The organism is Variovorax soli NBRC 106424 (assembly GCF_001591385.1).
In the GTDB taxonomy this organism is placed as follows: Bacteria; Pseudomonadota; Gammaproteobacteria; order Burkholderiales; family Burkholderiaceae_C; genus Variovorax; species Variovorax soli.
The window spans coordinates 1-55,668 of record NZ_BCUU01000015.1 but is presented as its reverse complement, the minus strand read 5'-3'; the positions used below and the strand labels follow the sequence as shown (position 1 = coordinate 55,668).

The following is a 55,668-nucleotide window of genomic DNA, read 5'->3' as shown; positions in this document are numbered from 1 at the left end:
CACGAGGGCGATCAGCAGAATTCGCACGTCGGGGCCTGTGTGTGTCAGCCGGCGCGCGGGCGCACGCTGACTTCGGAGCTGGTGATGGATTGCATGCCGGCCGCAGTATGCACGAGCAGTTCGCCGGTCCAGCCCACGCCTTCGCAGCGGCCTGCGGTGCCGTCGCTCAGCTGCACCTCGCGCCCGCGCAGGGCGTCGCGTTGGGCAAAACGGGTGGCCAGCGGGCCGAAGCCTGTCTCGGAAAACTCCAGCACCGTGCGCAGCAGGGGCGCCGCGATCTGCGCCAGCGCGCCAGGAGCGGTGGCCTGCGGCTGCCACTCGCGCACGCAGGCCGGTGGCGTGTTCATGCCCTGCGCGTCGCGCGGGCCGATGTTGATGCCCACGCCGATCACCGCGTAGCGCGTGGCCGTCGACGCTTCCCCGGGCAGGGTGGCGGTCTCGATCAGGATGCCGGCCAGCTTGCGGTCCTGCAGCCACAGGTCGTTGGGCCACTTCAGGGCCAGGCCGGCGCTGCGTTGCGGATCCAGCGCCTCGGCCACCGCCACGCCCACGGCCAGCGAGAGGCCCGACCAGTCGCGCGGCGCCAGCGGAAGCCCCAGCGAAAAGGTGAGGGTGGGGGCGGCGTCGGTCTCGCCCGTCTGGCTTTGCCAGGGCCGGCCCATGCGCCCGCGGCCGGCGCTCTGGCGCAGGGCCACCAGCAGCACGGCCTCGCCGGCCCGGCCCGCGCGCCCGCGCCGCATCAGCTCGGTGTTGGTGGAGTCGATTTCCTCCACCAGTTCCACCCGGCAGCCCGGCAGCAAGGCATCGAGCTGCGCGCTCAGTTCGGCCAGCGGCCAGGCGGATGCGGGCTGGGGGGTCATGGCAGGGAGCTCAATCCTTCTTCTTGGCCTTCTTTTTCTTGTTCTTGGCTTTTTTCTTCTTCTTTTTCTTGCTGGACTTCTTGCCTTCTTCCTCGTCGTCCTTGGGCGACAGCAGCGTGCCGCGGCAGGTCTCGGCGCCGCACCAGCAGGGGAACTCGGCCAGCAGCTTGGGCGTGTATTCCTCGTCGATGATCAGGCCGTAGTCGTAGTTGAGCTCTTCGCCGGCCTTGATGTTGCGCAGGGCCTTGATGAAGATGCGGCCATTCTGCTCGTCGGCCTCGCAGTTGGGGTCGCACGAGTGGTTGATCCACTTGGCGGAGTTGCCGTTCACCTTGCCGTCGATCACACGCTCGTCGTCGACGTGGAAGTAGAAGGTGTGGTTGGGCTGCGACGGGTCGTGGGGATGGCGGCGCAGCGCCTCTTCCCAGGTGATGACCTCGCCCTTGTACTCGACCAGGGTTTCGCCTTCGGCGATGTCTTGCAGGGCGAACACGCCGTTGCCGTGGACGCCGGAGCGCCGCGTCTGGATGCGGCGGCCGCTGCTCGGGGTGGATTTGGAAGGCATCGCCGAAGTCTGTTAGTTTGAATATGTACGCATGCGCGTGCGCGTGTACGCACGCGTGAGAAGCGCCAGATTGTAGAGAGAGCCGAGATGACGAAGACATTGGTGATTGCAGAAAAACCGTCGGTGGCCCAGGACATCGTCCGGGCGCTCACGCCGGTGGCCGGCAAGTTCGACAAGCACGACGAGCACTTCGAGAACGAGAAGTACGTCGTGACCAGCGCCGTGGGCCACCTGGTGGAGATCCAGGCCCCCGAGGAATACGACGTGAAGCGCGGCAAGTGGAGCTTTGCCAACCTGCCGGTGATCCCGCCGCGCTTCGATTTGAAGCCGGTGGAAAAGACCAAGACGCGCCTGAACGCCGTGGTGAAGCAGGCCAAGCGCAAAGATGTGTCCGCGCTGGTGAACGCCTGCGACGCGGGCCGCGAGGGCGAGCTGATCTTCCGCCTGATCGAGCAGTACGCCGGCGGCGCCAAGCCGCTGGGCAAGCCGGTGCAGCGGCTGTGGCTGCAGTCGATGACGCCGCAGGCGATCCGCGACGGCTTCGAGCAGCTGCGCAGCGAAAAGCAGATGCAGGGCCTGGCCGATGCGGCGCGCTCGCGCTCCGAAGCCGACTGGCTGGTGGGCATCAACGGCACCCGGGCCATGACCGCCTTCAACTCGCGCGACGGCGGCTTCTTCCTCACCACCGTGGGCCGGGTGCAGACACCCACCCTGTCGGTGGTGGTGGAGCGCGAGGAGCAGATCCGCAAGTTCGTCTCGCGCGACTACTGGGAAATCCACGCGAGCTTCCAGGCCGAGGCGGGCCAGTACCCGGGTAAATGGTTCGATCCGAACTGGAAGAAGGCCAACGCGCCCCTGTTGCCCAATGGCGAGCCCGACCCCGAGCAGCGCGCCGACCGCGTGTGGAACGAGCGCGACGCCCTGGCCATTGCCGATGCGGCGCGCGGCCAACCCGCCACCGTCACGGAAGAAAGCAAGCCCACCACGCAGGCCTCGCCGCTGCTGTTCGACCTGACCTCGCTGCAGCGCGAGGCCAACAGCCGCTTCGGCTTCTCGGCCAAGACCACGCTGGCGCTCGCGCAGAGCCTGTACGAGCGGCACAAGGCACTCACCTACCCGCGTACCGACTCGCGCGCACTGCCCGAGGACTACCTGCCGGTGGTGAAGCAGACGATGGGCATGCTCGCCAACAGCGGCATGAAGCATCTGGCGCCTTTCGCGCAGCAGGCCATCGACGGCAACTACGTCCGGCCAGCCAAGCGCATCTTCGACAACGCCAAGGTGTCGGACCACTTCGCCATCATCCCGACGCTGCAGGCGCCCTCGGGCCTGTCGGATGCGGAGCAGAAGCTGTACGACTTCGTGGTGCGGCGCTTCCTGTCGGTGTTCTTCCCCAGCGCCGAATTCCAGGTGACCACCCGCATCAGCACCGTGTCGCACGAGGGCAAGGACTACAACTTCCGCTCCGACGGCAAGGTGCTGGTCAAGCCGGGCTGGATGGCCATCTACGGCAAGGAAGCGGTGAGCGACGACGACGAGAAGGACGGCAAGAACCTGGTGCCCGTCAAGCCCGGCGAGAAGGTGCTGAATGAATCCGCCGACGCCAAGGGCCTGAAGACCCGTCCGCCGGCCCGCTATTCCGAAGCCACGCTGCTGGGCGCCATGGAGGGCGCCGGCAAGCTCATCGACGACGACGAGCTGCGCGAGGCCATGCAGGAAAAGGGCCTGGGCACGCCGGCCACGCGCGCAGCCATCATCGAAGGCCTGCTGGCCGAGAAGTACATCCTGCGCGAGGGCCGCGAGCTCATCCCGACGGCCAAGGCCTTCCAGCTCATGACGCTGCTGCGCGGCCTGGGGGTGGAGGAACTGTCCAAGGCCGAGCTCACCGGCGAGTGGGAATACAAGCTCTCGCAGATGGAGCACGGCAAGCTCAGCCGCGACGCCTTCATGCGCGAGATCGCCGAAATGACGGAGCACATCGTCAAGAAGGCCAAGGAGTACGACCGCGACACCGTACCGGGCGACTACGCCACCTTGAGCACGCCGTGCCCCAACTGCGGCGGCGTGGTTCGCGAGAACTACCGGCGCTACGCCTGCACCGGCAAGCCTGGGCAGGAGCCCTGCGGCTTTTCCTTCGGCAAGTCGCCGGCCGGCCGCACCTTCGAGGTGGCCGAGGCCGAGGCGCTGCTGCGCGACAAGCACATCGGCCCGCTGGAAGGCTTCCGCTCCAAGGCGGGCTGGCCCTTCGTCTCCGAGATCGTCCTGAAGTTCGACGAAGAGGCGAAGAACTACAAGCTGGAGTTCGACTTCGGCGACGAGAAGGACCCGGCCGAAACGGGCGAGATCGTCGACTTCAGCGGCCAGCAATCCCTCGGGCCGTGCCCGAAATGCAGCAGCCGCGTGTTCGAGTTCGGCAGCAACTATGTGTGCGAGAAGTCGGTGCCCACGGCGGCGCAGCCCACGCCCACCTGCGACTTCAAGTCCGGCAAGGTGATCCTGCAGCAGCCGGTGTCGCCCGAGCAGGTGCAAAAGCTCCTGGCCGAAGGCAAGACCGACCTCTTGGACAAGTTCGTCAGCATGCGCACGCGGCGCGCCTTCAAGGCCTTCCTGGTGTGGAACAAGGAAGAGGGCAAGGTCACCTTCGAATTCGAGCCGCGCACCTCCAAGTTCCCGCCGCGCAAGACGCTGGCGACCACGAAGACGCCGACCGTGACCGCGGCCAAGAAGGCCGCCGCGAAGAAGGCACCGGCTGCCAAGAAGACCGCGGCGGCCAAGACGCCCAAGGCGCCCAAGGCGCCGCGCAAGCCCGCCGCGGGGCTCACGCCCAGCGCCGAACTCGCCGCAGTCGTGGGCAACGAGCCGGTCGCCCGCACCGAAGTGATCAAGAAGCTGTGGGACTACATCAAGGCCAACGGCCTGCAGGACGCCAAGGACAAGCGCGCCATCAATGCCGATGCCAGGCTCAAGCCCGTGTTCGGCAAGGACCAGGTCACGATGTTCGAGCTGGCCGGCATCGTCGGCAAGCACCTGAGCTGATTGCAGGCGACAGGAGGGAAGCGATGAGCGCACTGGCCACCCCGGGCTTCGAGGACGTGAAGGCCGCCGCCGCCCGGCTGGCTGGCCAGGCGCACCGCACGCCGGTGATGCGCTCGCGCACGGTGGATGCCGCCACCGGCGCGCAGTTCTTCTTCAAGTGCGAGAACTTCCAGCGCATGGGCGCCTTCAAGTTCCGCGGCGGCTTCAATGCGCTGTCGTGCTTCGACGCCGGGCAGCGCCGCGCCGGCGTGGCGGCCTTCTCATCGGGCAACCACGCGCAGGCCATTGCGCTGGCGGCGCAGATCCTGGGCATTCCGGCCACCATCCTCATGCCCGCCGACGCGCCGGCCATGAAGGTGGCGGCCACGCGCGGCTACGGCGGCGAGGTGGTGCTGTACGACCGCTACAAGGAAGACCGCGAGGTGCTGGCCCGCCGCTTGGCCGAAGAACGCGGCATGACGCTGATCCCGCCTTACGACCATCCGCACGTGATCGCCGGGCAGGGCACGGCCGCGCTGGAGCTATTGGAAGACACCGGGCCGCTCGACGCGCTCTTCGTGCCGCTGGGCGGCGGCGGCCTGCTGTCGGGCTGCGCGCTTTCCGCCAGGGCGCTGGCGCCGCAGTGCAAGGTCTATGGCGTGGAGCCGGCGGCCGGCAACGACGGGCAGCAATCCTTTCGCGCGGGCCGCATCGTGCACATCGACACGCCGCGCACCATTGCCGACGGGGCGCAGACCCAGCACCTGGGCGAACACACCTTCGCCATCATCCGCCGCGAGGTGGAGGACATCCACACCGCCACCGACGCCGAGCTGGTGGATGCCATGCGCTTCTTCGCCGAGCGCATGAAGATGCTGGTGGAGCCCACCGGCTGCCTCGCCTTTGCCGCCGCGCGCCGATTGGCGCAGCCGGGGCAGCGCATCGGCGTGATCCTGAGCGGCGGCAACGTCGACCTCCAGCGCTTCACCCAGCTGCTGGGCCAAGCGGGCTGAGCTGCCGCCCCGCGCTCAGTTGCGCAGCAGGGCCTGGCGCAACAAGCGCGCCGCGCGGTCGCGGATCTTGCCCGGGGCCACGTGCTGCGGCGGCCGCGCGCGCGCGCGGGTCGCCATGCAGGCGCCAAGGAAGTCGTCCAGGATGGCCCCGTCGTCCACCGTGCTGATCGGGGTGCCGGGCTGGTGGAATTCCGGGTGCCACTGGGTGGCGGCGATGTAGCCGCGGCCCGGCACCGGCTTGCGGCGGATGGCTTCGGGCACATGGTCGGGGTAGCTCCAGGCCTCCACCTCGAAGCCCGGCGCCAGGTGCTTGATGCCCTGGTGGTGGATGCTGTTGACCCGCGCGTGAACCATGCCGGGATACATCTGCGACAGCCGGGTGCCTTCCACGAACACGATGTCGTGGAAGTTCTGGTCGTAGCTCACCGGGTCGCGGTGCTGCAGCGCATGCGGATGCTGGGTGGCGATGTCCTGGTAGAGCGTGCCGCCGAAGGCCACGTTGATGAGCTGCAGGCCGCGGCACACGCCGAAGATCGGCTTGCCCGCCTGCTCGAAGGCCTCCACCAGCGCCAGGTCGTACAGGTCGCGGATGCGGTCGCCCATCCAGGCCTCGCGCAGCGGCATCTCGCCGTAGCTTCCGGGCCAGACGTCCGCCCCGCCGTGCATCACCACCCCGTCGAGCCACTCGGCGTAGTGCGCCAGGCTGGTGTCGCCGCGCGCGGTCTCGCCGGTGGGGCAGGGCACCATCACCACCAGCGCACCGGCCGACATGAGCCAGTGCGCGATCGATTGCTCCACGTACTGCAGCGTCTTGTTGGTGAACAGCGAGCGGCCCGGGTCGGCGTGCTGGAAGCAGGCCGACAGGCCGATCTTGAGGCGGCTGGCTACGGTTTGTGACATCCCTGGCTCGGCGCGCCCCGCAGGCGTCGCCCGAAGTCGTACATGGGAAATATTGTGGCGCGTCCCCGTGGCGCGTGCTTTCGATTTCGCGAGAAACCGGACTTCGGACTGGACGCGGTGTTGCTGCCGCACACAATGGGTGTCGCAAGACGAAAAAGGAGACTCCTTTCATGAAGACCATCCAGGGGCCAGCCATCTTCCTGGCCCAGTTCGCCGGCGACCAGGCTCCCTTCAACTCGCTGGACGCGATCGGCGCCTGGGCGGCGGGCCTGGGCTACAAGGGCGTGCAGATTCCCAGCTGGGATGCGCGCCTGTTCGACCTTCGGCGCGCGGCGCAGAGCAAGACCTATTGCGACGAAGTCAAGGGCACGCTGGCCCGGCACGGCCTGGCGATCACCGAGCTGTCGACCCACCTGCAGGGCCAACTGGTGGCGGTGCACCCGGCCTACGACGCGGGCTTCGACGGCTTCGCGGCGCCCGAGGTGCGCGGCAACCCGGCCGCGCGGCAGGCCTGGGCGGTGCAGCAGCTGCATTACGCGGCGCAGGCCTCGGCCAACCTGGGGCTCACGGCGCACGCCACCTTCTCGGGCGCGCTGGCCTGGCCCTACCTCTACTCGTGGCCACCGCGCCCGGCCGGCCTCATCGAAGAAGCTTTCGACGAGCTGGCGCGCCGCTGGAAACCCATCCTGGACGCCTTCGACCAGGTGGGCGTGGACGTGTGCTACGAGATCCACCCCGGCGAGGACCTGCACGACGGCGTGACCTACGAGATGTTCCTTGCGCGCGTGGGCAACCATCCGCGCGCCTGCCTGCTCTACGACCCGAGCCACTTCGTGCTGCAGCAGCTGGACTACCTGGCCTACATCGACCACTACCACGAGCGCATCAAGATCTTTCACGTGAAGGATGCGGAATTCAACCCGACCGGCAAGCAGGGCGTGTACGGCGGCTTCCAGAACTGGATCGACCGCGCCGGGCGCTTCCGCTCGCTGGGCGACGGGCAGGTGGACTTCGGCGCCATCTTCTCCAAGCTGGCGGCCTACGACTTTCCGGGCTGGGCAGTGCTGGAATGGGAGTGCTGCCTGAAGCACCCGGAAGACGGCGCCCGCGAAGGCGCGGCCTTCATTGCCGAGCACATCATCCGCGTGGCCGACCGGGCCTTCGACGACTTTGCCGGCGGCGGGGTCAACACCGCAGCCAACCGCAAGATCCTCGGCATCGGCTGATCGCGCCAGGGAAGAAAGGGCGACATGGATCTGGGCATCGACCTGGGCACCTCCGAAGTCAAGGCGGTGCTGGTGGACGACGCGGGCCGCGTGGTCGGTCAGAGCAGCCGCGTGCTGCAGATCTCGCGGCCGCATGCGCTGTGGGCGGAGCAGGACCCGCATGCCTGGTGGCAGGCCACGCAAGCCGCGCTCGGCGAGCTACGCGCGCAGCACCCCAAGCCCTGGGGCGCCGTGCGCAGCATCGGCCTGTCGGGCCAGATGCACGGCGCCACGCTGCTCGATGCGCAGCACCGCGTGCTGCGGCCCTGCATCCTCTGGAACGACGGCCGCAGCCATGCGCAGTGCGACGAGCTCGAACGCGAGCGGGCGCCAGCCAGCCGGCGCATCACCGGCAACATCGCGATGCCGGGCTTCACCGCGCCCAAGCTCATGTGGGTGGAACAGCACGAGCCCGACATCTTTCGACAGACCGCGCTGGTGCTGTTGCCCAAGGACCACCTGCGCCTCACCCTCACCGGCGAAGCCGTGTCCGACATGTCGGACGCATCCGGCACGCTGTGGCTGGATGTGGGCGCGCGGCGCTGGTCGCACGAGATGCTGGCCGCCACCCACCTGACGCCGGCGCACATGCCGCGGCTGGTGGAAGGCTGCGCCGCCAGTGGCGTGCTGCGCAAGGCGGTGGCCGACGAGCTGGGGCTGCCGCCCGGCGTGGTCGTGGCCGGCGGCGGCGGGGACAACGCAGCCAGCGCGGCCGGTATCGGGGTGGCGGCGCCGGGCACGGCGTTTCTGTCGCTTGGCACCTCCGGCGTCTACTTCGTCGCCAACGACGCCTTCTCTCCCAACCCGGCCGACGCGGTGCACGCCTTCTGCCATGTGTTCCCGGGCACCTGGCACCAGATGACGGTGATGCTCGCCGCGGCCAGCTGCCTGCGCTGGCTGCGCGGCGTGACGCATGCCGAGAGCGAGGCGCAGCTGGTGAGCGAGGCGCAGGCGCTGCCGGATGCCGAGCCGCTGCCCACCTTCCTGCCGTACCTGTCGGGCGAGCGCACCCCGCACAACGACCCGCATGCCAGCGGCGTGTTCTTCGGCCTCAGCCACGCGCACGGGCGCGGCCACCTGGCGCGCGCGGTGCTCGAGGGGGTGGCCTTCGCCTTCCTCGACGGGCAGCGCGCGCTGCTGAGCGGCGGCGCACGCATCGACAGCGTGACGCTGGTGGGCGGCGGCTCGCGCAGCAGCTACTGGGCCCAGCTGCTGGCTGACGTGCTGGGCCGGCGGCTGGACCGGCGCAGCGGCTCGGAAGTGGGCGCGGCCCTGGGTGCCGCACGGCTGGGACGGCTGGCGTGCACCGGCGAAGCCGCGCAAGAGGTCTGCGCGGCGCCGCCGCTGGCCGACAGCTTCGAGCCGGACATGGCGCGGCATGCAGCATTCGCCGAGCGGCACGCGCGCTTTGCCCGCCTGTACGGCGCGCTGCGCGCCGAGATGCGGGCCTGATGAAGCCGTTCAAATGCCCTGCGGCTTGCGCAGCGTCTGCATGCGGTCGACCGCCTGGACGCGCACCTTGCGGACCTCTTCTCCGCTGCGCACGGTGAGCTCCACCTCATCCGTCGGCGCGGGATGGGTCCAGATCCTCTTGTAGAAGCTTTCGAGCGAATCCACCGGCGCCCCGTCCACTTCCAGCACCTCGTCGCCCGCGCTCACGCCGGCCAGCTGCGCGGGGCCGCCGCGCTCCACCCGCACGATGCGCACCCGCCCGTCCTGCAGTTGCGACGACACGCCCAGCCACGGCCGGCGGCTGGCCCGGGTGCTGCCGGTGGCGCGCATTTCCGCCAGCACCGGCGCCAGCAGGTCCACCGGCACGAACATATTGCCCGGCACCACGCGGCCGACGGCCGGCGCGTCCGACACGAACAGGCTGCCAATGCCCACCAGTTCGCCCTTGCGGTTGAACACCGCCGCGCCGCTGTGGTTGGGCACCGGCGGCACCGTGAAGAGCGCCTGGTCGATGTGATATTCCCAGTAGCCCGAGAAGGCCCGGCGGTCGACCATGCGCACCACGCCGACCACGGCGCCGCCGTCGCCGGAGGTCGACACCATCAGCGGCTCGCCCGCTTCCAGCGAGGCCACGCCGCCCATGGGCGCCGGCTCGATGCGCGGGCGCAGCGGCACCAGCGGCTGCACCAGCCCGAAGCCGGTGGCCTGGTCGTAGGCCACCTGGCGCGCCGGCATGCGGCGCTCGTCCTGGGTGACCACCTCGATGGTCTGCGCCTCCAGCAGCAGGTAGCCGATGGTCAGGATCAACCCGTCGGCATCGATGACCACGCCGCTGCCGCTGCGTTCCTCGCCCAGGCTGCGCGCCGTGGATGCGCCTTCCGTGGCGCTGACGCGCAGCGCCACCACGGCGTTCAGCGCGCGGCGCAGGGCGGCCACCTGCGCCTGGTTGGCCGGAGAGTCCTCGGCCTTCGGAGCCGGCGCCGGCCCGTGGCCGGGGACCGCCGCATGGACGTCTGCGCCGGCAAGGGCCAGCCATGCCGACAGCGCCAGCATGGCGAGCACCCGCCGCAGGTTCGCTGCGGAATGCGCGAAATCGGGGACTCGCATGAGGGCGCTCCTTGCCGTCGGCAGCAACGGATGCTTCATCGTGCGCCTTCGCGTGCGGCTTCGCAACGGGCGCCCAGCGGCGGTCCTCGGCGGCCAGTCCAGGCAGGCCCATTCGGGGCGGCCAAAGCAACACCCATGCCCGTCAAGTTACAATCGAGGGTTCGCTTTTCGGCGGGTCCTTGCGGACAGGGCGGCCTCCTTGCCTGGCCCGGCCATGGGCGAGAACGCCCGGTTTTTGATTGAATCCAACAGGCGTGGATGGCCCGGCCAAGGCCGCCCGCGCAACCACTCGCACGCAAGAAGGTACTGAATGCCAAAGGAAGAACTGATTGAAATGAGCGGCTCGGTGACCGAAGTCCTGCCCGACTCGCGCTATCGCGTGACGCTGGACAACGGCCATCAGCTGATCGCCTACAGCGGCGGCAAGATGCGCAAGCACCACATCCGCATCCTGGCGGGCGACAAGGTGTCGCTGGAGCTGTCGCCCTACGACCTGACGAAGGGCCGCATCACCTTCCGTCACCTCGAGCGCCGTCCGCCCGGCACCGGCCCGGCACCGACGCCCGGCGGTGGCCAGCGCCGCTAAGGCTCGCGCCTGACCGGCCCGATGAGCGCAAGCGCAGCCCAGGCCGCAGCGGCCGACGGCTTCGACACGCTGCCGCTGGCGCCCCACATCCTGGCCAACCTGGCCAGCCTGGGCTACGCGCGCATGACGCCGATCCAGGCGGCCAGCCTGCCCGCGGCCTTGCTCGGCAAGGACCTGATCGCACAGGCCAAGACCGGCAGCGGCAAGACGGCCGCCTTCGCCCTGGCCCTGCTGGCCAACCTCAATCCCCGGCGCTTCGCGGTGCAGAGCCTGGTGCTGTGCCCCACCCGCGAGCTGGCCGACCAGGTCAGCACCGAGATCCGGCGCCTGGCGCGCGCGGAAGAGAACATCAAGCTCGTCACCCTGTGCGGCGGCATTGCGCTGCGCGGCCAGACCGCGAGCCTGGGCCACGGCGCGCACATCGTGGTGGGCACGCCCGGACGCATCCTCGACCACCTGGAGCGCGGCAACCTCGACCTGTCCGCCCTCAACACGCTGGTGCTGGACGAGGCCGATCGCATGCTGGACATGGGCTTTGCCGAAGACATCGCGCAAGTGGCCCGCCAGTGCCCCGCGCAGCGCCAGACGCTGCTGTTCTCGGCCACGTACCCCGACGGCATCGCGCAGCTTGCGCGCCAGTTCATGCGCGAGCCGCAGCAGATCACGGTGCAGGCCCAGCACGAGGCAGGCAAGATCGAGCAGCGCTGGTACGAAGTGACCGAGAACGAGCGGCTGCACGCCGTGTCGCGCCTGCTGGCGCACTTCCGCCCGGAAAGCACGCTGGCCTTCTGCAACACCAAGCAGCAATGCCGCGACCTGGTGCAGGTGCTGACCAGCCAGGGCTACAGCGCGATGGCGCTGTTCGGCGAACTGGAGCAGCGCGAGCGCGACCAGGTTCTGGTGCAGTTCGCCAACCGCAGCTGCTCGGTCCTGGTGGCCACCGACGTGGCGGCGCGCGGGCTCGACATTTCGCAGCTGGCCGCGGTGATCAACGTCGACGTGAGCCCCGACCCCGAGGTGCACATCCACCGCATCGGCCGCACCGGCCGCGGCGATGCGCAGGGCCTGGCGCTGAGCCTGGCGGCCATGGACGAGATGGGCAGCGTGGGCAAGATCGAGCAATTGCAAGGCCGCGAGTCCGACTGGCATCCACTGGCCGAACTGGTGCCCGCCAGCCAGGAGCCGCTGCTGCCGCCCATGGTCACGCTGCAGATCGCCGGCGGGCGCAAGGAAAAGATCCGCGCCGGCGACGTGCTGGGCGCGCTCACCGGCGAAGCCGGCTTCGCCAGGGAGCAGGTGGGCAAGATCAACATCAACGACTTCTCGACCTACGTCGCAGTCGACCGCGCCATTGCGCAAGAGGCGGTGCGCCGCCTGTCCGGCGGCCGGGTCAAGGGCAAGAGCGTGAAGGTGCGCCTGCTCGACGCGACGTGAGCAGCGCCGGGGCCGCTTCCAGGACCCCACCCGCCTGGGTGATGCTGGCGGCCCTTTGCAGCGCCTTTGCGCTGAGCCAGTCCTTTCGCACCATGGCGGCCATCCTGGCGCCGCCGCTGCAGCGCGAATTCAGCCTGTCGGCCCAGCAGTTGGGGCTGTTCGCAGGCGCTTTCCATTTCGCCTTCGGCGCGCTGCAGTTCTTCATGGGCATGGGCATCGACGTGTACGGCCTGCGGCGCACGGTGCTGTTCGCCTTTCCCTGCGCCATTGCGGGCGCGCTGCTGTCAGCCTTGTCGCACGACTTCGGCGTGCTGCTGGTCGGGCAGGTGCTGATCGGCATCGGCTGCGCGCCGGCCTTCCTGGTGTGCACGGTGTTCATCGCGCGGCACTTTCCGCCCGAGCGCTTTGCGCCGGTCTCCGGGCTGGTGCTGGGCCTGGGTTCGGTGGGCATGCTGCTCACCGGCACGCCGCTGGCCTGGCTGGTGAGCGCCGCGTCCTGGCGCGCGGGCTTTGTTGCGCTGATGCTGTGCTCGGTGGCCGCCTGGCTGCTCATGGCCTGGAAGGTGCACGAGCCGCCGCAGCCCGGCGCCGGCGCGCACGCGCCGCTGTCGATGTGGCAGGCGCTGCTGAGCTACGGCGCCCTGTTCCGGCTGCCGCACACGCTGGGCATCCTGCTGCTGGCCTCGGTGACGTATGCCTCGTTCATCTCGCTGCGGGGGCTCTGGCTGGGGCCGCTGCTGGTGGAGCGGCACGGCTTTTCGCTGGTGCAAAGCGGCAACATCGCGCTCATCGTCTCGGTGGTGGGCATGTTCGGGCCGCCGCTGTTCGGCCGGCTCGATCCGGGCCCGGCCAGGCGCCGCCAGCGCATCGTGGCGTGCACGGTGGCGGTGGCGGCGGGCTTCTTCCTGATGGCCTACGCGCCCTCGGCCGCCGTGGACGTGGCGGTGATGGTCGTTTCCGGCCTGCTGTCGGGCTACATCGTGCTGCAGTACGCCGACACGCGCGGCGCCTACCCGGCGGAGATGACCGGGCGCGCCATGGCGCTGTTCACCATGGCGATGTTCCTCGGCGTGGCCTTCATGCAGTGGTTCACCGGCGCCGTGGCGTCGATGGCCACCGCGCATGGCCTGGATCCGTTCGCGGCAGTGCTGGCCACCATCGGCATCCTGCTGTCGGTGGGCGCCGCCGGCTTCGCCTGGCTGCCCAAGCCGCCACGCGCGGCCTGATTCGAATTCAGGGGCCCGCGCGCCGCGAGGACGTCGCCGGAAAGGGCTTGCTGAGAAAGCGCGATCCCTTCAGCCCGAAGCGCCACGGCACATCCATCGCCTTGGAGATGCCGATGCGCGGCCCCACCAGCAGCTCGACGCCGTCTGGCGGCGCCGCCAGCAGGCGAAAGGGCGGGCGGTCCAGCCGATGGCCGCTGAAGCTGCCGTCGATGCCCAGCGCCTGTCCCACCCGGCCCGGCCCGGAGCACAGCAGCCGCTCGTCCTCCAGGCCGCGGCGCTCGCGCATGCGCGCCAGGCCCTCGGTCGGCTCGATGGCGCGGATCAGCACCCCGGCGCCATGCCCTTCCTCGCGGCACACGAAATTCATGCACCAGTGGATGCCGTACGAGCGGTAGACGTAGCTGCGGCCCGGCGGGCCGAACATCGCGGCGTTGCGCATCGTCGGCCCCGCAAAGGAATGCGAGGCAGGGTCGGTGCGGTCGTAGGCCTCGGTCTCCACGATGATGCCGCCCACGCCATCGACCAGCACGGTCACGCCGATGAGCTGCTGCGCCACCTCGTGGGCGTCGGCGCCGAAGTCGATGTGGGCCAGCGCCTTCACGATGCTCGGGCGGCCCGGGTGGTCTTTCTGGCCTTGGCAGCGGTAGCGCGGGCACGCTCCGGCGCGGCGGCCGCGCCGATGGCCGGAGCGTCAGGAAAGTTCGGCAAGGGCCGGCGCGCGATTTCCTCCGCCTTTTCATGGGCGACGCCCAGGCCGCGCAGCACGCAGGCGGCCATGTCGGCACCGTGCGAAGCCGGCGCCAGCCCCAGCGCCACGCTGCGCATGGCGTTCGTGCCGGCGCCGTTGATCAGGTCGATGGCCACCTGCTCGTTGGCGATGCGGAAGGCCTTCTGCTTCACGCCCAGCCGCAGGTCGGCCAGCGTGAACTGGCGGATATGCATCAGCAGGTCCGGCGTGGCTGCGGCCACGTCCAGCATCAGCAAGGCCCACTGCGGTGCAACTTCGGCCAGCCACACATAGCGCCGCCCGCCGATGGCCATGCGCTCGGCGCCTTCCTTCACCCCGGCCTGGCTTTCGGCAATGCGTGTGCACAAGGTGTTGGCCAGGCGCAGGGCCACCTCGCGCTGCACTTCTTCCTTGGTCTTGAAGTGGTTGTAGACCGTGGCGGTGGTCATGCCGGCCACGTCGGCGATCTCCTGGATGGTGCCTGCGGCCACGCCGCGCACCGAGAACACCTTGAGCGCCGCATCCACCAGCTGGGCCCGCGTGCGCTCGCGCTTGGGCAAGCCCGCGGGCAAGGCGCTCAGCCCGGCCGAAAGCGCTATGGGCAAAGGTTGCATTGACCCTGTTAGTACCTTATAGCTAACATCCATTTTTAGATGATTCATCCAATTTTGGTTTTCTTCATCAATTTTAGTGAGCTTCGCCATGACCCCCCTCGCAAGCCCCGATCTTCGTCTCGGTTATCTGGTTTTCGAGGCCAGGCGCCCCAAGCGCTGGGCCGAGTTCTGCCAGCACACGCTCGGCCTGCCGGCGCCGCTGCTCAATCCTGACGGCAGCTGCGGCTGGCAACTGGACGCACAGGCCCAGCGCCTGATGGTGCAGGAGGGCCCCGCCGACGACGTGGCGGCCATCGGGCTCCAATGCGCCAGCGAGCAGGTGCTGGATGCGCTGGCCCTGCGCATCTCGGGCGCCGGCCGTGCGCTCGAGGAAGGCGATGCGCGCCTGTGCATCTCGCGCCGGGTGCGCCGGCTGGTGCGCACCACCGATCCCGCGGGCAACACGGTGGAACTGTTCGTCGACCCGGACGAGGCAGCGCAGCCCTTCGTGTCGGAGGCCTTTCCCGAAGGCTTTCGCACCGGCGAACTCGGCCTCGGCCATGCGGTGCTGGTGTCGGACGACCTGGCGGCCATGGAAGCCTTCTACGCCGGCCTGTTGGGCTTCGGCGTGACCGAGCGCCTGGCGACCAAGGTCGGCCCCATCGACGTGCGCGGCACCTTCATGCATTGCAACGCGCGCCACCATTCCATTGCGCTGTTCGACCTGCCGCTGCCCAAGCGCATGCACCACTTCATGCTGCAGGCGGCGCGGCTGGCGGACATCGGCATCGCCTTCGAGCGTGCGCAGCGCCACAGGGTGCCGCTGAGCCTGGGCCTGGGGCAGCACCCCGACCCGGACGGCACCTTTTCCTTCTACGGCGCCACGCCCTCGGGCTTCGACTTCGAGATCGGCGCCGGCACGCGCGAGATCGATCCGCACGGCTGGCAGGTCCAGGCCACGCAGACCACCAGCAGCTGGGGCCACAAGCCGCAGCTACGCCTGCGGCTGAACATGGCCCGCCATCTGGTGGCGCGCAAGCTGTTCGCCGGCAGGCGCAAGCCGCAGGCCGCGGCGCGGGAGCAGCGGGCATGAGCAGTAGCAAGACCTGGCTCAAGCGCATCGGCATCGCGCTGCTGTTCCTGGTCGCGCTCGCCGCGGCAGCGCTCTTTGCCGGCGACCAGCTGGCCACAAAGAAGATGCATCGCACCGTCGAGCTCCAGGTGCAGCCGGTGGCCTACAAGGACGATGCCGCGGCCATCGAGCGCGGCCGCTACCTCTTCGCCTCGCGCGGCTGCGTCGACTGCCACGGTGCAAAGGGCAACGGCAACATGTTCCTCGATGACGGCAAGGGCATGCGCATCGCCGGCCCCAACATCAGCCCCGGCCCCGGCAGCGTGGTGAAGGACTATCAGCCGGTGGACTGGGTCCGCAGCCTGCGCCACGGCGTCAACCCCCAGGGGCGGCCGCTGATGATCATGCCCAGCGAGGACTACAACCGCTTCACCGACGAGGACCTGGCCGCACTGGTGGCCTACATCCGCCACCTGCCGCCGGCCGAGGGCGGTGGCCCGGTCATCGACCTGCCGCTGCCGGTGCGCGCCATGTACGGCTTCGGCCTGATCCACGACGCCGCCGCCCGCATCGACCATACGAAGCCGCCCGAGAAGCCGGTGCCCGATGCGGTGACGGTGCAGCACGGCGCCTACGTGGCCAACATGTGCATCGGCTGCCATGGCGCCAGCCTCGCCGGCGGCAAGGTGCCCGGCGGGCCGCCCGACTGGCCCGCCGCCGCCAACCTCACGCCCGGCGAAGGCACGGCCATGGTGCGCTACCCCGACGCCGCATCCTTCGCCGCGATGTTCAGGAGCGGCAGGCGCCCCGACGGCCAGGAGATCAAGGTGATGCCCTTCGGCTCGCTGCGCGAGATGAACGACACCGATGTGCGGGCACTCCACCTGTACCTGAAGACACTGGCGCCGCAGCCGCACGGCTGACCCACGCTCCCGGACCGAGCGCTTGCGCGCCCGCTCTGGGACAATGGCGCCCCTATGCAAATCACCAAAGACACCGTCGTTACCCTGCAATACAAGGTGAGCGACGCCACCGGCAAGCTGATGGAGCAGAGCAAGGACCCGATGGTCTACCTGCACGGCGGCTACGACAACACGCTGCCCAAGATCGAGGCGGCGCTGGAAGGCAAGGAAGCCGGCTTCCAGACCACCGTGGCGCTGGCCCCCGAAGACGCCTTCGGCGTGCGCGACGAATCGCTGGTGCGCACCATCCCCAAGGCGGAATTCCCGCCGGGCGTGAAGGTGGGCGGCCAGCTGCAGGGCACGCTGGACGACGGCCAGCCGCACATCTTCTGGGTGATGAAGGTCAAGGGCGACAAGGTACTGCTGGACGGCAACCATCCCTGGGCCGGCATCCCGCTGCGCTTCACCGTCAAGGTGACCGGCGTGCGTGCCGCCTCGGCCGAGGAAATCGAGCATCGCCACGTGCACGGCGAGCACGGACACCACCACTGACAGGGTTCCCGCGGCGGCCCCATCGTTCCATCGCTGGGCCGCTGTGTCGCACGCGCGGCGCTTTTCATCCCGGGCGGCGCCCCCACTTGAAAGGGATCGCAGCCATTGCCTGCGCCCCACGCCACAAGGAGACCTGCCGTGTCTGCCGATCCCGTCCTGAAGCTTCATCCGCTGGGCTTTCCCTGGCCCACCATCGACCCCTTCCTGTTCTGCGTCCATCACGACGACGCCTACCCGCAAGGCAATGCGCAGATGGGCCCCGATGCGAAGCTGCTGGCGGGCCGCGACATCGGCCAGGACTTCAGCCGCAAGGACGGCTGGAGCATGTACCACGGCGAAGAGGTGCCGGGCTTTCCGGGCCATCCGCACCGCGGCTTCGAGACCGTGACCATCGTGCGCCAGGGGCTCATCGACCATTCCGACTCGCTGGGCGCGGCCGCGCGCTTCGGCGGCGGCGACGTGCAGTGGCTCACCGCGGGTGCGGGCATCGTGCATTCGGAAATGTTCCCGCTGCTCAAGTCAGACGCGCCCAATCCGCTGGAGCTGTTCCAGATCTGGCTGAACCTGCCCGCGCGCAGCAAGATGGCGGCGCCGCACTTCACCATGTTCTGGGCCGAGGACATTCCACGCCTGCGCGCACTCGACACCAACGGGCGCGAGACGGAACTGGCCTGCATCGCCGGGCGCCTGCCGCTGGATGCGGGCACCGGCCCGAATGCGGGCGAACTGCAGCCCCTGGCGCCGCCGCCGGCCTCCTGGGCCGCGCAGGACGATTCGGACGTGGCCATCTGGACCGTGCGCATGGCGCCCGGCGCCCGCTGGACGCTGCCGGCCGCGGCGGGGCAGGGGACGCGGCGCATGCTGTACTTCTTCCAGGGCGCCTCGGTGCAGGTCGGCGGCCGCCGCATCGACGGCCATGCGGCCGTCGAGCTCGATGCCGGTGCCGACGTCGAGCTGGTCAACGGCGATGCCGCCGGCGAGTTCCTGGTGCTGCAGGGCCGCCCCATTGCCGAGCCGGTCGCGCAGTACGGCCCCTTCGTGATGAACACGCAGGCCGAGATCGCGCAGGCCATGGCCGACTACCGCCGGACCCAGTTCGGCGGCTGGCCTTGGCCGCACGGCGCGCCCGTGCACGGCCGCGATCCGGCCCGCTTCGCCCGCCATCCGGACGGCCGCGAAGAGCGGCCGGAGGATCTGCGCCAACCGGCATGACGCACGGCCGACGCGCAGCGGCGACCAGGGTCTCCTGCACGTTGGTCATCCTCTATTCACCCAGAGCGGCTAAGCTTTCGAGAGCGACAGTCGCGCGGCGCTGGTAGGAGTGGCCTCCTCGGCAGCCGCCCGCACGGGCGGTACTCCGATGCCCGCGGCTGTCCTTTCAATCCACCTGCCGGGCCTCGACCTGTAAGCTGCACGGTCGGCGCGACGCGCCGCCCGCGCGGTTGCGCACCGAGCCTTGCCCTTCCGTGGAGTGAATGCCGCATGAGCCTGTCCAGCCCCAACACCTTCGAGGACCTGATCACGCAAGGCGCCAGCGCCTGCGCCCAAGCCGTCGCCGACGGCCAGGCCAGCGCGCTGGAACTGTGCGAGGCGGCCATCGGCCGGATCGAGACGCTCGACGGCGCCATCAACGCCGTGGTGCTGCGCGACTTCGACCGCGCCCGCGAGCAGGCCCGCGCCGCCGACGCCGCACGCGCACGGGGCGAGCGTTTGCCGCTGCTGGGCGTGCCGATGACGGTCAAGGAGTCCTTCAACGTGGCCGGCCTGCCCACGTCTTGGGGCCTGCCGCCCTTCAAGGATTTCCGGCCGCAGGCCGACGCGGTGGCCGTCCAGCGCCTGAAGGCGGCCGGCGCCGTGATCCTGGGCAAGACCAACATCGCCATGGCGCTGGCCGACTGGCAGAGCGTGAATCCGGTCTATGGGCGCACGGTGAATCCGCTGGACGCGTCGCGCTCGCCGGGCGGCTCCTCCGGCGGGGGCGCCGCGGCCCTGGCGGCCGGCATGGTGGCGCTGGAGCTGGGCTCCGACCTGTACGGATCGATCCGCGTGCCGGCGCACTTTTGCGGCGTGTACGGCCACAAGCCCAGCGTGGGCGTGCTGCCCGCGCGCGGCCACGACTTTCCGGGCACGCAGATGGAGCCGGGCGACCGGCCCGGGGTGGTCGGCCCGCTGGCGCGCCGTGCCGAAGACCTCGAACTGGCGTTCGGCGCCCTGGCAGGCGCCGAGGTGCCCGATGCCAAGGGCTGGCGCCTGGCGTTGCCGGCGCCGCGCCACGACCGGCTGCGCGATTGGCGGGTACTGGTGCTGGACCAGCACCCGGCCTGCGCCACGTCGCAGGCCATGCGCGGCGCCCTCGACGCGCTGGCCGGCCGGCTGGCGCGCGAAGGCGCCAAGGTGGCGCGCAGCAGCGAACGCCTGCCCAAGCTGCAGGACATCGCAGCGCACTACGCCACCCTGGTCACCACGCTGCTGGGCGCGTGGGAGCCCGGCGGCAGCACCACCCTGAGCGCGCACGACTGGATCCGCCTCATGGGCACCCGCGACCAGTACCGGGTGCAGTGGCGCGCCTTCTTCGAAGAGTTCGATGCGCTGCTGTGCCCGCCTTTCGGCTGCGCCGCCTTTGCGCATGAGGAGAACCCCGACTGGAATGCGCGGCAGTTGCGCATCGATGGCCAACCCACGCCCTACGGCGCCCAGGGCGCCTGGTCCTCCCTGGCCTCGATGGCCGGACTGCCCGCGACCGTGGCGCCCCTGGCCCGCGATGAAGAGGGCCTGCCGCTGGGCGTGCAGATCATCGGGCCCTACCTGGAAGATCGCAGCACCATCGCGCTGGCGCGCCTGCTGGGCGAGCTTGCGGGCTGATGCGCACGCGACGGCGCATCGGCCGCAAAGTGCTTAGGCTTGCAGCCGAAGCTCGTTCTTCCATCACCAACCACTGGAGACCCTTTTCATGATCCATGTCGTCGCCGTCATCACCGCCAAGCCCGGCCAGCGTGCCGCCGTTCTCGAAGCCTTCCAGGCCAATGTGCCGGCCGTGCTGGCCGAGCAGGGCTGCATCGAATACCAGGCCACCGTGGACGCCAAGGGCCTGCCGCCCTCGAAGGGCAGCGTGGGGGACGACACCTTCGTGGTGGTCGAGAAGTGGGAGTCGCTGGCCGCGCTGCAGGCGCATGGCGCGGCGCCCCACATGCAGGCCTATGGCGCCAAGGTGAAGGACCTGCTGGCCAGCCGGGTGATCCATGTGCTGGAACCTGTCTGACGAGATGATCCGGTCCTGACTTCGTGTCGAAAGCTGCGGCTTGGCCAGCCCAAGGGCTATCATCCGGCGGCCTCTTGTTCCCCAACGAGTTCCACCTTTCAGGAGAGGAAGAAAAAAGTGAACGTCGACAGGATCATCCACTTCGCCGGCGGTGTCGCCGCCATGGCCGCCGTTGCCGCGCTTGCTGGCTGCGCCAGCTCCACTGGGACGAGCGCCGCCGGTGCGCCAACCCAGGGGCCCCTCATCCAGAAGAAGGTCGCCTACGTCATGTCCGCAGGCGACAGCGGCAGGCAGGTGTATGCACCGGGCACCAGCGGAGATGTCGCGAGCCGGCAGCTCGAGCAGTCCGGCCTCGACGCCTTGCGCGCCGTGTACACGGACGTGGTGGTCGTGCCCTCGGCCAAGGACAGCGCAGGGATCCAGGCCGCAGGAATTTCCTATGTGTTCACGCCGCAGATCAAGGCCGACTTCAGTGCGCCGTCGCCTTTTGCCAAGCCGCTGACCGTCTTCAACACCGAGGTGGTGTGCATCGTCACCAATCCCGCGGGCTCCGAGCTCACGCGGGTGAAGGCCAACGGCGCCGGCAAGGCGGAGTTCGACGAGTTCCGGTATGACCCGGGCCTGGCCGCGCGCCGCGCATCCTCCGACCTGTCGGCCAAGCTCAGCGACGAGATCCGCAAGAACACGCTGCTGCGCTGAACCGGGATCGATGACCCATGAAAAACGCGCCTCGAGGGCGCGTTTTTTATTGGGCGTCGCTGCCGATTACTTCGAAACGACGCGAACCATTTCCAGGCACTTGTTCGAGTAGCCCCACTCGTTGTCGTACCAGCTCACCAGCTTGACGAAGGTGCCGTCCAGGGCAATGCCGGCCTCGGCATCGAAGATCGAGGTGCGCGGGTCGCCGCGGAAATCGGTGGCCACCACCTTGTCTTCGGTGTAGCCCAGCACGCCCTTGAGCGCGCCTTCGCTTTGCGCCTTCATCTCGGCGCAGATGTCCTTGTAGGTGGCTTCCTTGTTCAATTCCACCGTCAGGTCCACCACCGACACGTCGGAGGTCGGCACGCGGAAGCTCATGCCGGTGAGCTTCTTGTTCAGCTCGGGGATGACCACGCCCACCGCCTTGGCTGCGCCGGTGCTGGAGGGGATGATGTTCTCCAGGATGCCGCGGCCGCCGCGCCAGTCCTTGTTGCTCGGGCCATCCACGGTCTTCTGCGTGGCGGTGGCGGCGTGCACGGTGGTCATCAGGCCGCGCTTGATGCCCCACTTGTCGTTCAGCACCTTGGCCAGCGGTGCCAGGCAGTTGGTCGTGCACGAGGCGTTGGAGATGATGGCTTCGCCGGCGTACTTCTTGTCGTTCACGCCGTAGACGAACATGGGGGTGTCGTCCTTGCTGGGGGCCGACATGATCACCTTCTTGGCGCCGGCGGCCAGGTGCTTCTCGCAGGTTTCCTTGGTGAGGAACAGGCCCGTGGATTCGAGCACCACATCGGCGCCCACTTCATTCCACTTGAGGTTGGCCGGGTCGCGCTCGGCCGTCAGGCGGATGGGCTTGCCGTTGACGATGAGGGTGTTGCCCTCGACGCTGACTTCGCCCTTGAAGCGGCCGTGCACCGAGTCGTACTGGAGCATGTAGGCCAGGTAGTCGGGCTCGAGCAGGTCGTTGATGCCGACGATCTCGATCTCGTTCTTGAAGTTCTGCACGGCGGCGCGCAACACGTTGCGGCCGATGCGACCGAAGCCGTTGATACCGAGTTTGATAGCCATCTGTCTGCTCCTAGGGATAGTTGAAAAAACTGGGAAGGCGAATCAGCGCTTGAGAGCCGCCTCGACCGTGGCGGCCACGTTCTCCGCCGTGAAGCCGAAATGCTTGAACAGCACGCCGGCCGGTGCCGACTCGCCATAGGTGTCGATGCCGACCACGGCCGACACACCGTACTTCCACCAGCCGTCGGTGGCACCCATTTCGACGGCGATGCGCTTGATGCCCTTGGGCAGCACGCTCTTCTTGTAGTCGACGTCCTGGCGGTCGAAGGCGGTGGTGGAGGGCATGGAAACCACGCGCACCGCGATCTTCTTGGCGGCCAGCAGCTCCTGCGCCTTGAGCGCCAGCTGCACTTCGGAGCCGCTGGCGATGATCACCGCCGCCGTCTTCTTGGACTTGAGGCCCACGCGCTCCGGTTCGGCCAGCACGTACGCGCCCTTGCTGATGTCCGACAGGTCGCTCTTGGGCGAGTAGGGCAGGTTCTGGCGCGACAGCAGCAGGGCCGTCGGCTTGCTCTGGTTCTGCAGTGCCACGGCCCAGGCCACGGCGGTCTCGGCCGTGTCGGCGGGCCGCCAGACGTCCAGGTTGGGAATCAGGCGCAGCGAGGCGGCATGCTCGATCGACTGGTGCGTGGGGCCGTCCTCGCCCAGGCCGATGGAGTCGTGCGTGAACACGTGCACCACGCGCTGCTTCATCAGTGCCGCCATGCGGATGGCGTTGCGGCTGTAGTCGCTGAACGTGAGGAAAGTGCCGCCGTAGGGGATGTAGCCGCCGTGCAGCGCCACGCCGTTCATGATGGCGGCCATGCCGAACTCGCGCACGCCGTAGTTGATGTGGCGGCCCAGCAGGCCGTCGGGGTTCTGTTCGTTGCCCTCGCCGCGCAGCACCTCGCCCTGGCTGCCGAAACGCAGCGCCGGGGTGCTCTTGGTGTTGGTGAGGTTGGAGCCGGTCAAGTCGGCGCTGCCGCCCAGCAGCTCGGGCAGGGCGGCGGTGAAGGCTTCCAGCGCGATCTGCGAGGCCTTGCGGCTGGCCACGGTCTCGGCCTTGGTGTGGGCCGCCACCACCGCGTCGAAGGCGGTCTGGTGGAAGTTCTTGGGCAGCTCGCCCTTCATGCGGCGGGTGAACTCGGCGGCCAGGTCGGGGAAGGCCTTGGCATAGGCGGCGAACTTGTCGTTCCAGGCGGCCTCCTGCTTGGCGCCGGACTTCTTCGCGTCCCACTCTTCGTACACGGCGCCTGGCAGCTCGAACGGCGCGTGCGGCCAGTTGAGCGCGCTGCGGGTCAGGCCGATTTCGTCGGCGCCCAGCGGCTCGCCGTGGGCCTTGGCCGTGTTGGCGCGGTTGGGGCTGCCCTTGCCGATCTGCGTCTTGCAGATGACGAGGGTGGGCTTGTCGTTCTGCGCCTTGGCTTCGGCGATGGCCTTGGACACTTCGGACGCGTCGTGGCCGTCCACCGGGCCGATCACGTTCCAGCCGTAGGCCTTGAAGCGCTCGGCCGTGTTGTCGATGAACCAGGGCTTGACCGGGCCGTCGATGGAGATGCCGTTGTCGTCGTACAGGGCGATGAGCTTGCCCAGCTTCCAGGCGCCGGCCAGTGCGCAGGCTTCGTGGCTGATGCCTTCCATCAGGCAGCCGTCGCCCAGGAAGACATAGGTGTGGTGGTCGACGATGCTGTGGCCGTCACGGTTGAACTCGGCCGCCAGCAGCTTCTCGGCCAGCGCGAAGCCGACCGCATTCGTGATGCCCTGGCCCAGCGGGCCGGTGGTGGTTTCCACGCCCGGCGTGATGCCCGCTTCGGGGTGGCCGGCCGTCTTGCTGTGCAGCTGGCGGAAGTTCTTCAGCTCCTGGATGGGCAGGTCGTAGCCGGTGAGGTGCAGCACCGAGTAGATGAGCATCGATGCGTGGCCGTTGGAGAGCACGAAGCGGTCGCGGTCGAACCAGCCCGGGTTGGCCGGGTTGTGGCGCAGGTGGTCGCCCCACAGCGCGACGGCCATGTCGGCCATGCCCATCGGCGCGCCAGGATGGCCGGAGTTGGCGAGTTGAACGGCGTCCATCGCCAGCGCGCGGATCGCGTTGGCCATCAAGGCTTGGTTGGCCATCTTTTTGGCTTTCTGGGGGGAGAAGTTGGGGAGAACCCGCAATTTTAGCGGCCCGCAGCCGGCTGCTAGAGTTGACAGCCTTATGCATGGCCTGCATCTCACCGCCGATCTGCACGACTGCCGCTGCGCCAGCCAATGGTTCGTGGATGCCGAGTCCTTGGGCGCCGCATGCCGCGAGGCCGCCGCTGCCGCCGGCCTGCATCCGGTGGGCGAGCTGTTCCAGCCATTCCCGCCGACGCCCAGCGGACCGGGCGGCGTGACCGCCACGGTGCTGCTGGCCGAGTCGCATCTTTGCGTGCACACCTGGCCCGAATTGCGTGCGGCCACGCTCGATGTCTATGTCTGCAACGTCGGGGCCGACCGTTCGGCGGCCGCGCATGTCCTGATGGACGGCCTGGTCGCCCTGTTCAAGCCCCAGCGCAGCGACCGCAACGAGCTGCGGCGCGGCGCGCTGACGGGCGGCGGGCAGCATGCCGTGGCTGCGGCGCAGGTGGCCTGCTGATGCACGCGCGCGCCCAGGCCATGGTGCTGGCCGCCGGACGGGGCGAGCGCATGCGTCCGCTCACCGACGCCACGCCCAAGCCGCTGCTGCCCGTGCAGGGCAAGCCCCTGATGCAATGGACGCTCGAGGCACTGGGGCGCGGAGGATTTCATGACGTGCTGGTCAACACCGCCTGGCTGGGCGAGCAGATTCCCGCGCACTTCGGCGATCGATTCATGCCACCGGCAGACGGCCGGCCGACAGCCGCCATGGCGCTTTCGTATTCGCACGAAGGCGCGGACTTCGGCGCCGCGCTGGAGACGGCAGGCGGCATCGTGCGTGCGTTGCCGCAACTGGCGGACGTGTTCTGGGTGGCGGCGGGCGACATCTTTGCGCCCGGGTTCGAATTCAGCCGGCAGGCCGTGGCGCGCTTTGCCGACAGCGGGCGGCTGGCGCATCTGTGGCTGGTGCCGAATCCGGCGCACAACCCGCGGGGGGATTTCGGCATCGCCTCCGGCGGCAGTGCGCTGTCCCGGCCCGAAGATGGACAGCCGAGCTACACCTTCTCCACCATCGCCCTGTACCGGGCCGAGTTCTTCTGCGCCCCGCGCTGCGAGATACCCGCGGGCAACGCCGCCGGCGTGAAGGCGGCACTGGCGCCCATGCTGCGCCTGGCCATGGACGAGGGCCTGGTCGGTGCCGAGATCTATCACGGCCCCTGGACCGACGTCGGCACCCCCCAAAGACTTGCGGCGCTGAACGACCCGGAGGGCCGCGCAGCGCCGCAGTAAGGAAAGAAGGGGGACGATCAGGCGCGCCCTGCGCCCATCCGTCCCGCTTCGGTGATCACGGCACGTTGGCGCCAGTGACCATGAAGGGCTTGCCCGGCAGCACGGTGGCACCGCCGTATTCGAACTTGGCCTGGTTGTCCGCACCCATCAGGCAGCCCGTGGGTGCCGGGCAGGCGCCGCCGGGGTTGGTATGGAAGACCACCGGTCCCCAGCGATAGTTGCGCACTGCCTTGCCACCGTAGTCGGCCATGGTGAGCATCTGGAAGGCCGTGCCGTGGTTCTCGTTGTCCTCGATGGCGATCGGGTCCACGATGCGCGAGTCGCGCAGCACGTCGGCACGCACCGTGCCGCTGTTGTGGTCCGCCGACAGGTCGACCCAGCGAACCGCACCTTCGGCACGCGAGAGCACCATCAGGTTCTCGTTGATGCTTCCGCCGGCCCCATCGCCTCGCACGTAGGCGATGCTGGTGGGGTTGCGCCCGACGGGCACGCTGCCCACCTGGTTGATGGCCGCCGTGTTGGCGCCGCTGCCGTTGCCGTAGCCGCCCAGGTCGAACAGCCGCAGGTAGCCCTCTTGCGTGGCGATGAACGCGCGCAGGTTGTTGCCCCACATCGTGGTCTTCACGGCGGTCGGGCGGGCGCCCAGGTCCATCACCTTCACGACTTGCGGACGCGCGCTGTCAGGCATCTGCGAGAAGGCGAAGGGCCACTGGTTGTCGGCCTGGCCGAGGGTGGTCGTCTTGTCGTAGTTGGACTTGGCGCCGAAGTACATCGAGCGGTAGTAGCTGAACAGCGGCTTCAGGTCGATGAAGGCCGCGCGCTGCTCCGACTTGGAGACCACCACTGCGACACCGCCATTGGCATAGCCGCCGACGTTCCTGCCCGACACGTAGGTCTGGCGAACGGTCTCGTCAGCCAGCGGCGTCTGATAGTGGGTGATGTAGTTGCCGCTGGCGTCCTGCGGACGGCCGGTCGAGGGATTCCAGCCCGTGGTGGCGGAAATCTCGGTCGGTGCGCGCATCGTCTCGGGCAGGTCGACAAAGCCCAGCAGCTTCATGAAACCGATGTTGCCCAGGTTCGGCAGGCCGGGATGCACGGCGCCCCATTCGCCCCAGTAGTTGGTGAACTGGTCCGGCCGGCTGGCGGTGCAACCCTCGCAAATGCCCGCCAGTGCGATCACGGCAATCTGGCCACGCTGTGTGGTCGTGTCCCACACGCTCACCAGCGCGAACTCGCCGCTGTTGGTCTGCGTGACCGCCGTCGGCACCTTGTTGGCGGGCAGGCGCAACGAGGCGGCGGCGGAGGCCGTGTTGCTGCCCCAGCCGGTCGACAGGAGGCCGTCCTGGTAGGCCACCACCGGCTCCATGCACCAGCCCGGGTTGCCGAAGCAGCGCGCCGCGGCCACCGGGCGGCGAGCGCCCAGATTCTTGCCGTGAATGTCGTCCAGGCCGTTGAAATCGACATTGGCGTAGTCGCTCGCGACCTGGTCCGCACTGAAGGCACGGCCTTGCAGGCTCGGGATCGGCTGCGGACGCTGCATGAACTCGTTGAAGGTGGTAGCTGCGGTCAGCAGGTTGCTCACGCCCACGCGAGCGTCCGGCGCATCGGCGACGAACAGCGCGTTGTAGAAGTTCTGGAAGTAGTCACCCACATACGAGCTCTCGGGCCCGCCCACCTGCCAGTAGCCGCCGTCCGACGCGTACTTGCGCAGGTTGTCCGCACGCTGGTAGAGCTGCGGCGCACCGCCCTTCTGGACCGCGGGTGCGGCGGGATCGTCGCCATAGCGGTAGTCCAGGCCTTCGGGGGCGCTGATCTTTGCCGCCATGGCGACGTAGGCCGCCGGATCGACGGAGTTGCTGCCATTGGTCACCTGCCCGCCGGTGGCCGAGCCGGAACTCGCCAAGGGGGCCGAGGGGCTGGTGGTGCCGCTGGGGGTACTTGCCGGGGCCGTGGGGCTGGTGCTCGCGGCGCCGTCCGTGCTGCTGTTGATACTCGCGGCGCCGTCCGAGCCGGTGCCGGAAGCTTGCGCGCTGCCGCTGCTGCCGCCGCCTCCACCGCCACATGCGGTGAGCGCCAGGAGCGTTGCGAGGAAAACACTACTCTTAATTACTTTCAAGGCCATATCCTTCATTCGACATAACCAATTCTTTCTATTGACAGCTGCCCAGGCAATCGTTCTTGCAAACCTTTTCACGATCTGCGCGACTGCAACACCCACCTGTTACAGACGTATGGCATCGTGACGCCTATGACAAACAACTCTCCCTACGCTGACCGGCGTGCCCGCCTGGCCGCCCAACTCGGTGCCGGCGGCATCGCGATCGTTCCCACCGCGCCGGAGCGCCAGCGCAACCGGGACAGCGACTACCTCTTCCGCCACGACAGCTACTTCTTCTATCTGACCGGCTTCACCGAGCCCAATGCGTGGCTGGTGCTCGAGGGAAATGGCCGCAGCACCCTTTTCTGCGCGCCCAAGGACCTGGAGCGGGAAATCTGGGACGGATACCGGCTAGGCCCCGAGGCCGCGCCGCATGCGCTGGGCGTGGACGCGGCCTGGTCCATCGACGAGCTCGACAAGCAAATGCCACGCCTGCTGGAGAACCGCGAGGTCGTCTGGTACAACTTTGCGACTCATAAAGGCCTCGAAACTAGGGTAGACCAGTGGTTGCAGACGGTCCGGGCCCGGGTGCGCTATGGCGCAATTTGTCCGGAGGAGCAGCGCGATTTGTGCGGCCCGCTTGACGAAATGCGGCTCGTCAAGGACGCCCACGAGCTGGATGTCATGCGAAAGGCCGCAGCCATCAGCGCCAAGGCCCACATCCGCGCGATGAAGTTGTCCGCCAATATGTTGCGCAAAGGCGACGATGTGCGCGAATACCACCTGGATGCCGAGTTGTTGCACGAATTTCGCCTCAACGGCTCGCAATACCCGGCATATGGCTCGATCGTCGCGGCAGGCGCCAATGCCTGTGTGCTGCATTACCGAGCCGATGTCGCCCCCGTCAAGGACGGCGACCTGGTGCTGATCGACGCCGGTTGCGAGCTGGATGGCTACGCCAGCGATATCACGCGGACCTTTCCGGCCAACGGCAGGTTCACCGGTCCGCAACGCGCCCTGTACGACCTGGTGCTGGCCAGCCAGGACGCCGCAGTGGCTGCCACCAAGGCGGGCGCGCGCTTTACCGACCCGCACGAAGCCACCGTCAAAGTGCTGGCCCAGGGCCTGCTCGACCTGAAGATCCTGGACGCGAAAAAGCTGGGCACGGCCGAGGATGTGATCGAGCAGCGCGCCTATTTCCCCTTCTACATGCATCGCACCGGCCATTGGCTGGGCATGGATGTGCACGACTGCGGCAGCTACGTGGAGCCGAGCCAGATCGGCGAGACCAGCGAGCGCAAGGACCCGCTGTCGGGTGAGACGATCACGAACCGCCCCAGCCGCATCCTGCGTCCGGGGATGGTGCTGACCATCGAACCCGGCCTCTACGTGCGGCCGACCGAAGGCGTGCCGGACGAATTCTGGAACCTGGGCATTCGCATCGAGGACGACGCGGTGGTCACCGAGACGGGCTGCGAACTCATCAGCCGCGGCGTGCCGGTGAAGGCCGACGAGATCGAAGCGCTGATGAAGGCCTGAGGCCCGGCGGGCGCCAGGTCTGTCTTCAGACTGCAGGCCGGCCGGCCACTGCCGTGCCGGCCCAGTGGCCGCGGCTGAAGGCCTCTTCGAAGATCGAGTAGCCCGACCAGTCGGCATGCGCGAAGGCCACGCGGCCCTCGCGAACCAGGCGCTGCGGCCTGCCCCCCAACTGGGCGAGCAGGCCGGGCGCCGGAATGGCCATGGCGTGGCCATAGCGGGTGATCTGGATGCGCGTCGCCAGGCCGGCCAGGTCGGGATGGGCCGCGGACAGCTCGGCCAGCAGTTCGTCGCGCCAGGCGGTCCACGGGCGCTCCAGCAGCAGGCGCCGGCCGTCGATGCCGGCGTCATGGCGGCTGGGCCCCAGCGGCCGATACCAGCTGATGACCGTCTCGCGCGGCGTCGGGTCCAGGCGCTGGTGGCCGGCATCCACATAGCCCAAGCCGCGCGTTCCGTAGAGCACGTTGTCCCAGCTCGGCGCGGCGCCCGGCCGGTCGGCCAGCGGCGCGCCCAGATGCACGTTGGCGACAAGCCAGGGCGCATGGCGCAGCGTTGCCGCCGCCCGGCGAAGGAAGTCGGGTGGGCTTTCCACCACGCGCGCCGCCAGGAAGATGGGCAGGGCGACGATGCAGTGCTCGGCCTGCCAGCGTACGAGCGCGCGCCTGCCGGCGTCGAAGACGTCGACTTCCACGCCCGAGCGCCCCTGCGAAATCCGCATCACCACCTGGCCGCACAGCACACGCTGCGCCCCGAGCGGCTCGGCCAGCCGCCGCGTGAGCCAGCCGTTGCCCTCGGCCCAGGTCAGCACGGCATCGCGCTCCGGCGACTCGTCCGCCGCCGAACCCGGCGCATGGAAGCCGTGGCGGCTGGCGAAATAGTGGATGCCGGCCCAGGCAGAGACCGCTTCGCTGCCGGCGCCGTAGTCGTCGCGACAGCAGTAGTCGAGGTACCAGCGCAGGTGCGGATCATCCAGGCCTTGCTGGTCCAGCCAGGCGTCGAAGGGCTGCGCATCGAGCGCCAGCTGCCCCGGGCCCAGGGCCGAGCGCGCCATGGGAATCGCGAAATGCTCGCGCCGGCGCAGCGATTCCACCAGCGAATCGAATCGCTGGTACTGCGCGAGGGTGCCGGCAGGCACGCCCTGCACCGGCAACAGCCCTTCCTGCCACCGGCCTTCGAAGAACAGGCGCTCCTGCGGGCTGTGGCACAGGTGGCGCTCGTCGTATTCCCAGCGGCCGGCCACGCGCCGCCGCAGGCCCAGCTCTTCCAGCAGGTCCTGCACTTCGCGGGCGTCGTCGCCGGGCACGGGCAGGTAGTGCGCGCCCATGGGGCAGGGCACGCCCTTGACCGCCGTGCCTCGGCTGTTGCCGCCAGGCTCGTCCTCCAGCTCCAGCAGCACGAAGTCCTCGATGCCGGCCAGCCGCAGGGCGCGCGCTGCCGCCAGGCCGGCGACGCCGCCGCCCGCGATCACCACGCGGGTGCGGCGCGATTCCTGCGGTGCCTTGCCGGCCAGGCTGCCATCGCGCAACGCATGGCCGCGCGCCATGTCGATGCCTTCGAAGCCGCCTCCGATGTGCGACGCCGAGGACGACGGCGCCTCGCACGCCGCCAGCGCCAGGCTGCCGGCGGCCGCGCCGAGGAAGCGGCGGCGCCCGATCATGGCTTGCCCCACTCGTGCTCGTAGGTGGTGACCAGCACCTGGTTCGACAGCCGGTTCACCGGCGCCGGCACGCGTGCCATGTCGGGCGGAAAGGCGAACAGCTGCGGCAAGGTATCCAGCGTGAGAAAGCGCAGGCCGGCGGGCAGCGCGTCGGGCGTGCGCCAGGGCCTGCGGCTGGCGACGATGAAGCCCCACTCGCCAAAGCTCGGGACATGCGCGTGATAGGGCGTGGCCGCCAGGCCCACCGATTCGATGGTGGCGGCAACGGTCCAGAAGCTCTTGCGTGCGATGAGCGGAGAAGTGGTCTGCACCACCGCATAGCCACTGGCCGACAACCGCTTGTCGAGCAGCGCGTAGAAGGAGTTGGTGTAGAGCTTGCCGATGGCGAAGTTGGTCGGATCGGGAAAGTCCACCACGATCACGTCGTAGGTGTCGGCCCCGTCGCTCGCGTCCTGCTGCAGCCACTGGAAGGCATCGGTGTTGACGATGCGCAGCTTGCTCGATGCAAGCGAGTGGCCGTTGAGCGCCGCCAGCGTCGCGTGGCTCGAGAACAGCTCGGTCATGTTCGGATCGAGTTCCACCAGCGTGACCTGCTCGACCGACGGGTACTTGAGGATCTCGCGCACCGCCATCCCGTCGCCGCCGCCGAGCACGGCCACCTTCCTGGGCGCGCCGTGGGCCGCCATCACCGGATGCACCAGCGCCTCGTGGTAGCGGTACTCGTCGCGCTCGGCGAACTGCAGGTTGCCGTTGAGGAACAGGCGGTGCCCGGCGCTGCCGCGCGTGACGACGATGCGCTGGTAGGGCGAGCTGGCGCTGAAGACGATGCGGTCCTGGTAGAAGCGATCTTCCGCCACGCTGGTGATGCGATCCGCTTGCGCGAAGGCCAGGCCGAGCAGCACCAGCGTGGCGGCACAGGCCAGCGCATGCGCAGGCAGGCGCCGCAGTTCATGCCGGAACAGCCACAGCGCCCACACCGCCACGGCCGCATTCATCCAGCCGAACAGAAGGCCGGTGCGGATCATGCCCAGGTGCGGCACGAGCAGCAGCGGAAAAGCCACCGACACCGCCAGCGCCCCGAGGTAGTCGAAGGTGAGCACCTGCGAGACCAGCTCCTTGAGCTGCACATGCCGGCGCAGGATGCGCATGACCAGCGGAATCTCCAGCCCCACCAGCGTGCCCACCACGACCACCATGCCGTAGAGCAGCAGCCGGAAGGCGCCCGGCACCCAGGCATTGGCCAGGTAGAGGAGGGCCGGCATCAGCCCGCCCACGCACGCCACCAGCAACTCGATGCGCAGGAAATGCGCCGGCAGCTGGCGCTCCAGGAAGCGCGAGAGCCAGGAGCCCAGCCCCATCGCGAACAGATAGGTGCCGATGACCGTGCTGAACTGCAGGATCGAATCGCCCAGCAGGTACGAACTCAGTGCCGCGGCCGTGAGTTCGTACACCAGGCCGCAGGCGGCCACCACGAAGACGCTGGCCAGCAGGGCCAGGTCCACCGGGCCCGGACGGCGCGCGGCGGGGTTCAATGGATGGCGGCCGCCACGATGATGGAGATGCCCAGGGACATGGCCGCAACCACCAGCGCCAGCGCGCGGTTCTGCTTCTCGACGATCTCGTTCCACAGGTCATAGGGCGTGAGCTTGTCGATGACGACGAAACACACGCAGAACACCACCACGCCGATCAGCGCGTAGACCAGCGAACCCAGCACCACCGCCGGCTTCAACCATTCGATTCCCATGACGACCTCCTTTTGAGGGTGATTGGTGATTTACTTGTGGCCACCGCCGCTCGAATAGCCCCCATAGGAGCCGCCCGAGGTGCGGTAGGACGAAGAAGAGCAGTTCTCGTAGCGCGGATCGCAGCGCGCGCTGCATGTGCTGAGCAAAAGCAGCAGCACGATGAGCAGCACCAGGATCAGGATGACCATGCCGCAGCCCAGGCGCGGCGCCAAGCTGACTGGCCCCGCGTCGCTGCGCTTGAAGAACGATTTCCGGTCTTCCAGGCCGAAGGCCACGGCCACGGCGGCGCTGTCGATCTTCGAGCCGGCCGACCAGGTCTGTTCACCGGCCGATTGCTCCAGCGACAGCAGCGCATTGCCGGCGGCGAAGTCGCGGTTGAAGGTCTGCTGGCCGCGCTCGACGCGCCAGTAGAACTCGCCGGCCACGTAGCTCGTGGTCGCCTTGTAGCTGTATTGCAGCTGGTATTGCTTTCCCTGGGCGGTGGCCAGGCGCCCGTCCTTCGACAGGTTCGCGCCGCCGGTGAGGGGGCGCACCAGGCTCCAGCCCTCTTCGGAATCCACCAGAAAGGAAAAGCCGCGCTGCCGGTTGTAGAGCAGGTATTCGCTCCAGCCGAACTGCTCGTCCTCGCCGGGCACCTCGCCCATGCGGTGCTGGAAGCCCAGCACCTGCCACGCTACGCCCTGCAGCTGGCCGGTCTTGCCCAATGCGATCAGCGGGCGCACCGGCTCGTCCTGCACGGCGTGCTTGAGCTCACCGCCCAGCCCCGCGCTCAGGTCGATGAGGGTCCCGCAACTTCCGCAGGCGATGGACCGGCTCTCGGCCAGCACCGGCGTGACCGGTGCGCCGCAATTCGGGCAGGCGAAGCTGCGGCCTTTCTCCTCCTTGGCCGACTCGGCGCGCAGCCCGGCGAGCTGGAGTTCGTCCAGCGCGACACTGCGCCCCAGGTACGCCGTGGGCGCCTCGGCTTCGTATTCCAGGCTGAGCACCAGCCCCCGGTCGCTCCGCAGCTCCACCACGGTGAAGGGCCGGCCCAGTTCGGGCAGCCGCGGCAGTTCGCCCTGGGCCGAGACCAGGCTGACCTGCTGATGGGAGCCGACGGTGAAGGGCTCACCGTCGATGGCGGTGGTCAGGCCCGGCTGGAGGGCGGCCGCCGCAGGCGCCGCGCGCTTGAGTTCGTGCGGCAGGGCAAAGACGTACGCGCCGTTGTCCTCGGCGAGCACGCCGATGCGGCCGTCGTCGAGGGCGGCGATCCATTCGGTCCAATGACCGCCCTGGTAGCGGTACTGCAGCCGCCCGACGATGGTGAAGCCGCGCTCCTGGATGCGTCCTGCGGCAAAGAGCTGCAGCGGGCTGAAGTCGTCGAAGAGCTCGGCCATCTTGCCGATTCGCGCCAGCGTGTCGCCCTGGCGCACCACGGTGCTCTGGCAATAGGCGCAGACGGCATGGGTCGACTGCGCCGAGCGGAACTCGACCGGCGCGCCGCAGCCCGGGCAGGGCGCCCGGTAGGCACGCTGAGTGCTGGCTGCGCCCTCAGCCATTCGACGACGATGGCGTCATCTCTGCGAGAAAGATCTGCGCCGAGGCGTCAGACCAGCTTCTTGAGCAGTTCGGTCTTCTTGGCGTCGAACTCTTCCTGCGTGAGGATGCCCTTGGCCTTGAGTTCGCCCAGCTTCTCCAGCGTGGCCATGACGTCGGCCGGGCTGACGGCTGCCACGGCAGGCGCCGGGGCCGCCGGTGCAGCGCCCTGGCCGCCTTGCAGGCCCTGCGCCAGGTTCTGCGCCAGGACCTGGCCCAGCGCCACGCCCGCGCCCAGGCCCATGGCGTCGCCCGCCACGCCGCCGCCCTGCGAGGCGCCTTCGGCAAACTTCGGGATGGCCTGCGCCGTCTGGTATTGCATGAACTTGCCCATGTCGTTGCCGACCATGCCCATGCCGATCTTCTGGTCGAGGATCTTCTGCAGCTCCTCGGGCAGCGAGAGGTTCTGCACGGTCATGCCGTCGAGTTGCAGGCCCAGCTTCGAGAATTCCGGCGCCAGCTGGTTGGCCAGCGCCTGCGCAAACTGGTTCTGGTTGGCCGCCAGGTCCAGGAAGGGCACGCCGCTGGCGGCAATGGCGTTGCTGATGTTCTGCAGCACCAGGCCGCGCAGCTGGCCGTCCAGGTCCTGCACCGAATAGATGTCGCGCGTGCCGGAGATCTCGGTGTGGAACTTCTTCGCGTCGGCCACGCGGTAGGCATAGTTGCCGAAGGCGCGCAGGCGCACCGCGCCGAAGTCCTTGTCGCGGATGCTGATGGGCTGGGGCGTGCCCCACTTCTGGTCCACCTGCTGGCGGGTGCTGAAGAAGTAGACGTCGCTCTTGAAGGGAGACTGGAAGAGCTTGTCCCAGTTCTTCAGGTAGGTGAGGACCGGCAGGGTCTGGGTCGTGAGCTTGTACATGCCCGGCCCGAAGACGTCGGCCACCTGGCCCTCGTTGACGAACAGGGCCACCTGCGACTCGCGCACCGTGAGCGAGGCGCCGTTCTGGATCTCCATGTCCTGCATCGGGAAACGCCAGGCCAGCGTGCCGTCGCCGGTCTCGGTCCACTGGATGATGTCGATGAACTGCTTCTTGATGAAATCCATCAGCGCCATGTCGCTTCTCTCCTCGATTTGGACGGTCCCTGCTCCTCGCGGCAGTTTGCCATAGCGCCGCAGTGCGGTGAGTTGAGGCCACCTCCCGCCCCGGCGCTGGCGAGGTCTACAATCGGCGCCCCCTATAACGATGCCGCGGGGCCGGACCTGCAACCGCGGCAGCTGGAGTCAACACGTCCATGTCCGAAACCCCCTCCACCAGCACCGCCTCGGCGACCACGGCCATGAGCGCCGAAGACAAGCGCGCACAGCTGCGCCGCGCAGCGCTGGAGTATCACGAGCACCCCACGCCCGGAAAGATCGCCATTGCGGCGACCAAGCAGGTGCTCAATCAACGCGACCTGGCACTGGCCTATTCCCCCGGCGTGGCTGCACCTTGCGAGGAAATCGTCAAGGACCCGGTCAACGCCTTCAAGTACACCTCGCGCGGCAACCTGGTGGCGGTCATCACCAACGGCACCGCGGTGCTCGGCCTGGGCGACATCGGCGCGCTGGCCTCCAAGCCGGTGATGGAAGGCAAGGGCGTTCTGTTCAAGAAGTTCGCCGGCGTGGACGTGTTCGACATCGAGATCGACGAGAAGGACCCGGCCAAGCTGGTCGAGGTGATCGCCGCGCTGGAGCCCACCTTCGGCGCCATCAACCTGGAAGACATCAAGGCCCCGGACTGCTTCTACATCGAGCGCGAGCTGCGCAAGCGCATGAAGATCCCGGTGTTCCACGACGACCAGCACGGCACCGCCATCACCGTGGCTGCCGCGATGCTCAACGCGCTGAAGGTGGTGGGCAAGGACATCGGCAAGGTCAAGCTGGTGGCCTCGGGCGCCGGCGCGGCCGCGCTGGCCTGTTTGAACCTGCTGCTCAAGGTGGGCCTCAAGCGCGAGAACGTGTACGTCACCGACCTGGCCGGCGTGGTCTACGAGGGCCGCACCGAGCTGATGGACGAGGACAAGGCCAGGTTCGCGCAGAAGACGGCCGCCCGCAAGCTGGGCGAAGTCATCGAAGGCGCGGATGTGTTCCTGGGCCTGTCGGCCGGCGGCGTGCTCAAGCCGGACATGGTCGCCAAGATGGCCGCCAAGCCGGTGATCTTCGCCCTGGCCAACCCCAATCCGGAAATCACGCCTGAAGACGCACGTGCGGTGCGCGACGACGTGGTGATGGCCACCGGCCGCACCGACTATCCGAACCAGGTCAACAACGTCCTGTGCTTCCCCTACATCTTCCGCGGCGCGCTCGACTCGGGTGCGACCACCATCACGGACGAGATGGAAATCGCGGCGGTGCATGCCATTGCCGATCTGGCGCAGGCCGAGCAGAGCGAGCGCGTGGCCGCGGCCTACTCGGGCGAGAAGCTCAGCTTCGGGCCTGAGTACCTCATTCCGAAGCCCTTCGATCCGCGCCTGATGATCAAGATCGCGCCGGCGGTGGCCCAGGCCGCGGCCGACAGCGGCGTCGCGCTGCGCCCGATCAAGGACATGGATGCCTACCGCGACAAGCTGCAAAGCTTCGTCTACGCCTCGGGCACCACGATGAAGCCGATCTTCGACGCCGCCCGCCGCGCCCCCAAGAAGCGCGTGGCCTACAGCGAGGGCGAAGAAGAGCGCGTGCTGCGCGCCGCCCAGATCGTGGTGGACGAGGGCATTGCCCGCCCCACGCTCATCGGCCGCCCGGCCATCATCGCCCAGCGCATCCAGAAGTTCGGCCTGCGCCTGAAGGAGGAGCTGGACTACGACGTGGTCAACACCGACTTCGACCACCGCTACCGCGACTTCTGGCAGACCTACCACCGCATGACCGAGCGCAAGGGCATCACGGTGCAGGTGGCCAAGATCGAGATGCGCCGGCGCCTGACGCTGATCGGCGCCATGCTGCTGCACAAGGGCGACGTCGACGGCCTGATCTGCGGCACCTGGGGCACCACCGCGCTGCACCTGCGCTACATCGACCAGGTGATCGGCAAGCGCCCCGGCGGCTGCGCCAGCACGCCGCAGGACGTGCCGATCTATGCCTGCATGAACGGCCTGCTGCTGCCCGACCGCCAGGTGTTCCTGGTCGACACCCACGTCAACTACGACCCGACCGCGGCCGAGCTGGCCGAGATCACCACCATGGCGGCCGAGGAAATGATGCGCTTCGGCATCAAGCCCAAGGCGGCCCTGCTGTCGCACTCCAACTTCGGCACCAGCGAGAACCCCAGCGCCGTCAAGATGCGCCAGGTGCTGGCGCTGCTGCGCGAACAGGCCCCCTGGCTGGAAGTGGACGGCGAGATGCACGGCGACGTGGCGCTGGATGGCAAGCAGCGCGTGGAAATCATGCCGCACAGCGCCCTGGCGGGCGACGCCAACCTGCTGGTGTTCCCGAACATCGACGCAGCAAACATTTCTTACAACCTGCTCAAGACGGCGGCGGGCGGCAACATCGCCATCGGCCCGGTCCTGCTGGGGGCAGCCAAGCCGGTGCACGTCCTGACCGCCAGCGCCACGGTCCGACGCATCGTCAACATGACGGCCCTGACCGTGGCCGACGCCAACGCAGACCGATAAGGCCTGACGCCGAAGCGTCCACCAACTTCGCGCGGTGGACGCGACCTGAATGCCTGCTCAACTTTTGGGCAGGCGCTTGCTATTTGCGCGCGTCTGGTGCACACTGGCGGGCTTGAATTCGAGGGTAAACCCCAAGGCTTGGAACAGGTTCCAGGCTCGGTTTTCAGGGTTTGCCCACCGAATCGGCTCATTGGCCCACCCGCTCTTTCAGTTCGCGTTGTCCCATCGTGGCGTTCGCCTTCCTCAGGTCAGCTGTTTCGAAACTTGCGCTCACGGGGCTTGTGCTCACGGCGCTTTCGACCGGGGCTCAAGGCTTCGAATGGCCTGGCGCCGCGACAAGCAAGACCCAGGCGACCACCGTCGCACTGGCCGAACTGCCGGCGGAAGGACAACGGACCTATCAGGCCATTTTCAATGGCGGACCGTTTCGGTACGACAAGGATGGCAGCGTGTTCGGCAACCGCGAACGTCTGCTGCCACGCGAAGCGCGCGGCCACTATCGCGAATACACGGTCGAAACCCCGGGTGCGCGCAACCGCGGCGCGCGGCGCATTGTGTGTGGTGGGGCGCAGAAGGCGCCATCGGCCTGTTGGTACACCGCAGACCACTATGCGAGCTTTCGCCGCATCGTGCCATGAGCCGAGGATTGGCCAGGATATGTATTGGAGAGGTGCCTGGACGCACCTGACGATGAAATGTTGACGACAACCATGGAAAGACCTCCGGAGATGAACGTATCCCTTCGCGGCGTGCGCCCGAACATCGTGCAGTCGATCCGCGCGTTCCGCGTGAGCGACCTGCAGGAGGCGGCGCATTCGGCGGGCCAGCACTTCCTGTATGCCAACCTGGGCAACGCCCAGAGCAAGCAGGACGTGCTCGACCTGATCGCGCAGCAGTTCATGTTCCCGCAGCACTTCGGCAAGAACTTCGACGCGCTGTACGACTGCATGACCGACCCGCTGCACAAGTCGGGCCCGCAGCCCGGCTTCGTGGTGGTGCTGGAACAGATCCCGGCCAACGCCAAGTTCGACAAGGAAGCGCGCGAGCAGCTGCTGGACATCTTCCGTGACGCCGCCGACTACTGGGGCGACCGCAAGATTCCCTTCCGGTGCTTCTATTCTTTTCTGTAGCCCGTTCTGCACAAGCCAGCCAAGCAGAACGGGCGAACGAGGCTAACGACAGCGCCACGCTCGAAACCGCAGCATCCGCGCCCGCCGCCGAGGTCCAGGAAGACCCCAACGCCGAGAAGATGCCCACGGACAAGCTCCTGGACGTGTCGCCCCTGGCGCTGCGCATGAGCAGCCCCTTCAACGCCGGCTACTGGCTCGCTGCCGCCTGATCGGCTGCGCGCCAAGCCAAAGAAAAACCCGCCTCGGCGGGTTTTTTTGTGGGCGCTGCGCAGCGAAGCAGGCTATGGCAACTCAAGCGCCAGCGCCACGTATTCGTCCACCGGCACTTCCTCGGCACGCCGCTGCGTGTCGAAGTTGCCTGCGAAACCCTTCGCATCGAGCCATTTGCCCAAGGTGTGGCGCAGCAGCTTGCGCCGCTGGCTGAAGGCGGTCTGCACCAGCTCCTCCAGCAACGGTGGCCGCACCGGCGCCGGCTGGGCGCGCGGCACCATGCGCACCACGGCACTGTCGACCCGCGGCGGCGGATCGAAACTCTCGGGCGGCACGAAGAGGACGTTCTCCATCGCATAGCGCCACTGCAGCATCACGCTCAGGCGGCCGTAGTCGGCCGTGGCGGGCGCCGCGACCATGCGGTCGATCACCTCCTTTTGCAGCATGAAGTGCTGGTCGGCAATCCGGCCCGCGAAGGCCAACAGATGGAAAAGGATCGGCGTGGAGATGTTGTAGGGCAGGTTGCCCACCACCCGCAGGGCGGCATCCTGGCCGGGCGCAAGCTCCTGCGCGAGCGCGCCGAAATCGACCTTCAGCACGTCCGACTCGATGACGCGCAACTGGCCGTGGCTGCGCAGCCGCGCCGCCAGGTCACGGTCGAGCTCGACCACGGTGAGATGCCCGAGCCGTTCCACCAGGGGCTGCGTGAGGGCGGCCAGCCCCGGGCCGATTTCCACCATGGGATCGCCCGGCCGCGGCGCGATCTCGCGCACGATCGCGTCGATGATCCCTTCGTCGGCGAGGAAATGCTGGCCGAAGCGCTTGCGCGGAATGTGCTTCATTCAGGCGCGCCCCGTAAACGGCGTGTCGAATTGGCGCCCGACATCAGGATTGGGGCGGCTCGCGGTACTCGACGTAGGCACGGCCGCGCACTTCCTGCACCCATGTGTTGTAGGCCTCTTCCATGCGCTTTTCGCGCAGCACGGCACGTGCGGCGTCGCGCTGCTCGGCTTGCGAGAGCTTGGCCTCGCGGCGCTGCTCGACCTGGATCAGGTGCACGCCGAAGCGCGACACCACCGGATCGCTCACCTGGCCGGGCTGCAGGCGGTCCATGGCCTCCTCGAACTCGGGCACGAACATGCCGGGACGCGACCAGCCGAGTTCGCCGCCGTCCTTGGCACTGCCGTCCTGCGAGTTGTCGCGCGCCAGGCCGGCAAAGGTGGCCGTGCCCGCCTCGATGCGCTTCTTGAATTCGGCAAGTTCCTTGGCCGCTTGCGCGGTGCTGCGCTTGTCGTCCACACGCAGCAGGATGTGACGCACCTTGGTCTGCGTGACGGTGGAAGCAGCGTCGCCCGGTTGCGACTTGGCAAGCACCTTCAGCACGTGAAAGCCGGCACCGGAGCGAACCGGACCGGCGATGCCGCCGACCTGCAGGCCCTGGGTCGCCTCCACGAACAGGGGTGGGTAGCGTTCGGCGCTGCGCATGCCCAGCGCACCGCCGTTGAGGCGATCCGGCGCATCCGACTGGTCGCGCGCCAGGGCGGCGAAGTCTTCGCCCGCACGCGCGCGCTGGGCAATGCCCTGCGCCTTGCGCTCGAGTTCGGCCACCTTCGCATCCGAGGCCCCGTCGGGCACCGCGACCAGCACGTGGGCGATGTTGACGTTCGGCGCAGCCTTGGCGGAATTGCTCTGGTCGCGCAGGTACTGATCGACCTCGAGGTCGGTCACCTTCACCTTCGGCTCGACCTCGCGCTCGCGCAGGCGCGACATCGTGATCTGGGTGCGCAGCTCTCGCCGGTACGCGTCGCGCGAGATGCCTTCCTGGGCCAGGCGCCGGCCCAGCTCGGTGACCGTCATCTGGTTCTGGCGGGCCACGCCTTCCTCGGCCTGGTCCACCTGCAGCTCGTCCACCTTGATGCCGATTTCCTTGGCCTGCTGCAGTTGCGCCTTCTCGACGATGATGCGCTCCAGCGCCATTCGGTTGAGTTCGGGGCGCGGCACGCGCTCGACCTCCGGCCCTCCCTGGCGCAAGGCGCGCTGCACCCGGGACAGCACTTCGGTGTTGGTCACCGGCTCCGAATTGACCAGCGCCACGATGTACTCGGCCACGCGTTGCCCGCTGGGCGTGGTGGCGGGCGCAGGCGTGGGCAAGGGCGCGGCGGCCGCGGGTGGCTCGCTGCGCTGAGGCCCGGCCCGCATGATGTCCGTGATGCCGCGCGGCGCCGGAGCCGCGCTGCTGTTCGATCGCAGGCTGCTTTGCGCCTGGGCAGCGCCCACGGCACCCAGGGCCGCGAGGACGATGGCGCGAAGGAGGATTCTGGAATGGCTCATGGCTGGCCTTCGGGTCGAAATCAGTCGTATTGGGTGAAGCGGCTCGGCGAGTCGAACCGTTGACGCAGGGGCTGGTAAGCGCGAATGTTGCTCTGCAGGCTTCGCAGCGGGCTGGTGCCCACGGCGGCGAATCCGACGAACTCCAGTTGGAACATGATGCGCGTGTTGGCGCTGGTCTGGCCAGTGGTCAGCCGCTCCAGGACAACGCGGCCGATCCAGCAGCATGCATCGTATTCCAGCCCGACGATGCCGTCGGTGAGCTTATTGTCTTCCATGCTGTAGTTCAGCCGTCCGACGGCGTACCAGCGCCCGCCGCCCTGGCCGCGGCCGGGGCCGAGGTCCTGGCCCTTGTCGCCCCACAGGTCGTTCAGCGGCCATTGCCAGGCGAAATCGATCGACTGGCTGCCGTCGTTGGCCTGGGGCGTCGACTCGCGCTGGAAACGGTAGGCCGCATACAGCGAGCGGTAGGGCCCGGGCTGGTAGCGCCCGCCGAGTGTGGTGCGGTTGGAGCGCTGCGTGTCGGGGTTGTACTGGATCGTGCCCTCGGTGCTCCACTTCGGCGTCCAGTTGACGCTGCCGCCCAGCAGGATGTCGCTGAAGCGGTCCGTGACGGGCGCCTGGCCCGGCAGGACGACTTCCTGGTCCTTGAAGCGAATGCGCTGCGCGATGCCCACGCGCGCGGCTTCGGCGCCGGTGTCGGGATCGATCAGCCGCGAGGTCACGCCCACGGTTGCCATGTTGTTGTCGGCGATGCGGTCGTTGCCCGAGTACACATTCTCTGTGTAGATGGTCGCGAAGTTGAAATCGTTCTGCGCCGTGTCGTAGACGGGCAGCTGGCTCTGGTCCTTGAAGGGCGTGTAGGTATAGAACGCCCGGGGCTCCAGCGTCTGCGTGAAGGCGCGCCCGAAGAAATTGGTGTCGCGCTCGAAGATCAACCCCGAGTCCAGGCTGAAGGTCGGCAGCACGCGGGTCGCGCTGGCTCGGCCGAAATAGTCGGCGTCGAACTGGTACGCGGTGCCGTTGAGCATCAGCTTCGGAATGACGAAGGTGCCCGGCGTGAGGAAGGGCCGGCTGATCGCGCCGACCGCGAACATGCGTTCGGCGTCGGGCTGGTCGGGGCGGCCCGGGTAGAGCAGCCGCTGCAGGGCCGGATCGCCGTGAAAGCGCGTGTAGTCGGCGTCGAAGGTGAAGTCGAAGCCGCCCGGCAGGTTGTACTTGGTGTAGTTGGCGGTCAGCTGCGGCAGCCGGTCGTACGGCGGCACGATGATCGAATCCTGGGCCTGCAGCGTCTGGTAGGACAAGGCCCGCACCGTGCCGGTCCAGTCGCCCTTGGCCCAGTTCAGCGAGGCTTCCGAAGCGAGCAGGCGCTGCGTGACCGAGGGCGTGCGGTTGAAGTCGCGCCAGTAGTTGTCGTCGCTGACCCGGTTGATGTTCAGCGACCCGCTCAGGAAATCCAGGCCCAGCGGCTTCGCGTCGAAGGTCTGCCGGTGCCGCGTCCAGATGCCCCAGCGGTCCTCGCCGTCGCGCAGCCTGTCGTTGGGCATGTAGTCGACGCGCGCCTCGCCGCTGTATGTGTTTTCCAGATACCGGAATTCCGTCCCCAGGTTGACGCCGCGCTTGCTCATGAGCGTCGGGATGAACGTCAGGTCGCGGTTGGGCGCGATATTCCAGTAGTAGGGCAGGCTCAGCTCCAGCCCGTTGGTGTTGTCCAGGCCGATGACGGGCGGCAGCAGGCCGCTCTTGCGGGCGCCCGAGAGCGGAAAGCTCAGCGAAGGAAAGGGCGGCGTGCTCAAACCCATGAAGCTCAGCTGCGCGTCCTTGGCGACGCCCACGTCTTCTTCCTTGTCCGTGTGGATCGAGGCAGCGCTCAGCACCCAGTCGGGCGTCCAGCCGGGAAAATCTTCACGCCGGCAGGTGGTGTAGCTGGCGTTGCGCGCAATCGAGACGTTCTCGTCGATGAAGTCGATGCGGCTGGCTTCGCCATGCGCCCCATTGGCCAGGAACTGGTAGCGCACCCGGTCGAAGAAGCCTTCGAAGGTCTCCAGCTTGAGCTGCAGCGCCGGGCCTTCGTAGATGTTGCCCGCCTGGTTGATCCGTACATTGCCGGTGGCCTTGGCGGTGTCGTCGGGCTGGTAGTACTCGAGCCGGTCGGCATTGATGACGGTGTCGCCCTTGCGCAGCTGGGCATGGCCCTCGACCACGGCCTCGAGATCCGGCCTGCCGGAAATCTTGTCGCCCGAGATGAAGCTGGGCAGATCGCCGCTTTGCGAGCGCGGCTCGGACTCGGCCAGCATCGGCGTGCGCCGCAATTGCAGCGGACTCGACAGCGGGTCGGGCGCCGCCGCGCCCTGCGCATCCTGCGCCATGGCCGCCTGCGCGTGCAGCAGTGCGACGGTGAGCAGCGCCAGCGGCAGAGGCGGGCGGCACCGACGCCAGGTGGCACGGGACAATTCAAGCATCGGCAGCGGAAGGTACTTTTTGTATGCGGTGAAACAAGACGCGCGGCATTGTTGCCAGCACATGGCACGGGTCCCGCCGGCCTGCCGCTGGGCGGCCGCCGCCAGGACGGATTTGTAGAATCGATTATCCATGACAGCACCTTCGACCCCGGGCCTCGACGTCCACACGCCCGCCGGCATCCTTTGGAACGATGCGCAGCGCGAAAAGGCCTTCGCCGCCTGGCTGACGCGCGTTGCGCCGGCACATGGCCTGCGGCCCGACTCCGTGCGGCTGGCATCGGCCGACGCCAGCTTCAGGCGCTACTTCCGCGTCGACGCCGCAGGCGAGGGCCCGGCCTCCACCCGGATCGTGATGGACGCACCGCCCGACAAGGAAGACAGCGCACCTTTCGTGAAGGTGGCGCAACTCATGTCGCAGGCCGGTGTGACGGCACCGCAGGTGCTCGACTGGGACCAGGCGCAGGGCTTCCTGCTGCTCAACGACCTGGGCCGCCAGACCATGCTGGACCGGATCGACCCGGCACAGCCCGAGGCAGCGCGGCCGATGTACGAGGCCGCCATCGACGCGCTGGTGCACTGGCAGCTTTCATCCGCGGCCGGCGTGCTGCCCGCCTACGACGAAGCCCTGCTGCGCCGTGAACTCGCGCTCTTCCCGGATTGGTACGTGGCGAAGCACCGCGGCATCGCGGTGGAAGGCCCGCTGGCCGAAACGCTGGCGCGCAGCTTCGATCTGATCGTGAAGAACAACCTGGCGTCGCCCAGCGTCTACGTGCACCGCGACTTCATGCCGCGCAATCTCATGGTGAACCCGTCGACCGGCGAACTGGGCGTGCTCGACTTCCAGGACGCCGTGTACGGCCCGATCACCTACGACATCGCCAGTCTCATGCGCGATGCCTTCCTGAGCTGGGACGAGGAATTCGTGATCGACGTGACGGTGCGCTACTGGCAAAAGGCCCGCAAGGCGGGGCTGCCGGTCGATGAAGACTTCGGCGCCTTCTACCGCGCCGTGGAATGGATGGGGCTGCAGCGCCACCTGAAGGTGGCCGGCATCTTCGCGCGCCTGACGCTGCGCGACGGCAAGCCGCGCTACCTGGCCGACGCCCCGCGCTTCATCGGCTACATCCGTGCCACCGCCGGACGCTACCGGGAGCTTGCTCCGCTGCTGCGCGCCATCGACCAGATCGAGGGCATCCAGGCCGCCAGCGGCTATGCCTTCGGCCGCGTCTAGCGGCGCGTTCGAATCCTTCCCAGATCGCCATGCCGCGATTCCATTGTCCCGGTGCGCTGAGCGCCGGTCTGTCCTTCGATCTGCCCGCCGGCGCCGCCCGCCATGTGCAGGTGCTAAGGCTCCAACCCGGCGACGAACTCACCCTGTTCAACGGCGAGGGCGGTGAGTACAGCGCCACCGTCGAACGAATGGGGCGCAACGACGTGGGCGTGACGGTGAATGCACACCTGGCCGTCGAAAGGGAAGCGCCGCGCGCCGTTCACCTGGCCGTGGGCATGCCCGCCAACGAACGCATGGATTGGCTGGTGGAAAAGGCGACCGAGCTGGGCGTGGCCAGCATCCAGCCCTTGATGACGGCGCATGCGGTGCTGCGCCTGAGCGGCGAGCGCGCCGAAAAGAAGCGTGCGCACTGGGAAGCCATTGCCGTCGCCGCGTGCGAGCAGTGCGGACGCAACCGGGTGCCGCACGTGCATCCGGTGCAAGGATTTTCGAAGTGGCTTGGGTCGGAATCCTCCGGCGCGCGCCGCCTGGTGCTGAGCCTTGCGCAGGGAACTCGCGGCATCGCACGGACCGGCGCGTCCACCGCCGATGAAGCATTCCTGGTGCTCAGCGGCCCGGAAGGCGGCCTCAGCCGCGAGGAAGACGAGCAGGCGCGTGCGGCGGGCTTTGCGCCCGTCACCCTGGGTGCCCGCGTGCTGCGGGCGGAAACGGCCGCGCTGGCTGCCCTGGTGTTGCTGGCCGGTCAAGACGCCGACTGAACTTCCCGGGTGCCTCCCGGCGCACCGGGGAACCATCGGAATCCTTTCTTCACGCCGCGGCCTGCGCTGCTCCTGCACAATGCGCAGCTCTGCCATCTTGAGGAGTACGTCATGGGATTGCTCGATTCGGTTCTCGGTCAGGTACTGGGCGGTGCCCAGCAGCAGCAACAGCCCGGCGGCGCAGCCGGCGGTCTGGAAGGCCTGAGTGCCTTGGCAGGCATGGGCGGACTCGATGCCCTGCTCGGTGGCAACACGGGCGGCGGCGCCGGTGCCAATGCCGCGGGCGGCGGCCTGGCCGACGTGCTGGGCGGCCTGCTGGCCAACGACGGCCAGATGGGCGGACTGGGTGGCCTGGTGTCCAAGTTCGAACAGGCTGGCCTGGGCGACGTGGTGGGCTCCTGGGTCGGCACCGGCGCCAATCAGCAGATCTCGCCCGACCAGGTGCAAGGCGCGCTCGGCAGCGATGCCATCTCCGGCATGGCGTCCAAGCTCGGCATCAATGCCCAGACGCTGCTGCCGCTCTTGGCCAGCGTGCTGCCGCTGCTCATCAACCACCTCACGCCGCAGGGCAAGGTGCCGGAGCAGGGCGCGGGCAACCAGCAGGATCTGATGGCGTCGCTCAGCGGCCTGCTGCGCGGCTGACGCGGAACCCCCGGAAGGACACCGCTGCCCGCATGAATCGCCATCTGCTGCTGCTCACCATCTGCCAGGGCCTGTTCCTGACGAACAACGTGGCCTTCATGGCGATGAACGGACTGGTCGGTCTGGCGCTGGCGCCGCAGGCCTGGATGGCGACCCTGCCCGTCATGGCTTATGTGGTGGGCGGCGCGCTTTCCACCGGATGGGTGGCGCGCACGCAGCGGCGGTTCGGGCGGCGCATTTCCTTCCAGATCGGCTTGGCGGTGGCCTTCGCCTCCGCCTTGACCTGTGCGGCGGCGGCGCTGGCGCACGCCTTCTGGCTGCTGTGCGCCGCCACGCTGGTGGCCGGGTACTACAACGCCAACGCCACGCTCTACCGCTTCGCCGCGGCCGAACTGGCCGCCCCAGGCTGGCGCGAGAAGGCGGTTTCGGTCGTGATGGCCGGCGGCCTCATCGGCGCGGTGGTCGGCCCCAACCTCGCGTCCGTCTCGCGCCAATGGCTCAGTGCACCGTTTGCCGGCGCGTATGTGGCCCTGGCCGCAGTGGCGGTGCTGGCCATGGCCCTCATGCAGTTCATCCGGTTTCCTGCGGCGCCGAGCGGCGAGCAAAGCCACGGCGGGCGGCCGATGTCGGAAATCGCGCGCCAGCCGGCCTTCATCGTGGCCGCCATGGCAGGTGCCCTGGGCTTCGGCGTGATGAACCTGCTGATGGCGGCCACGCCACTGGCCATGCAGGTGTGCAGCTTTCCCTTCGAAGATGTGGCCTGGGTGCTGGAGTGGCACGTCATCGGCATGTTCGCGCCAGGCTTCTTCACCGGCCACCTCATCCGCCGCTTCGGCGCGGTGCCCGTGATGGCGGTCGGTCTCCTGCTCAACCTCGGCTGCATCGCGGTCGCGTTGTCGGGTGTGGACCTGCATCGCTTCCTGGTCGCGCTCTTCCTGCTGGGCGTGGGCTGGAACTTCCTCTTCACCGGCAGCACCACGCTTTCGCTGTCGACCTACATGGCGCAGGAGCGGGACCGCGCGCAGGCAGCCCTCAACTTCTGCATCTTCGCCACGCTGGCCGTGAGTTCGCTGGCGTCGGGCGTGTTGGTCACCACGCGTGGCTGGCAATGGCTCAACCTGGGTTCGCTGCTGCCGGTACTGCTGATCGGTGCGGCCCTGCTCTGGCTGGTGCGGGTGCGGCGGCTGACGCCCAAGACTGCCTGAACTAGGCGATGGCGGCGGCCCGCCGCGCGTCGAAACCGAAGCGTGCACCCAGCCATTGTTCGAGCGCCTCGAACACCGGCCGTGCGTCCAGCTCGTTGAAGAGTTCGTGAAAGTGCTGCTCGAAAGCGATCGCCTGCACCTGGCCGCTCGGCGCCGCGGCGGCCGCAAAGGCGCGGCTTCCCTCGGGCCGCACCAGGCGATCGGCGCCCGCATACAGCAGCAGCGTGGGCACCGGCCATTGCGGTGCGGCCCCCATCGCGCGCGCACCTTCTTCTGCCAGGAAGCGCGCCAGCCGGGCGCCGATGCGGTCGTGGTTGAGCGGATCCGAAAGATAGGCCGGCGCCACCGAAGGATCGTGCGACAGGTCCTGCGCGTCGAGCCCATTGCCCACGCGCAGGCCGGGCGCCAGGCGCGACAGAACGGCGATCAATCCCTTCTGCGCCGCGCTGAGCGTGGGCGACAGGGCCGGCGAAGACAGCACCAGCGCGTTCACCGGCCGCACGCCACGTGCCACGAAACTGGCCGCCACCAGGCCGCCCATGCTGTGGCCGAGCAGCACGATCGGCAAGCCCGGATAGGCTGCCCGCGCGTTGTCGATCAACAGAGCAAGATCGTCGACGAGCCGCAGTTCGTTCGGCAACCCACCTCGCGCGCCGCTGGACAGGCCATGCCCGAAGTGGTCATGCGCCCGCACGGCAAAGCCCAGCGCATTGAGCCGCTGCGCCACGTGCGCGTAACGCCCGGCGTGCTCGCCCAGGCCGTGGGTGACGTGCACCACCGCCAGCGGTGCGGCCGGCGTCGCCAGCCACTCGCGCAGCGCCAGCGTCTGGCCGTCGGCGGTGCGCAGCGTTCTGGGCGCGCTTTCGCTCACGCCGGAACGGGCTGCTGCTGCTGTTGCTGCGCGGCGCGCTCCACCGGCAGCGCCGCGATCACCTCAGCCACCGCGGCCGTGAGCTTCTTCGCGTAGGGCACGTGCAGGAACTCGTTCGGGCCGTGCGCGTTGCTCTTGGGGCCGAGCACGCCGCACACCATCATCTGCGCCTTCGGAAAGCCCTCGCTCAGCATGTTCATCAACGGAATGGTGCCGCCCTGGCCGATGTAGCCGCAGGGCGCACCGAAGTGCGCCTTGGAGGCCGCATTGAGCGCGCGCTCGAACCACGGCGCGGTGGCGGGCGCATTCCAGCCGGTGGCGCCGCCGTTCGACTCGAAGGTGACCTTGGCCTGATAGGGCGCGTTGTCTTCCAGCAGCGTCTTGAGCTCCTCGATGGCGCTCACCGCATCCACCAGGGGCGGCAGGCGCAGCGACAGCTTGAAGGCGGTGTACGGACGCAGGACGTTGCCCGCATCCTTCAGCGCCGGGAAACCCTCGGCGCCGGTCACGCTCAGCGTGGGCTTCCAGGTGCGGTTGAGCAGCGCCTCGACCGGGTCGGTGGTGACGGGCAATGCGAAGGCGGTCGAGCCGCCGCAGTCGTAGTGCGCCCAGGGGAAGCGCTTGTACACCTCCTCGCCCAGGATGGCGGCGGTGGCCCTGGCCTGCGCCACGCGCTCGGCCGGCACCTCGCAATGAAAACTCTGGGGCAGCAGGCGGCCCGTCTTGCTGTCTTCCAGGCGGTCCAGCACCTGGCGCATGATGCGGAAGCTCGAGGGCACCAGGCCCGACGCGTCGCCGGAGTGCACGCCCTCGGTCAGCACCTCGACCTTGAGCGTGCCGCTGGCCATGCCGCGCAGCGACGTGGTGAGCCAGAGCTGGTCGTAGTTGCCCGCGCCCGAATCCAGGCAGATCACCAGGCCCACGTCGCCCAGACGGTCGCGCAGGGCGTCCACATAGGGCAGCAGGTCGTAGGAGCCGGATTCCTCGCAGGTTTCGATCAGGCCGACGATGCGCGGATGCGCCACGCCCTGCGCCTTCAGCGCCTGGATCGCCGCGGTGCTCGCGTACACCGCGTAGCCGTCGTCGGCGCCGCCGCGGCCGTAGAGCAGGCCGTTCTCATACTTGGGCGTCCAGGGGCCCAGGTCGTTGCGCCAGCCGGTGAACTCGGGCTGCTTGTCCAGGTGGCCGTACATGAGCACCGTCTCGCGCATGTCGGTGCCGGTGGCGGGCACTTCGAAGAAGAGCACCGGCGTGCGCCCGGGCAGGCGCACGATCTCCAGCTTCAGGCCTGCCACCTTCTGCGCCTCGACCCAGGCGGCTGCGTTGCGCAGCACGGTCTCGAGGTAGCCGTTGGCCTGCCACTCCTTGTCGAAGCCAGGCGACTTGGCCGGAATGGCGATGTAGTCGGTGAGCTGCCTGACGATGTCGCCGTCCCATTGGCGAGTGACGTCGGAAAGGGCGCGCTCGGCGTCGAGGAAAGCGGCCGGCAAGTCGCGGCCGATTTCGCGGTGCAGGGGGGCGTTCATCGTGGTTTCTCCGGGAAAGACTTCAAAACGAACATTTTGCGCCTGCCGCGCCGCCCGCGTAGAGTGCGCCCCGGACACTCATCAGCAAAGGTGCACCTCGTGAGCAAGACTGGCATTCACGTCGGCGTGGGCGGCTGGACCTTCGAGCCCTGGCGCGACAACTTCTATCCCAAGGGGCTGGCGCATGCGCGCGAGCTGGCGTACGCGAGCCGGCACCTCAGCGCCATCGAGATCAACGGCACCTACTACAGCGGCTTCAAGCCCGAGCACTTTCGCAAGTGGGCGGCCGAGACGCCCGAGGGCTTCGTGTTCTCCATGAAGGCCACGCGCTTTGCCACCAACCGCAAGCTGCTGGCCACGGCGGGCGATTCGATCAAGCGCTTCATCGACAGCGGCCCGACCGAGATGGGCGCGCGGCTCGGCCCCATCGTCTGGCAGTTCATGCCGACCAAGAAGTTCGAGGCCGAGGACTTCGAGGCCTTTCTGGCGCTGCTGCCGGCCAAGGAGGGCAGCCATGTGCTGCGCCACGTGATGGATGTGCGGCACGTGAGCTTCGTCACGCCCGAGTACCAGGCGCTGGCGAAGAAGTACGGCGTGTCCACGGTGTTCACCGACTCCGACAAGTACCCCTCCTTCGAGGAACCCGACGGGCCGGTGGCCTATGCGCGGCTGATGATGGCGCAGGCCGACGAGGCCACCGGCTACGCACCGAAGGCGCTGGACGAATGGGGCAAACGCGCCAAAGGCTGGGCCGCCAAGCGCGACACCTTCGTCTACTTCATCAACGGCGCAAAAGAAAAGGCACCGGCTGCGGCCGGTGCCTTGCTCGAGCGGCTCGGCTGGACGCCGGCGCCCGATTGAACCTGGGGCGCTGGTGCGCTCAGGCCGCCGCTTGCAGCGGCGCGGCCGGCTTGCTGGCCGACTTGTCGGCGGACGAGGTGCCCACGCTGACTTCGCCGGACAACTGACCGCCTTCTTCGATCACCAGCTTGCCGTAGCGGATCTTGCCGCTGACCTTGCCGGTGGCATGGATCACCAGCTTCTCGCGCACGGTGAGGTTGCCGTCGAAGATGCCGCGGATCTCCGCGATATCGATGCCGGCCGAGCCCTTGAAGGCGCCGGTTTCGGCGATCTGCATCACGCGCGAATCCATCGTGGCTTCGACCAGGCCTTCGACCACGAGCGTGTCGCAATCGGTGATCTCGACGCCCTTTAGCTTGATGTTGGGGCCGACGGTCAGCTTGGCGCCGCTTTCCTTGGCGGCGTTGGCGGCCGTGTTGGCAACGGAAGCGGGGACGGAAGGAGAAGAGCCGACAGGCGATCCGGAGAGATTGGTACCGGAGCCCATCAACGGTGCGGGACGAGAGGTGAGCGAGTCGGATTCGCGATCGCGCTTACCGAAGAAGGGGGACTGTGATGCCAATGTGAACTCCTGCAAAACGCGCATGGTAGGAGCGCATCCGCACGGCTTGCGACTTCATTACGCAAGAGACGTAACCAAATAAGGCCGCGCACGCGCATTGCGTGTACTTTCAGCTGAAAGCATGGTGAAAACCATCAGGCCGATGTGGCGTCCCACACCACGCGGCCTTGCGTGACGTCCTGAATTCGGCTCTTCAGCGCTGGCGCACGGTCGGCCGGCAAGCTGAACGCGAAGTGCACCAGCGACTCGTGCCGCACTTCGTTCAGGCTGGCCGAAGAGGCCGAGAGTTCGCGCCGCACCACGCCCTCGGCGTCGTACGGCACCGCGCATTGCAAGGCGGCCTGCACCACCAGCGGCTGCAGCGGTGCATCGATCAGGGCCTGGGCCACCGCATCGGTGTAGGCACGCACCAGGCCGCCAGCGCCCAGCTTCACGCCGCCGAAGTAGCGCACCACCGTGGCCAGCACGCCTTCGAGTTGTTGATGGCGCAGCACTTCGAGCATGGGCCGGCCGGCGGTCCCGCCGGGTTCCCCATCGTCGTTGGCTGCGGACTGGCCGCCGGCCATCAGGGCCCAGCACACGTGTGCGGCAGTAGGGTGTTGGGCGCGCAATGACTCGACGATCGCCTGTGCCTGCGGCCGGCCGTCCACCGGCTGGACGCAGCCGATGAAGCGGCTCTTCTTGATGAGCAGCTCGCTGTGCACGGCATGCGCAAGGGTGAAGGCCATGTCAGCCCCGCCGGGCGTGCCTGGGCATCGTCAAGCGCCGTTGCGCTCGAACTTGAACACCGCCGTGCCAGCACGGGCATTGGGCAGCCAGCGCACTTCGCGCTCGCCCTGCAGACCGAAGGCATCGAGCACGCGCAGGTTGTTCTTGCCCGCCAGCACCTCGAAGTCCTTGAACGTGCCCACGCGGATGTTGGGCGTGTCGTACCACTGGTAGGGCAGGCGCCGGGTCACCGGCATGCGGCCGCGCGCGATGCTGATGCGGTTGGGCCAGTGCGCGAAGTTGGGGAAAGCCACGATGCCGATGCGCCCTACGCGCACGGTCTCGCGCAGCATGATCTCGGCATTGCGCAGGTGCTGCAGCGTGTCGATCTGCAGCACCACGTCGAAGGAAGCATCCTGGAACAGCGCCAGGCCTTCGTCCAGGTTCAGCTGGATCACGTCCACACCGCGGCGGATGCACTTGAGCACGTTGCCGTCGGCGATCTCGACGCCATAGCCGGTGCAGCCCCGTTCGCGCTGGAGCAGGTCGAGCAGGCTGCCGTCGCCGCAGCCCAGGTCGAGCACGCGCGAGCCGGGCGGCACCAGTTGGGCGATCAGGCGCTGGGTGCTTTCGTCGCTCACGACATCACCTCCAAAGCGATGCGCTCGAAATAAGAGCGCACCACGCCGGTGTAGCGCACGTCGTCCAGCAGGAAGGCGTCGTGGCCGTGCGGCGCGTCGATTTCGGCGTAGCTCACGTTGCAGCGGTTGTCGAGCAGCGCGTTCACGATCTCGCGGCTGCGCTGCGGCGAAAACCGCCAGTCGGTGGTGAAGCTCACCAGCAGGAACTTCGCCCTCGCCGATTTCAGTGCGGCGCTCAGGTCGCCCCCATGCTCGCGCGCCGGGTCGAAGTAGTCGAGCGCACGCGTGATGAGCAGGTAGGTGTTCGCATCGAAGTACTCGCTGAACTTGTCGCCCTGGTGGCGCAGGTAGCTCTCGATCTGGAACTCCACCTCCTGCGTCGAATAGCGGTAGGCCGCGCCGGAGGCCGCCGCGTCGCGCAGCTGCCTGCCGAATTTCTCGTTCATCACGTCGTCGCTCAGGTACGTGATGTGGCCGATCATGCGGGCGATGCGCAGGCCGCGCTTGGGCAGCACGCCATGCGCGTAGAAATGCCCGCCGTGAAAATCCGGGTCGGTCACGATCGCGCGGCGCGCCACCTCGTTGAAGGCGATGTTCTCGGCCGTGAGATTGGGCGCGCTGGCCACCACCACGGCGTGCTTCACCCGCTGCGGGTACTGCAGCGTCCACGACAGGGCCTGCATGCCGCCCAGGCTGCCGCCCATCACGGCGGCCAGGGTGTCGATGCCCAGTGCATCGAGCAGCCGCGCCTGCGCGTCGACCCAGTCTTCCACAGTGACCACCGGGAAGTCGGCACCCCACACGCGGCCGGTTTCAGGATTGACGTGCATCGGGCCGGTCGAGCCGAAGCACGAGCCGAGGTTGTTCACGCCGATCACGAAGAAGCGGTCGGTGTCCACCGGCTTGCCGGGGCCGATCATGTTGTCCCACCAGCCCTGCGACTTGGGCTGGCCCGCATAGGTGCCGGCCACGTGGTGCGACGCATTGAGCGCATGGCACACCAGCACGGCGTTGCTGCGCTCGGCGTTGAGCGTGCCGTAGGTTTCGTAGGCAAGGGAATAGCCGGCGATCGACGCGCCGCTTCGCAAGGGCAGGGCCTCGGCAAAGAACATCGACTGCGGCGTGACTTCGAAGGAAGACATGTGGAAAAAGAAAAACCCGGCCTCGCCAAAAACGAGCCGGGTCGGGCATCCGTCTTTAGCTGAACTTGTAACGCGCCCGCAAGCTGGAGCAAATCGGCGCGAAGGGGAGTATAGCCCCGGCGTGGCAACTCAACCGATGATCATCAGCACGCCCAGCACCGCGAAGATGGCGGCCGAGACGCCGTGCACCCACTTGATGGGCACGCGCCGCATGATGCGGTCGCCCAGGAAGACCACCGGCGCATTGGCCAGCATCATGCCCAGCGTGGTGCCGGCGACCACCCAGAAGTAGTCGTTGACGAAGCGCGCAGCCAGCATCACCGTGGCGATCTGCGTCTTGTCGCCCATTTCGGCCAGGAAGAAGGCCACGACCGTGGTGCCGAACACCCCGAAATGGCCGCGCATGGCGCCGTCTTCTTCATCGAGCTTGTCGGGAATCATCATCCACACCGCCATGGCCAGGAAGGAGCCGCCCAGGATCCAGCGCAGCGCCGTGGGGCCCAGCCAATGGGTGATGTAGTTGCCCACGGCACCGGCCAGTGCGTGGTTGACGATGGTGGCGACGAAGATGCCCGCGACAATGGGCCAGGCCCGGCTGCGAAAGCGCGACGCGAGGACGAGCGCCAGAAGTTGGGTCTTGTCGCCCATCTCGGCCAGGGTGACGACGCCCGTGGCAACGCTGAATGCTTGCATGAAAAAAATGCTCCTGGGCCGAAGGACGCGATTGACCATGCAGCCCTTCGGCCGTATTCCCGAAGCTGCACAGTCAATGGTCTCGCCAGGTAATCACTGCACGCGCCATGTCCCGTTGGGGTGGGACAAGTCTGTTGACGCGGGCCCTTCTCGAACTTGCTGCAAGTTGGAAGGCGGCTACTCCCCAATGACAGTCCGCCATTGTAACCGACCCTGCAAAGCGCCCGTCAGACGCCCCTCATGTTGTGAGCGAGCACAAACTTTCAGTATTTTTTGGGGCTGTGGGATGCAAGCGTCAAAAAATTGCTTGCAATTTCTATAAATCACCCATAATGCGCGAGCCCACCGCTTGATTTTTGGCGGGGGTTATCGGTGATCGGGCAGTTTCGCGAGGCTTTGCACCTGGTATGTGCGAGTCACGCTCTCGGGACTCCATCGCTTTTATTGATGTGTTTATAGGAGTCCCTTGATGGGCAACAAACTCTACGTCGGCAACCTGCCTTACTCGGTGCGTGACGGTGACCTGGAACAAGCCTTCGGCCAATTCGGTTCCGTGACCAGCGCCAAGGTGATGATGGAGCGCGACACCGGCCGTTCGAAGGGCTTCGGTTTTGTCGAAATGGGCAGCGACGCGGAAGCGCAGGCAGCCATCAACGGCATGAACGGTCAGCCTCTGGGCGGCCGCAGCGTCGTCGTGAACGAAGCGCGCCCCATGGAAGCACGTCCCCCCCGTAGCGGTGGCTACGGCGGCGGCGGTGGTGGCGGCTACGGTGGTGGCGGCGGCGGCTACGGCGGCGGTGGCCGCAGTGGTGGCGGCGGCTACGGTGGT

Annotated in this window: 51 protein-coding genes and 1 riboswitch (1 of these 52 only partly in view); of the genes, 26 read left to right on the top strand and 25 right to left on the bottom strand. The window is 68.2% G+C overall.

The window, feature by feature from the left end; translation table 11 throughout:
* The 3 genes in view from VSO01S_RS07150 to VSO01S_RS07140 are tightly spaced (at most 17 nt apart) and all read right to left on the bottom strand, a layout consistent with a single transcriptional unit that may run on beyond the window.
* A protein-coding gene (locus VSO01S_RS07150) for a hypothetical protein (RefSeq protein ID WP_068641109.1) crosses the window boundary here: on the bottom strand, nt 1-27 show its beginning. 177 nt of this gene lie to the left of the window's left edge; the window shows 27 of its 204 coding nt (coding positions 1-27); its start codon is at nt 25-27; its stop codon lies beyond the left edge, outside the window.
* A 17-nt stretch (nt 28-44) separates the two neighbouring features.
* Nucleotides 45-860 (bottom strand): biotin--[acetyl-CoA-carboxylase] ligase, encoded by an 816-nt coding sequence (locus tag VSO01S_RS07145; RefSeq protein WP_068641108.1) that lies wholly within the window; start codon nt 858-860, stop codon nt 45-47.
* Between the two features lie 10 nt (nt 861-870).
* Nucleotides 871-1,425: an SET domain-containing protein gene (locus VSO01S_RS07140; RefSeq protein ID WP_068641107.1), complete on the bottom strand. Its 555-nt coding sequence runs from the start codon at nt 1,423-1,425 to the stop codon at nt 871-873.
* 87 nt (nt 1,426-1,512) lie between these two features.
* Here VSO01S_RS07140 and VSO01S_RS07135 point away from each other — a divergent pair, with 87 nt between their 5' ends.
* Together VSO01S_RS07135 and VSO01S_RS07130 are read left to right on the top strand one after the other, a co-directional pair.
* Complete coding sequence (locus VSO01S_RS07135) at nt 1,513-4,461, top strand: DNA topoisomerase III (protein ID WP_068641106.1); 2,949 nt, start codon at nt 1,513-1,515, stop codon at nt 4,459-4,461.
* A 23-nt stretch (nt 4,462-4,484) separates the two neighbouring features.
* Nucleotides 4,485-5,453 carry a threo-3-hydroxy-L-aspartate ammonia-lyase gene (locus VSO01S_RS07130; RefSeq protein WP_068641105.1) on the top strand — a complete coding sequence of 323 codons (969 nt, stop codon included), beginning with the start codon at nt 4,485-4,487 and terminating at the stop codon, nt 5,451-5,453.
* 15 nt (nt 5,454-5,468) lie between these two features.
* On the opposite strand, the gene VSO01S_RS07125 is transcribed toward VSO01S_RS07130, so the two are convergent.
* A complete protein-coding gene (locus VSO01S_RS07125) occupies nt 5,469-6,353 on the bottom strand; it encodes a gamma-glutamyl-gamma-aminobutyrate hydrolase family protein (RefSeq protein ID WP_068641104.1) in 885 nt (294 codons plus the stop codon).
* Between the two features lie 170 nt (nt 6,354-6,523).
* Here VSO01S_RS07125 and VSO01S_RS07120 point away from each other — a divergent pair, with 170 nt between their 5' ends.
* On the top strand, nt 6,524-7,579 hold the full coding sequence (locus VSO01S_RS07120) for a sugar phosphate isomerase/epimerase family protein (RefSeq protein ID WP_068641103.1): 1,056 nt from the start codon (nt 6,524-6,526) through the stop codon (nt 7,577-7,579).
* Between the two features lie 24 nt (nt 7,580-7,603).
* The gene (xylB, locus tag VSO01S_RS07115) at nt 7,604-9,070 is read left to right on the top strand and encodes a xylulokinase (protein ID WP_068641102.1); all 1,467 of its coding nucleotides are present in this window, start codon (nt 7,604-7,606) and stop codon (nt 9,068-9,070) included.
* Nucleotides 9,071-9,079: 9 nt separating this feature from the next.
* Here xylB and VSO01S_RS07110 read toward each other — a convergent pair whose 3' ends face one another.
* Nucleotides 9,080-10,177, bottom strand: coding sequence for a S1C family serine protease (locus tag VSO01S_RS07110; protein WP_245684136.1), 1,098 nt, complete (start codon nt 10,175-10,177; stop codon nt 9,080-9,082).
* 310 nt (nt 10,178-10,487) lie between these two features.
* Here VSO01S_RS07110 and infA point away from each other — a divergent pair, with 310 nt between their 5' ends.
* From infA to VSO01S_RS07095, 3 genes are read left to right on the top strand one after another with little or no spacing between them, the layout of a single operon-like run.
* The gene (gene infA, locus VSO01S_RS07105) at nt 10,488-10,763 is read left to right on the top strand and encodes a translation initiation factor IF-1 (RefSeq protein ID WP_068641101.1); all 276 of its coding nucleotides are present in this window, start codon (nt 10,488-10,490) and stop codon (nt 10,761-10,763) included.
* Between the two features lie 21 nt (nt 10,764-10,784).
* Complete coding sequence (gene dbpA / locus VSO01S_RS07100) at nt 10,785-12,197, top strand: ATP-dependent RNA helicase DbpA (RefSeq protein ID WP_068641100.1); 1,413 nt, start codon at nt 10,785-10,787, stop codon at nt 12,195-12,197.
* Between the two features lie 41 nt (nt 12,198-12,238).
* Nucleotides 12,239-13,423 (top strand): MFS transporter, encoded by a 1,185-nt coding sequence (locus tag VSO01S_RS07095; protein WP_084241730.1) that lies wholly within the window; start codon nt 12,239-12,241, stop codon nt 13,421-13,423.
* Between the two features lie 7 nt (nt 13,424-13,430).
* On the opposite strand, the gene VSO01S_RS07090 is transcribed toward VSO01S_RS07095, so the two are convergent.
* On the bottom strand, nt 13,431-14,024 hold the full coding sequence (locus VSO01S_RS07090; RefSeq protein WP_373282881.1) for a DNA-3-methyladenine glycosylase: 594 nt from the start codon (nt 14,022-14,024) through the stop codon (nt 13,431-13,433).
* Nucleotides 14,021-14,764 (bottom strand): TetR/AcrR family transcriptional regulator, encoded by a 744-nt coding sequence (locus tag VSO01S_RS07085; RefSeq protein ID WP_218002323.1) that lies wholly within the window; start codon nt 14,762-14,764, stop codon nt 14,021-14,023. Before VSO01S_RS07085 ends, VSO01S_RS07090 begins: the two co-directional genes overlap by 4 nt.
* Before the next feature lie 88 nt (nt 14,765-14,852).
* Here VSO01S_RS07085 and VSO01S_RS07080 point away from each other — a divergent pair, with 88 nt between their 5' ends.
* The 7 genes from VSO01S_RS07080 to VSO01S_RS07050 all read left to right on the top strand — a co-directional run bounded on the left by VSO01S_RS07080 (nt 14,853) and on the right by VSO01S_RS07050 (nt 21,227).
* Nucleotides 14,853-15,836 (top strand): VOC family protein, encoded by a 984-nt coding sequence (locus tag VSO01S_RS07080; protein ID WP_068641133.1) that lies wholly within the window; start codon nt 14,853-14,855, stop codon nt 15,834-15,836.
* The gene (locus VSO01S_RS07075; protein WP_068641096.1) at nt 15,833-16,738 is read left to right on the top strand and encodes a c-type cytochrome; all 906 of its coding nucleotides are present in this window, start codon (nt 15,833-15,835) and stop codon (nt 16,736-16,738) included. Before VSO01S_RS07080 ends, VSO01S_RS07075 begins: the two co-directional genes overlap by 4 nt.
* Nucleotides 16,739-16,792: 54 nt before the next feature.
* Complete coding sequence (locus VSO01S_RS07070) at nt 16,793-17,269, top strand: FKBP-type peptidyl-prolyl cis-trans isomerase (protein ID WP_068641095.1); 477 nt, start codon at nt 16,793-16,795, stop codon at nt 17,267-17,269.
* 138 nt (nt 17,270-17,407) lie between these two features.
* The gene (locus VSO01S_RS07065; RefSeq protein ID WP_068641094.1) at nt 17,408-18,481 is read left to right on the top strand and encodes a pirin family protein; all 1,074 of its coding nucleotides are present in this window, start codon (nt 17,408-17,410) and stop codon (nt 18,479-18,481) included.
* A 270-nt stretch (nt 18,482-18,751) separates the two neighbouring features.
* Nucleotides 18,752-20,131 (top strand): amidase family protein, encoded by a 1,380-nt coding sequence (locus VSO01S_RS07060; RefSeq protein WP_153305158.1) that lies wholly within the window; start codon nt 18,752-18,754, stop codon nt 20,129-20,131.
* 88 nt (nt 20,132-20,219) lie between these two features.
* Nucleotides 20,220-20,528: a putative quinol monooxygenase gene (locus tag VSO01S_RS07055; protein WP_068641093.1), complete on the top strand. Its 309-nt coding sequence runs from the start codon at nt 20,220-20,222 to the stop codon at nt 20,526-20,528.
* 117 nt (nt 20,529-20,645) lie between these two features.
* Nucleotides 20,646-21,227, top strand: a complete 582-nt coding sequence (locus VSO01S_RS07050) for a hypothetical protein (protein ID WP_068641092.1) — start codon at nt 20,646-20,648, stop codon at nt 21,225-21,227.
* A 66-nt stretch (nt 21,228-21,293) separates the two neighbouring features.
* On the opposite strand, the gene gap is transcribed toward VSO01S_RS07050, so the two are convergent.
* Together gap and tkt are read right to left on the bottom strand one after the other, a co-directional pair.
* Nucleotides 21,294-22,295: a type I glyceraldehyde-3-phosphate dehydrogenase gene (gene gap, locus VSO01S_RS07045; protein ID WP_068641091.1), complete on the bottom strand. Its 1,002-nt coding sequence runs from the start codon at nt 22,293-22,295 to the stop codon at nt 21,294-21,296.
* Between the two features lie 42 nt (nt 22,296-22,337).
* Nucleotides 22,338-24,389 carry a transketolase gene (tkt, locus tag VSO01S_RS07040; protein ID WP_068641090.1) on the bottom strand — a complete coding sequence of 684 codons (2,052 nt, stop codon included), beginning with the start codon at nt 24,387-24,389 and terminating at the stop codon, nt 22,338-22,340.
* 82 nt (nt 24,390-24,471) lie between these two features.
* On the opposite strand from tkt, the gene VSO01S_RS07035 reads away from it, so the two are divergent.
* Nucleotides 24,472-24,891, top strand: coding sequence for an S-adenosylmethionine decarboxylase family protein (locus VSO01S_RS07035; RefSeq protein ID WP_068641089.1), 420 nt, complete (start codon nt 24,472-24,474; stop codon nt 24,889-24,891).
* A 20-nt stretch (nt 24,892-24,911) separates the two neighbouring features.
* On the top strand, nt 24,912-25,661 hold the full coding sequence (locus VSO01S_RS07030; RefSeq protein ID WP_068641131.1) for a nucleotidyltransferase family protein: 750 nt from the start codon (nt 24,912-24,914) through the stop codon (nt 25,659-25,661).
* 55 nt (nt 25,662-25,716) lie between these two features.
* Here VSO01S_RS07030 and VSO01S_RS07025 read toward each other — a convergent pair whose 3' ends face one another.
* On the bottom strand, nt 25,717-27,777 hold the full coding sequence (locus tag VSO01S_RS07025) for a hypothetical protein (RefSeq protein WP_153305157.1): 2,061 nt from the start codon (nt 27,775-27,777) through the stop codon (nt 25,717-25,719).
* Between the two features lie 132 nt (nt 27,778-27,909).
* Between VSO01S_RS07025 and VSO01S_RS07020 the strand changes: the two genes are divergently transcribed.
* Nucleotides 27,910-29,298: an aminopeptidase P N-terminal domain-containing protein gene (locus tag VSO01S_RS07020; protein WP_068641087.1), complete on the top strand. Its 1,389-nt coding sequence runs from the start codon at nt 27,910-27,912 to the stop codon at nt 29,296-29,298.
* A 25-nt stretch (nt 29,299-29,323) separates the two neighbouring features.
* Here the strand turns inward: VSO01S_RS07020 and VSO01S_RS07015 are convergent, their stop codons facing one another.
* From VSO01S_RS07015 to VSO01S_RS06995, 5 genes are read right to left on the bottom strand one after another with little or no spacing between them, the layout of a single operon-like run.
* On the bottom strand, nt 29,324-30,952 hold the full coding sequence (locus VSO01S_RS07015) for an FAD-dependent oxidoreductase (RefSeq protein ID WP_153305156.1): 1,629 nt from the start codon (nt 30,950-30,952) through the stop codon (nt 29,324-29,326).
* Nucleotides 30,949-32,484 carry a polyamine aminopropyltransferase gene (locus tag VSO01S_RS07010; protein ID WP_068641086.1) on the bottom strand — a complete coding sequence of 512 codons (1,536 nt, stop codon included), beginning with the start codon at nt 32,482-32,484 and terminating at the stop codon, nt 30,949-30,951. Before VSO01S_RS07010 ends, VSO01S_RS07015 begins: the two co-directional genes overlap by 4 nt.
* Nucleotides 32,481-32,699, bottom strand: coding sequence for a DUF350 domain-containing protein (locus VSO01S_RS07005; protein WP_068641085.1), 219 nt, complete (start codon nt 32,697-32,699; stop codon nt 32,481-32,483). Before VSO01S_RS07005 ends, VSO01S_RS07010 begins: the two co-directional genes overlap by 4 nt.
* A 30-nt stretch (nt 32,700-32,729) precedes the next feature.
* Nucleotides 32,730-34,238, bottom strand: coding sequence for a DUF4178 domain-containing protein (locus VSO01S_RS07000; protein ID WP_068641084.1), 1,509 nt, complete (start codon nt 34,236-34,238; stop codon nt 32,730-32,732).
* A gap of 47 nt (nt 34,239-34,285) precedes the next feature.
* Nucleotides 34,286-35,329 carry an SPFH domain-containing protein gene (locus tag VSO01S_RS06995; protein ID WP_068641083.1) on the bottom strand — a complete coding sequence of 348 codons (1,044 nt, stop codon included), beginning with the start codon at nt 35,327-35,329 and terminating at the stop codon, nt 34,286-34,288.
* A gap of 179 nt (nt 35,330-35,508) precedes the next feature.
* Here VSO01S_RS06995 and VSO01S_RS06990 point away from each other — a divergent pair, with 179 nt between their 5' ends.
* The 3 genes from VSO01S_RS06990 to VSO01S_RS06980 all read left to right on the top strand — a co-directional run bounded on the left by VSO01S_RS06990 (nt 35,509) and on the right by VSO01S_RS06980 (nt 38,999).
* Nucleotides 35,509-37,869 carry an NADP-dependent malic enzyme gene (locus VSO01S_RS06990; protein WP_068641082.1) on the top strand — a complete coding sequence of 787 codons (2,361 nt, stop codon included), beginning with the start codon at nt 35,509-35,511 and terminating at the stop codon, nt 37,867-37,869.
* Between the two features lie 224 nt (nt 37,870-38,093).
* Nucleotides 38,094-38,507, top strand: coding sequence for a guanyl-specific ribonuclease (locus tag VSO01S_RS06985; RefSeq protein WP_068641129.1), 414 nt, complete (start codon nt 38,094-38,096; stop codon nt 38,505-38,507).
* A 90-nt stretch (nt 38,508-38,597) separates the two neighbouring features.
* Entirely contained in the window at nt 38,598-38,999 is a 402-nt protein-coding gene (locus VSO01S_RS06980) for a barstar family protein (RefSeq protein WP_245684135.1), read from the top strand.
* Nucleotides 39,000-39,280: 281 nt separating this feature from the next.
* Here VSO01S_RS06980 and rsmA read toward each other — a convergent pair whose 3' ends face one another.
* Genes rsmA through VSO01S_RS06965 form a run of 3 tightly spaced genes read right to left on the bottom strand, consistent with a single transcriptional unit; the run spans nt 39,281 to nt 43,999 of the window.
* On the bottom strand, nt 39,281-40,051 hold the full coding sequence (rsmA, locus tag VSO01S_RS06975; protein WP_068641080.1) for a 16S rRNA (adenine(1518)-N(6)/adenine(1519)-N(6))-dimethyltransferase RsmA: 771 nt from the start codon (nt 40,049-40,051) through the stop codon (nt 39,281-39,283).
* A 43-nt stretch (nt 40,052-40,094) separates the two neighbouring features.
* Entirely contained in the window at nt 40,095-41,540 is a 1,446-nt protein-coding gene (locus VSO01S_RS06970) for a peptidylprolyl isomerase (RefSeq protein WP_068641079.1), read from the bottom strand.
* Between the two features lie 20 nt (nt 41,541-41,560).
* The gene (locus VSO01S_RS06965; RefSeq protein ID WP_068641078.1) at nt 41,561-43,999 is read right to left on the bottom strand and encodes an LPS-assembly protein LptD; all 2,439 of its coding nucleotides are present in this window, start codon (nt 43,997-43,999) and stop codon (nt 41,561-41,563) included.
* A gap of 130 nt (nt 44,000-44,129) precedes the next feature.
* Between VSO01S_RS06965 and VSO01S_RS06960 the strand changes: the two genes are divergently transcribed.
* The 4 genes from VSO01S_RS06960 (at nt 44,130) to VSO01S_RS06945 (ending at nt 47,835) form a co-directional block, all read left to right on the top strand.
* Nucleotides 44,130-45,230: an aminoglycoside phosphotransferase family protein gene (locus VSO01S_RS06960; protein WP_068641077.1), complete on the top strand. Its 1,101-nt coding sequence runs from the start codon at nt 44,130-44,132 to the stop codon at nt 45,228-45,230.
* Nucleotides 45,231-45,259: 29 nt separating this feature from the next.
* Complete coding sequence (locus tag VSO01S_RS06955) at nt 45,260-45,988, top strand: 16S rRNA (uracil(1498)-N(3))-methyltransferase (protein WP_068641076.1); 729 nt, start codon at nt 45,260-45,262, stop codon at nt 45,986-45,988.
* A 111-nt stretch (nt 45,989-46,099) separates the two neighbouring features.
* Nucleotides 46,100-46,630 carry a YidB family protein gene (locus VSO01S_RS06950; RefSeq protein ID WP_068641075.1) on the top strand — a complete coding sequence of 177 codons (531 nt, stop codon included), beginning with the start codon at nt 46,100-46,102 and terminating at the stop codon, nt 46,628-46,630.
* 32 nt (nt 46,631-46,662) lie between these two features.
* Nucleotides 46,663-47,835, top strand: coding sequence for an MFS transporter (locus VSO01S_RS06945; protein WP_068641074.1), 1,173 nt, complete (start codon nt 46,663-46,665; stop codon nt 47,833-47,835).
* 1 nt (nt 47,836) lies between these two features.
* Here VSO01S_RS06945 and VSO01S_RS06940 read toward each other — a convergent pair whose 3' ends face one another.
* Together VSO01S_RS06940 and VSO01S_RS06935 are read right to left on the bottom strand one after the other, a co-directional pair.
* On the bottom strand, nt 47,837-48,706 hold the full coding sequence (locus VSO01S_RS06940) for an alpha/beta hydrolase (RefSeq protein WP_068641073.1): 870 nt from the start codon (nt 48,704-48,706) through the stop codon (nt 47,837-47,839).
* Nucleotides 48,703-50,232, bottom strand: coding sequence for a M20 family metallopeptidase (locus VSO01S_RS06935; RefSeq protein WP_068641072.1), 1,530 nt, complete (start codon nt 50,230-50,232; stop codon nt 48,703-48,705). The genes VSO01S_RS06940 and VSO01S_RS06935 overlap by 4 nt, the downstream gene beginning before the upstream one ends.
* A gap of 99 nt (nt 50,233-50,331) precedes the next feature.
* Here VSO01S_RS06935 and VSO01S_RS06930 point away from each other — a divergent pair, with 99 nt between their 5' ends.
* A complete protein-coding gene (locus VSO01S_RS06930) occupies nt 50,332-51,093 on the top strand; it encodes a DUF72 domain-containing protein (RefSeq protein ID WP_068641128.1) in 762 nt (253 codons plus the stop codon).
* Nucleotides 51,094-51,112: 19 nt separating this feature from the next.
* On the opposite strand, the gene VSO01S_RS06925 is transcribed toward VSO01S_RS06930, so the two are convergent.
* The 5 genes from VSO01S_RS06925 to VSO01S_RS06905 form a co-directional block, all read right to left on the bottom strand.
* Nucleotides 51,113-51,655 carry a bactofilin family protein gene (locus tag VSO01S_RS06925; protein ID WP_068641127.1) on the bottom strand — a complete coding sequence of 181 codons (543 nt, stop codon included), beginning with the start codon at nt 51,653-51,655 and terminating at the stop codon, nt 51,113-51,115.
* Nucleotides 51,656-51,789: 134 nt separating this feature from the next.
* Nucleotides 51,790-52,383, bottom strand: coding sequence for an IMPACT family protein (locus tag VSO01S_RS06920; protein ID WP_068641071.1), 594 nt, complete (start codon nt 52,381-52,383; stop codon nt 51,790-51,792).
* 30 nt (nt 52,384-52,413) lie between these two features.
* Nucleotides 52,414-53,004 carry a methionine biosynthesis protein MetW gene (gene metW / locus VSO01S_RS06915; protein ID WP_068641070.1) on the bottom strand — a complete coding sequence of 197 codons (591 nt, stop codon included), beginning with the start codon at nt 53,002-53,004 and terminating at the stop codon, nt 52,414-52,416.
* The gene (metX, locus tag VSO01S_RS06910) at nt 53,001-54,146 is read right to left on the bottom strand and encodes a homoserine O-succinyltransferase MetX (protein ID WP_068641069.1); all 1,146 of its coding nucleotides are present in this window, start codon (nt 54,144-54,146) and stop codon (nt 53,001-53,003) included. Before metX ends, metW begins: the two co-directional genes overlap by 4 nt.
* A 129-nt stretch (nt 54,147-54,275) precedes the next feature.
* Nucleotides 54,276-54,839, bottom strand: coding sequence for a TMEM165/GDT1 family protein (locus VSO01S_RS06905; protein WP_068641068.1), 564 nt, complete (start codon nt 54,837-54,839; stop codon nt 54,276-54,278).
* A gap of 5 nt (nt 54,840-54,844) precedes the next feature.
* Nucleotides 54,845-55,037: riboswitch (yybP-ykoY riboswitch) on the bottom strand.
* A 271-nt stretch (nt 55,038-55,308) separates the two neighbouring features.
* Between VSO01S_RS06905 and rbp the strand changes: the two genes are divergently transcribed.
* On the top strand, nt 55,309-55,668 hold a 360-nt coding region (gene rbp / locus VSO01S_RS06900; protein ID WP_068641067.1), incomplete at its 3' end, for an RNA-binding regulator.

What these genes read in the sequence shown, in the direction of transcription:
- VSO01S_RS07145 (WP_068641108.1), bottom strand. Translation starts at nt 860, where the DNA reads ATGACCCCCCAGCCCGCATCCGCCTGGCCGCTGGCCGAACTGAGCGCG.
- VSO01S_RS07140 (WP_068641107.1), bottom strand. Translation starts at nt 1,425, where the DNA reads ATGCCTTCCAAATCCACCCCGAGCAGCGGCCGCCGCATCCAGACGCGG.
- VSO01S_RS07135 (WP_068641106.1), top strand. Translation starts at nt 1,513, where the DNA reads ATGACGAAGACATTGGTGATTGCAGAAAAACCGTCGGTGGCCCAGGAC.
- VSO01S_RS07130 (WP_068641105.1), top strand. Translation starts at nt 4,485, where the DNA reads ATGAGCGCACTGGCCACCCCGGGCTTCGAGGACGTGAAGGCCGCCGCC.
- VSO01S_RS07125 (WP_068641104.1), bottom strand. Translation starts at nt 6,353, where the DNA reads ATGTCACAAACCGTAGCCAGCCGCCTCAAGATCGGCCTGTCGGCCTGC.
- VSO01S_RS07120 (WP_068641103.1), top strand. Translation starts at nt 6,524, where the DNA reads ATGAAGACCATCCAGGGGCCAGCCATCTTCCTGGCCCAGTTCGCCGGC.
- xylB (WP_068641102.1), top strand. Translation starts at nt 7,604, where the DNA reads ATGGATCTGGGCATCGACCTGGGCACCTCCGAAGTCAAGGCGGTGCTG.
- VSO01S_RS07110 (WP_245684136.1), bottom strand. Translation starts at nt 10,177, where the DNA reads ATGCGAGTCCCCGATTTCGCGCATTCCGCAGCGAACCTGCGGCGGGTG.
- infA (WP_068641101.1), top strand. Translation starts at nt 10,488, where the DNA reads ATGCCAAAGGAAGAACTGATTGAAATGAGCGGCTCGGTGACCGAAGTC.
- dbpA (WP_068641100.1), top strand. Translation starts at nt 10,785, where the DNA reads ATGAGCGCAAGCGCAGCCCAGGCCGCAGCGGCCGACGGCTTCGACACG.
- VSO01S_RS07095 (WP_084241730.1), top strand. Translation starts at nt 12,239, where the DNA reads ATGCTGGCGGCCCTTTGCAGCGCCTTTGCGCTGAGCCAGTCCTTTCGC.
- VSO01S_RS07085 (WP_218002323.1), bottom strand. Translation starts at nt 14,764, where the DNA reads ATGCAACCTTTGCCCATAGCGCTTTCGGCCGGGCTGAGCGCCTTGCCC.
- VSO01S_RS07080 (WP_068641133.1), top strand. Translation starts at nt 14,853, where the DNA reads ATGACCCCCCTCGCAAGCCCCGATCTTCGTCTCGGTTATCTGGTTTTC.
- VSO01S_RS07075 (WP_068641096.1), top strand. Translation starts at nt 15,833, where the DNA reads ATGAGCAGTAGCAAGACCTGGCTCAAGCGCATCGGCATCGCGCTGCTG.
- VSO01S_RS07070 (WP_068641095.1), top strand. Translation starts at nt 16,793, where the DNA reads ATGCAAATCACCAAAGACACCGTCGTTACCCTGCAATACAAGGTGAGC.
- VSO01S_RS07060 (WP_153305158.1), top strand. Translation starts at nt 18,752, where the DNA reads ATGAGCCTGTCCAGCCCCAACACCTTCGAGGACCTGATCACGCAAGGC.
- VSO01S_RS07055 (WP_068641093.1), top strand. Translation starts at nt 20,220, where the DNA reads ATGATCCATGTCGTCGCCGTCATCACCGCCAAGCCCGGCCAGCGTGCC.
- gap (WP_068641091.1), bottom strand. Translation starts at nt 22,295, where the DNA reads ATGGCTATCAAACTCGGTATCAACGGCTTCGGTCGCATCGGCCGCAAC.
- tkt (WP_068641090.1), bottom strand. Translation starts at nt 24,389, where the DNA reads ATGGCCAACCAAGCCTTGATGGCCAACGCGATCCGCGCGCTGGCGATG.
- VSO01S_RS07035 (WP_068641089.1), top strand. Translation starts at nt 24,472, where the DNA reads ATGCATGGCCTGCATCTCACCGCCGATCTGCACGACTGCCGCTGCGCC.
- VSO01S_RS07030 (WP_068641131.1), top strand. Translation starts at nt 24,912, where the DNA reads ATGGTGCTGGCCGCCGGACGGGGCGAGCGCATGCGTCCGCTCACCGAC.
- VSO01S_RS07020 (WP_068641087.1), top strand. Translation starts at nt 27,910, where the DNA reads ATGACAAACAACTCTCCCTACGCTGACCGGCGTGCCCGCCTGGCCGCC.
- VSO01S_RS07015 (WP_153305156.1), bottom strand. Translation starts at nt 30,952, where the DNA reads ATGATCGGGCGCCGCCGCTTCCTCGGCGCGGCCGCCGGCAGCCTGGCG.
- VSO01S_RS07005 (WP_068641085.1), bottom strand. Translation starts at nt 32,699, where the DNA reads ATGGGAATCGAATGGTTGAAGCCGGCGGTGGTGCTGGGTTCGCTGGTC.
- VSO01S_RS07000 (WP_068641084.1), bottom strand. Translation starts at nt 34,238, where the DNA reads ATGGCTGAGGGCGCAGCCAGCACTCAGCGTGCCTACCGGGCGCCCTGC.
- VSO01S_RS06995 (WP_068641083.1), bottom strand. Translation starts at nt 35,329, where the DNA reads ATGGCGCTGATGGATTTCATCAAGAAGCAGTTCATCGACATCATCCAG.
- VSO01S_RS06990 (WP_068641082.1), top strand. Translation starts at nt 35,509, where the DNA reads ATGTCCGAAACCCCCTCCACCAGCACCGCCTCGGCGACCACGGCCATG.
- VSO01S_RS06980 (WP_245684135.1), top strand. Translation starts at nt 38,598, where the DNA reads ATGAACGTATCCCTTCGCGGCGTGCGCCCGAACATCGTGCAGTCGATC.
- rsmA (WP_068641080.1), bottom strand. Translation starts at nt 40,051, where the DNA reads ATGAAGCACATTCCGCGCAAGCGCTTCGGCCAGCATTTCCTCGCCGAC.
- VSO01S_RS06970 (WP_068641079.1), bottom strand. Translation starts at nt 41,540, where the DNA reads ATGAGCCATTCCAGAATCCTCCTTCGCGCCATCGTCCTCGCGGCCCTG.
- VSO01S_RS06965 (WP_068641078.1), bottom strand. Translation starts at nt 43,999, where the DNA reads ATGCTTGAATTGTCCCGTGCCACCTGGCGTCGGTGCCGCCCGCCTCTG.
- VSO01S_RS06960 (WP_068641077.1), top strand. Translation starts at nt 44,130, where the DNA reads ATGACAGCACCTTCGACCCCGGGCCTCGACGTCCACACGCCCGCCGGC.
- VSO01S_RS06955 (WP_068641076.1), top strand. Translation starts at nt 45,260, where the DNA reads ATGCCGCGATTCCATTGTCCCGGTGCGCTGAGCGCCGGTCTGTCCTTC.
- VSO01S_RS06950 (WP_068641075.1), top strand. Translation starts at nt 46,100, where the DNA reads ATGGGATTGCTCGATTCGGTTCTCGGTCAGGTACTGGGCGGTGCCCAG.
- VSO01S_RS06945 (WP_068641074.1), top strand. Translation starts at nt 46,663, where the DNA reads ATGAATCGCCATCTGCTGCTGCTCACCATCTGCCAGGGCCTGTTCCTG.
- VSO01S_RS06935 (WP_068641072.1), bottom strand. Translation starts at nt 50,232, where the DNA reads ATGAACGCCCCCCTGCACCGCGAAATCGGCCGCGACTTGCCGGCCGCT.
- VSO01S_RS06920 (WP_068641071.1), bottom strand. Translation starts at nt 52,383, where the DNA reads ATGGCCTTCACCCTTGCGCATGCCGTGCACAGCGAGCTGCTCATCAAG.
- metX (WP_068641069.1), bottom strand. Translation starts at nt 54,146, where the DNA reads ATGTCTTCCTTCGAAGTCACGCCGCAGTCGATGTTCTTTGCCGAGGCC.
- VSO01S_RS06905 (WP_068641068.1), bottom strand. Translation starts at nt 54,839, where the DNA reads ATGCAAGCATTCAGCGTTGCCACGGGCGTCGTCACCCTGGCCGAGATG.